Here is a 55,331-nt window from a genome sequence, read left to right as displayed (position 1 = left end):
ATGCCGAAGTGATGCGCACGGGCACCTACGACATCTACAGGGGGCTGTTATGAACATGCGCTGGCTGTTGTTCGTTATCGCCGTGCTGGCGGCCATCATCCTGCTGCTGTTGCTGCAGCGCTTCACCACGCTGGAGTTTGTTAAACACGCGCGCCTGCTGTTTAAAACCTGGTCGGTGTGGCTGGCGTCGCTGGGTTCGATGCTCAGCGCCTGGGTGCAGTCGTTTCCCTCGTCAGCGCTGGATGCATGGAACGCGCTGCCGGCGGATATCAAAGAGATCCTGCCGCACAACTATCTCGGCCTGATCGGTGCCTTCATGGTGGCGATGGGCGTACTGGCGCAGTTCGTGCGTCAGAAGAACCTGGTGGAGCAGAGAAAAACGCTGGAGGACAAACCATGAGCTTTCTTCTTTCTCAGCTTGCCGGCAGCTGGCACTGGCTGGCAGCAATTGGCGGCGTGATTGCCGCGCTGATTGCCAGCTACGCCGGCGGTAAAAAAATCGGCAAGGTGCAGCAGCAGGCGAAAGCTGATGTTGCGCAGGCCGAAAAGACCGCCGCGCAGGCGGTTGAAGTTAATCACCAGCAGCAACAGCTGCGTGAGGAGGCCAGACGTGTGGAAACCCGCAACGGTAATCTTGATGACGCTGCTGCTCGCGACAAGCTGCAGCAGTCGAAATATCACCAGCCCTGAGGCGCCCGTCGTGATCGACTCCGCCTGTTCACTCTTTTCCCCGATTTATACCCACGGCAATGACGCCGAACGCATGGACATTCGCACCGTGCGCGCCATCAACAACCACAACGATCTCTGGGATCAGCACTGCCGTCCAGCGGCGCACTGACGCTGTTCTCACGCTTTGTATTGCAAACCTGAAATGCCGAGGAGGCTAAGATGATCGAAGTTAACTCTTTTGCTGAACTGCGTACCACTGTGCCGGCCAAAAATGGCGATCTGGCGTTCCTGCGCCGCTACAACCCGGACTCTACCTTCCGTGGCGGCGGTGATTTCACCGGCTTTATCGGCACCACCACGGCCGCCGATGACGGCGGTACGCTGGCGGTCGGCAATGGCTTTTACTGGAAACGCGTGATCAACGATCCGGCTGACGTCAACGTCTACCACTTTGGCGCGAAAGGGGACGGTTACGCCAACGACACCGATGCCTTTAACCGCATGCTGGCGTGGACGCAGGGCTACAGCGGGAATATCCGTGACCTGCCGGTGCGTTTTCCGGGCGGTAAATTCCTGATTAACCCGATCGACATCAGCGCTACCGAGATCGCCTTTTTTGGTCTGCAGGGGGATGACGTGGAGCTGGGTTCGCTGCCGCGCACCACCATCATCTCCGACAAAAGTGCCAACACGGTGTTCAAAGTGAAGGCACGGCGGACCGCGATCAAAGGCATCACCTGGCACGGTCAGGCATCGGCCGACGTCACCACCAACAAAGGTACCATTACCGCCGAGATGTGTACCAACGTGCAGCCGTTCTTCGAAAACACCTGCATCGAAGGCACCACGTTAAATATTTACTGTTTCCGCGCGCAAAACAGCGGCGGCACGGTGATTAAAGCGCTGGATACGCTCGACAGTAAATTTGACCAGATCTACACGCTGTGGACCTATGGCCGGGTGTTTGACATTGGCTGGTCGAACTCGCCAAACGGCAAGTGGGACCACTCAACGGCTATCGAGATCTGCAACTGTAACTTCCAGACCGGCTATGGCGACGCCACGCTGTACATGCCGCGCGTGACGCAGGGCATCATGCGTAACGTGTGGATTGAGCACACGCGTAATCCGGGCGATCTGTCGGACGGTGCCTGGAGCATTGATACGCTGAACATTGAGGATTGCGGCACGCCGTTCAATCTCAATAATGCGCGCGTCATCATGCGCCAGATTGGCCTGCAGTCCGGAGCGAAGATCTCGAACGATATGGCCGGCACGCGCTGGCTGTCGACCTTTGACTACGGCTATCGCCGCGAAGAGCATCACGGCACGCTGATCACCGGCTCATTCCGCGCGGGCTACTACAGCGGCCACAAAGTCACCAACAATACCGACACCGATAACTGGTATCGCCTCGGCCAGCTGTTCTTCCCGACGGCGAATCAGCAGTGGGTGATGGAGCTGATTGGTAAAGCCGACGCCACCCAGCCAACCGGAACGGCCGCTTCGCCGGTCAATCTGGCGGGCACCGGGAAAACGTGGATTAACCTGCAGCGGCTGGAAACGGTATGGGCTGACGCCTGCCATATGGGGCAGCCGGCGGTGCTGGATATTCGCTACAGCCGCGTCGGCACCACCTATGCCGTGGTATGGGTGAAGCTGCGCGCCAACAGCGGCGACACGCTGATTAACCTGAAGACCACCGGTCCGACGCGTTTTGAAGCTGGCTCCTGCTCGCTGTTCCAGCCTGATTTCTCGGTGGTGACGGATACCACCAAAATGGGCACCCTCAAACCGGCGGCGCGCTTTGGCCTGCACAATGGCGTCGCGGGTATTGGGGCTAACGAGAAAGGCGTGCTTACCGTCGCGACGGCAGCAGGTACGCCGACCAATAAAACCACGCCGACGGGCTTTGTGCTGGTCAATATCAACGGTGTCGATCGTAAGCTTCCTTATTACGATTGAGGCCAGCACCTTTTGGCGAGGCTGCGGCCTCGCCTTTTTTTGTGCCTGGCGCGAGAGGGCAGTGTTCGCGGCGGTTTTTCCGCGTCAAAATCGTAAGGCCAGCGCGGGTGATGCTGAAAAACGCAGCACTTAACCGGCACCATCTTGACTCATCCCCCCGATTTTTCTATGTTTACTCCCCGTAGTTCCCGCCTCAATGCCGGTATAGCTCAGTTGGTAGAGCAGCGCATTCGTAATGCGAAGGTCGCAGGTTCGACTCCTGTTTCCGGCACCAGTTAAATCAATCCCTTATCTAATATTGTTACCGTCCCGATTCAGCCTGTGTGACAGATTTGAGACCGAAGCATCCATAAGCTTGTCGATTTTTTGCGTGAGCAGAGAGGTGATGGGCGTCAGGATAATCACAATCTAAAAGAGGCGCATTGCTCGGGCGCGGCACCCTGCGCCGCAGTGCTATTCACTGCAGCGCTCACCTCATCCTTACCCAGCAATCAGCGCCCTTGGTTCCAGAAACGCGCTGATACCCGCCTGACCCATCTCCCGGCCGATGCCGGAGTGGCGGAAACCGCCGAACGGCGCGCGTGGTTCGTGTGCCAGCGTGTTGATCATCACGCGGCCGGCGATCAGCTGTTCTCCCACGATGCGTGCATGCTGTTCATCCGCCCCGATCACCAGTGCCGACAGGCCGTAATCGCTGTCGTTGGCTATGGCGATGGCTTCGGCTTCATCGCGGTAGGTCAGGATGCTCAGCACCGGGCCAAAAATCTCTTCGCGCGCCAGCGGCATTTCATTGGTGACATCGCTGAACAGCGTCGGGCGGATATACCAGCCGTGGTGCAGCCCGTGCGGGCGGCCGCTGCCGCCGGTCAGCAGGCGCGCGCCCTGTTGTTCGCCAAGCGCAATATAGTGCTGCACGCGCTGCCACTGTTTCTCGTTGACCATCGGCCCGATGGTGGTGCGCGCGTCAGCCGGATCGCCGGAGACCTCCGCAGCGACTGCCGCCGTCAGCGCCTGTTCGAACTCGGCCTTGCGCTGCTCCGGCACCAGAATACGCGTGCCGGCAATACAGGCCTGGCCGCTGTTGATAAAGCCAGCCTGAACCGCCAGCTGGGCTGCCTGGGCGGCATCGGCATCCGGCAAAATCAGCGTCGGTGATTTACCGCCCAGCTCCAGCGTGACGCGTTTAAAGGTGTCGGCGGCGCTTCGCAAAATCGCTTTGCCGGTGGCGGTCGAGCCGGTGAAGGAGATTTTCGCCACCTGCGGACTGCGGCTCAGGGCTTCACCGACGCTGGCACCGCGTCCGGTGACGATATTAAACACCCCCGCAGGCAAACCGGCGGTGTGCAGCGCCCTGGTGATCACCTGGGTCTGCAACAGGCTGAACTCGCTGGGTTTGATCACGGCGGTACAGCCTGCGGCAATTGCGGTCGCCAGTTTGTGGCAGATAAAGCCCGCGTTGCTGTTCCATGGCGTGATCAGGCCGGCAACGCCGAGCGGCAGCATCTGCACCTGCGCGCGGCCTGCCTGTTGTACAAACGGGTAGCGTTTCAGATCTTCTATTACCTGCAGAATCACGTCAGCCGGATAGCGGCTCATCCACTCGGACCGTGCGGTGGGCGCGCCGTACTCCTCAAGGATCGCCGCGCGCAGCTCGCTTTCGGCGCGGTTAACCGCATGGTACATCTGTTCCAGTAGGGTGATGCGCTGCGCCACCGTGGTCGCGGCGAAGGCGGGAAACGCCGCCGCGGCTGCCGCAATTGCGCGTTCAGCATCCTGCGCATTGGCCAGACGCGCTTTACCGATTACGCTGCCATCGGCAGGTTTGATAATATCCAGCCATTCATCGCCGTCAGGAGTGACAAACTGGCCGTTGATATAGATGTGTTCAATCATGTGCATGGCTATGCTCCTTTGCATGTTGCGTGGCGGCAAAGTAGCACGCACCACCGGCGGCGATAATCCGCCTCCGCCTGCAAAGGGTATTGCGCAAAACGGAATAATTGATGAACCGGACAGGTCTGACTGAACTGGAAATTGTGCTGGCGGTCGCGCGGCGCGGCACCTTTAAAGCGGCGGCCAGCGAGCTGGAGATGTCGCCTTCGGCGGTGACCAATGCGGTTGCCGCGCTGGAGAAACGGCTGGGCGTGCGGCTCTTCAACCGCACCACGCGCAGCGTCGCGCTGACCGATGCCGGACGGCGTTTCAGCGAGAAAATTGTGCCAGCGCTGGCGATGATCCGCAGCGCGGCTGAGGAAGCCGGCAGCGATCCGGGCGATCCGGCCGGCATGCTGCGTCTCAACGTGCCGCCCGAGAGCAGCGCGCTATGGTACGCATCGATATTGCTGCCGTTCCTGCAGCGCTATCCGCGCATTCGCGTCGATATTTACAGCCAGAAAGAGCGGGTGGATATCGTGGCCGACGGCTTCGATGCCGGCATTCGGCTGGCAGAGGACGTGCCGGGCGATATGATTGCCGTCAGGCTGACGCCGGAAATGCGCATGATTGTGGTGGCCGCGCCAGCCTACCTCGCACACGCGGGCACACCGCAGACGCCAGAGGCGCTCGATCAGCATCAAACCCTGTGTATGCGCATGGCGGACGGCAGCGTTTACCGCTGGGAGCTGAGCCAGCAGCAGCAGCGTTATCGGCTGCAGGGCGAGCCGCGTATGGCGGCCAGCGACATGAGCGCCATCCACCAGGCGGCGCTGGCGGGTCTGGGCATTGCCTGCATGACGGAACAACAGGTTGCGGCGGATGTGCAGGCGGGCCGACTGGTGCACCTGCTGCCCGGCTGGCAGGTGCCTCTCGGTGCGCTGTGCCTCTACTATCCGGGTCACCGGCTGGTGCCGCCGGCGCTGCGGGCGCTCAGCGAATTTGTGCGTGCGCAGCGTGATGCTTCTGCCTCATCTGAAGCCGGATGACGTCCTTTATCAGGCGTTCAGTAACTTCAGCACCTGCTGCGGCAGCTGATTAGCCTGCGCCAGCAGGGCGCTGCTGGCCTGCTGCAGAATTTGCTGACGCGACAGGCTGGAGACTTCCGTAGCGTAATCCGCATCCTCAATACGGGAGCGCGATGCCGCAATGGCGGCGGTCGCGTTACCCTGCAGCGTTTGCGCCGAGAGCAGCCGGTTAGCAACGGCGCCCAGACGGGTGCGCTGACTGTCGATTTGCCCGATGGCGCGATCCAGCGTGGCAAGCGGATCGTCCGGATGTTTCAGGCGGATCTCTGAACCGGTCTCGGCCACGCGCAGCGTCGTAAAGTTGGTGGAGGCATCGGTCACTGACGACAACGCCGCCTGGAAGTAAATCTGCACGTCACCCACGCCCTGCAGGGTTTTCAGCATCAGGTTGCCGCTGCTGTCACTGCGGACGAAAGTGGCGGTTTTATCCAGATTGCCGTTCGGCACATCCATGTAGTAATTGCCTTCGGCGTCGAGTTTCAGCACATCATTACTGCTGTTGCCATCGACATCGGTATAGCGCACATCCACATTGGCCGGATCGAGGGTGATGTAAGAGGTGCCGGTCACGCTGTTTACCGCACTGAAGCTGTTAATGCTGCTGGCGCTGGTCGCGACGATGCTCAGGGCGTTACTGGTGCCATCCGAGGTCGCGCTGACGGCGGCGTTGTAATACTGGTAGCTACCGCCGCCGTTATCCACTTCCATTACATACAGCCCGCCGCTGGTGCGCAGCAGACGGCCATTGCTCACCGCGTTGCCGCTGGCATCGCTGAAGCTAAGGCTGGCGGTGCTGGTGTCGATCGCCGGCGTGTCGGTCACCGTGGTCGGCAGGGTCGCGAAATCGCTGTCGGTTTTGGCGGCACCGCCGGTCATGCGTGCCGTTACTGCGCCGCTGCTGCCAAAGCTTAGCGTGGCCGGATACCAGCTGTTGTTCTGCTCAATATAATACTGGCCATTATCCTGCGTTAACGTGGCTGCTGGCGTGATGCTCAGCGCGCTGCCACTGCTGTCCTGATAATTAACCGCCGGGATGGTGCGCGACGCAATGCTGCTGACGTTGCTGTACAGCGGCGCCGGATTGCTGCGGCTAATCGAGACGTTACCGGCAGCCGTGGCGGTGTCCCAGCGCGCACTGACGGCGGCCAGATAATAGACCGGCTTGCCGTCGGCGTCGCTGCTCTGCACGTACTGGCGGTTATCACCACTGCTGCGCACCAGCTGCGGTGAGCCGCTGGCGGGCAGATAGTTCACGGTAATTGCCGGGTTGCTGAACGCCATATTGGTGGCGATGCCGGTAAGGGTGGTGACATTGGTCACTTTGCCGCTGATGCCGCTGATCACCAAATCCTTAAGTCCCAGTGCCTCCACGCTGAAGCCGGGCGCCGACAGGTCGAGACTGATTTTCTCGTTGTCATTAGCGCCAACCTGGAATCCCAGCTTACCGGCGCTGCCATCCAGCAGCCTGATGCCGTTAAAGCTGCTGGTGGTGTTGAGCCGGTCAATCTCTTTCAGATTGAGATTAATCTCTGCCTGGATGGCGTCCGAGTCGCTCTGCGAATTGGTGCTATTTAATCCCTGAACCGCCAGCTGGCGAATCCGCTGCAGGCGGTTATTGATCTCATCCAGCGCGCTTTCCGCGGTTTCGACCAGTGACAGGCCGTCACCGGTATTACGCTGCGCCACCGCCAGGCCGTTCTGCTGGCTGCTAAAACGGTTACCAATCGCCTGACCTGCCGCATCGTCACGCGCGCTGGTGATGCGCATACCCGACGACAAATGGCGGATCGCATCGCCCAGCGCCGCGCCACTTCTGGCAGATTGCTTGCTGGCGTTGAGGGCAGACAGATTGGTTTGCAGGCTGATCATTTCCGGGCTCACTGATAAATACACTGATAGCGTTATCGGCATTTACCGGCTTTCTTTAAAAAAATATTTGGCCTAAGTCACGTCAGCGAAGCGCTGATTGTTAAAATAAGCAGCATGAAATCGCGCTAAGTTGAGTTTGTGATGCGGTAAGGATCTGTATTTTTTCGCACGGCGCTAATTTATAGAGGCAGGGCTTGACGACTACTAAAAATAGCAGGTCAGCAGAATGAATAAAGATTATTACTGCTTAAGCGGGACGGCGAGGGCGTAACCCATTGCGATAACAACCGCTTAGGATGCTACTGGACTTATCCGCCGGTTTCCCTGCTCTTATTCCTGGTCAGCAGCGCGCGCCGCCCTTATCAATCGCCGCGTTTGCGCTTTATCCATGCTAATCAGTCAGCGCGAAATAAGGCGGCGGGGCGAGTGAGTAAATTCCGTTTTGGTCTGGAAGGCATTGACCTTATAACTGCGCCTGGTAAGAATGCGGTAAAAGTTTTGAATCAGATCGCAATTTTTGGCCTTGTACCATTTGCAGTCCGGCTGCGATAGCCGGACTGAATTAACGCCACTTGCACCTCGCGCCGCGCAACACACATCGCGGCGTAATAAAAGTGCAGGGCATACAGCAAATATCGTTAATGTCGTGACGCTCGTTGCGAAGGCCCGTCGAAAGATGCACCTTTTCAACCGCGGTCGGCAGTTCCCGTTCTCCTGATGCGGCAAAAAATAGCTGGAGAGGTAGCGCCGAACAGGATAACGAATAAACCTTTATCTGATAAATGTTTTACCCGGCAGCAACGCAATAAATACGTTGCTGTGCAGGAAGCGTTGGGGCTAACTGGCTGATAAATCACTGAACTCTGCGGAGTGCAGCGCCCCTTCTTTACGCCTGAAAATGCACCAAAGAGAATTTCAGCACGCTGGTCGCTGTAAGCCAGGGGCGGTAGCCTGCGGTTTTTACCCTTTAAATCGCCAGATAAACCTGACCTGAATATATAGCGAAATTCTTATCTGGCGCCAGCAAAAAAAAGACGTATTCCGGCGGTCATATTTTGCTGAGGAAACTCTGAAAACAGCGGCGTATTAATGTTAAGCCGCATGAAAGCATGGGCCGTTAAACGTTAAGTATTAACGGTTCAGTATCGATTTTTATTTTGTCACGGCGGGTTCAACCCCCAATAAATTATGTTTTGAGGTCATATGCAAACTCCCGTTAACGACGTGCTGATTAGCGTCATTGTGCCGGTGTATAACGCCGCAGCTTATCTGGAAAGATGCATCGACAGCCTGTTGCAACAGGATGAGGTTCGCTTTGAGGCCATTTTTATTAATGACGGCTCCAGCGATGACTCGCTGGCGATCCTGCAGCGTTACGCCGGTTATCCGCAGTTTCACCTTATCAGCCAGGCCAACGCGGGCGTCTCGGCGGCGCGCAACCGGGGCATTCGCGCCTCGCGCGGCCGGCTGCTGTGTTTTTTAGACGCCGATGACTTTCTGCCGCCCCAGGCCTTCTCGACGTATGTGCGGCTGATGAGTGATGAAACGGCGATGGTGGTGGGCGAGTCACAACACTTCAACCCGGACGGCGCACCGCTGGATTTTCCCGCCAACCGTGAACAGGCGCACGCGCTGCCGGTGTCGGCGGCGATTAACGATCTGCTCTATTACCATCCGCGCCACGGTATCTGCGACAAGGTGTTTCGCGGTGATGTCATTCGTCAGCACCGGCTGCGGTTCAACGAAGAGATTGCCAATTTCGAAGACCTGCTGTTTGTCATGAATTACCTGCATCTGCAGCAGGATCGCCAGGTAGTGATGACGCAGCGGGTGGTTTATCACTATGTCAAATCCACGCACTCCGCCACGCGTTCGGCGCTGCGGGAAAAACATTTCTCTTTTGCCCGCTCGTTCAGCGGCATGAAAGCATTTTTATCGAGCCAGCATTATCGCTGTTATTACCACCTTTATTTAAAAGTCACGGCGTCTTACATCCACAAAGGGCTGCACAGCGACAGCCTGAGCCGTGCCTTTATTGATGAATACATCACGCTCTATCGCCGCAGTTTCCGCAGCTGGTGCTCTGCCGGACCGCTACTTAATCCGTGGAGCCTGTATTTTGCGCTGTTTTTCATTAGCCCGCGCCTGGTTTCACGGCTGCGCCGGCTGGCAGAGAAATAATCGCACCGGAGGCGTTGTGAAAGACAAATTAAAAAACTCCATGTGGATGATTGCCGAAAAGCTGATTGCGGTATTCGGCCTGATCTTTGTCACCTCCTACGTGGCGAAATACGTCGGGCCCACCACCTTCGGCATTATCTCCATCGCCATGCTGGTATTTCAGTTTATTCAGACCATCGCACTGATGGGCAGCGATGTGATTTTGCTAAAACGCATCGCGCAGAATCATCACTCCGGCCTGCGCCTGATGATGGCGACCTTCCTGCTGGTGCTGGTGCTGTATTGCGTGCTGTCGATTGTCGGCATGGCGATTATGGAAGAGGAGTGGAGCGCCGACGCGCTGGTCTTTATCTGCGCGGCAGCCATTGCCTGCCTGTTCTCATCCATTGACCTGGTCAATATTTACAACGAAGCGAGGCTCAACGCGCGTCTCAATGTAATTGCCAACGTCATTGGCCTGACGATCAGCCTGACGGTGCGCTTTCTGATCTCCTATTACCAGCTGGAACCGGCCTGGCTGGCGATTCCGATTGTGCTCGCCACCTTTATTCCTTTCACCATCAAGTTAACGCTGTTTCTGCTGTATGAGCGGCGTGCACCGCTTCCGGCGCTGCGCCACGTGAAAAAGTATTCGCGCTACATGCTGGTGTCCGGCATGTCGCTGATCTTCTCTGCGATTGCCGTTGCGCTCTATACCCGCGTGAATCAAATCAGCGTCTCTTATTTTCTCGGCGTGAAAGAGGCGGGCATTTTTTCCGTGGCGCTGACGTTGTCGACCGCCTGGGTATTTTTACCCAGCGCGCTGCTGGCGTCGTTTTATCCGGCATTTTTTGCCGAGCGGAATGACCAGCAGGCGATCGTCAAAGCGCAGAAACTGCATCTGCTGGTGATTGGCGTTTCCGCTGCGGTAATTGTGGCGATCTGGCTGCTGTCGGGCTGGTTTATTCGTGACTTCTACGGTGAGCAATATCTTGATGCGGTCGCGCCGACGTTATTACTCAGCCTCGGTGCGATGTGCGCGGTGCTGAGCAGCGTCATGGATCGTTTCATCATTAAATATAACGGCTATCGCTATCTGGTGAAAAAAACCTTCGCGGTATTAGTGATTTGCGTGCTGTCGTCGCTGCTGCTGGTGCCACATTTCGGTTTAACCGGTGCCGCCATGAGCGTGGTATTAACCGAGTTTTTATCCTTCTCCCTGCTGAATTACTTTTTCCCGGCACAGCCGGTCATGCGTATTCATCTGATCTTTTTCAACCCCAGGAAACTATGGCAGCTCTTTAGCACTATCAAAACCTCAGACAGTAAAGAGAGTTTATCATGAATGAAAAAACGCTATTTAGTATTATCATTCCCGTTTATAACGCGCAAAACACTATCCGGCGTACGCTGCAAAGCGTATTAAATCAAACCTTCAGTAGCTATGAAATAATTGTTGTCAACGATGGCAGTCGCGATAACAGTGCCCGGATTTTGCAGGAGTTTGCTCACTATCCGCAGGTTACGGTGCTTAATCAAATTAACGCAGGCGTCAGTGCGGCACGCAATAGCGGGCTGCAGCAGGCCAGCGGGGAATATGTCCTGTTTCTCGATGCGGATGACTGGGTTGACGATAACTTCCTGATGAGTTTCAAACTCAATCTCAATGCCTGGCCGGCCGAATCGGTGGACTTAATGGTTGGCAATCTCAACGACAACCGTATCGGCAAAGTCTCGCAGGCGGGATTCTTCAGCCAGCAGGATATTCCTTACGTGCTGGGCGAGCTGGAGATGAGTGACAACATTGGCTATCTGCATAATAAATGTTATCGCCGCCAGATTATTGACGATCTTCATCTGCGCTTCATGGAAGGCGTCTCGATGAGTGAGGACCTGCTGTTTAACCTGAAGTTTTTCAGCTGCGTCAGTAATTTTCTCATTACCCCAGGCGCGGCTTATCATTATGAGGATGTGGCGGGATCGCTGTCGAAACGTAAAGTGCAGTACAGCGAACTGAAAGTGCGTAAACAGTCGCTTACCGATTTGTACGATTCGATTGTGGAAAAGTACGCGTCGGGTAATCTCGACCATTTTTTAAAAGCAATCTCGAAACGCGTGCTGGCACTGGATATGCAGATTGTCACCGCTATGTATCACGCCTCGTTTTCACCTGCCGATATTGCGCAGGAAATTAATCAAATCAAGCGCGGAAAATATTCTAAAGGTATTTTTACGCTGCTGAATAAAAATGAAAAACTGAAGTACATGATTATGAATTTGAATACTATCACAGCGTACTATTTCCTTTATGCCCTCTACAGAATGCGGGCATTCTGATTTTCAATTCTCCCGGCGTTATCCTCTGGCGAAGTACAGCATTGCCCGAGGCTAGCTGCCGGGGGAGTTTCCTCCTGAGCGCTCTGCTGCTGGCAACATCCCCGCACTTCATTCTCCCGCTCACGTCCACTTCGCGCTGTGTCTTGCACTCCTGACGCTTCTCAGGTCAAATAGCGCCCCAGGCAATCGATTGCGTGCGTGTTTCGTGCGTTATTGTTGCTTTTATCGCCATTTCGCGCATTTTTACCGCCTTTGTGATGCATGTCTTGCGTTGCTGCAATCCACGCCGGGCAAAAACGGGTAGCATAGGCGCGTTTTGTGAAGCGACCGCACGCTGCAGGCCGCCGCGAATTTTTAGCCGTCGTTCCGGCTGCATTTGAGACAATTTTGGAGAGACAGATGGATAACTCACAAACCGGTACCCTCGGTACGGTGGAGGCGGCAGCAACCGGCTGGCGCAAGAGTGATACGGTGTGGATGCTGGGCCTGTACGGCACCGCGATTGGCGCAGGGGTGCTGTTTCTGCCGATTAACGCCGGCGCGGGTGGGCTGATTCCGTTACTCATCATGGCGATTCTCGCCTTCCCGATGACCTTCTTTGCGCACCGTGCGCTGACGCGCTTTGTGCTCTCCGGCAAAAATCCCGGTGCGGATATCACGGACGTAGTGGAAGAGCATTTCGGTGTCGGCGCCGGTAAGATCATCACGCTGCTCTACTTCTTTGCCATCTACCCGATCCTGCTGATGTATAGCGTGGCAATCACCAATACCGTGGACAGCTTTATTGTGCACCAGCTCGGGCTGGTATCGCCGCCGCGTGCGCTGCTGTCGCTGATTTTGATTGCTGGCATGATGACGGTGGTGCGCTTCGGCGAGCAGATGATTGTCAAAGCGATGAGCGTGCTGGTGTTTCCGTTTGTGGCGGTGCTGATGCTGCTGGCTGCGTATCTGGTGCCGCACTGGCACGGCGCGGCGCTGGAGACCTTATCGTTTGCGCAAAGCGGCAGCGACAGCAGTATCTGGATGACGCTGTGGCTGGCGATTCCGGTGATGGTGTTCTCCTTCAACCATTCGCCGATTATCTCGTCTTTTGCCGTGGCGAAACGCGCCGAGTACGGCGCCGGCGCGGAGAAAAAGTGTTCACGCATTCTGGCCAGCGCCCATCTGATGATGGTGGTGACCGTGATGTTCTTTGTGTTCAGCTGCGTGCTGAGCCTGTCGCCCGCCGATTTACAGGCAGCAAAGGCGCAGAACATCACCATTCTGTCCTATCTGGCGAACCACTTTAACGTGCCGATGATTGCCTGGATGGGGCCGATTGTCGCCATCGTGGCGATCACCAAATCGTTCCTCGGCCACTATCTGGGCGCGCGTGAAGGCTTTAACGGCATGGTAGCGAAGTCGCTGCGCAGCCGCGGTAAAACCATCACGCCGCAGAAAATGAATCGCCTGACCACGCTGTTTATGCTGCTGACCACCTGGCTGGTTGCCACTCTGAACCCGAGCATTCTCGGCATGATTGAGACGCTGGGCGGGCCGGTGATTGCGATGATTCTGTTCCTGATGCCGATGTACGCTATTCATAAAGTCCCGGCGATGCGCCAGTACAGCGGCAAAATCAGTAACCTGTTTGTGGTGCTGGTGGGGATTCTGGCGATTTCATCCATCGCTTATTCGCTGATGAATTAACAGCAGGACGCGGTGCGCCGGACCCGATGCGCACCGCCAAGACAACGCCTGCGACACTGAACGGCCCCGTCTGACGCATGCAGATCGGGGCTGTTTGTTTTAAACCGCAGCGGTTTTAAACACGCTCATCGACTGCGCCAGACGATCGGCCTGCTCCTGCAGCGCCTGAGACGCAGCGGACGCTTCCTGCACCAGCGCGGCGTTCTGCTGCGTCACCGCTTCCATCTGCGTAATGGCCTGATTGATTTCACTGATGCCGCTGCTCTGTTCGCTGCTGGCGATGGTGATTTCGCTCATGATCTCCGCCACGCTGCTTACGCTATTGACGACCTCACCAATGGTCGAACCGGCGTGCGTCACCAGACGGCTGCCTTCATCCACCTTCGCCACTGAGTCTTCAATCAGCACTTTGATCTCTTTCGCCGCGGAGGCAGAACGCTGCGCCAGGTTACGCACTTCGGTGGCGACGACGGCAAATCCGCGACCCTGTTCACCGGCGCGCGCCGCTTCGACCGCCGCGTTGAGCGACAGGATGTTGGTCTGGAAGGCGATAGAGTCGATCACGCTGATGATGTCGACAATCTTCTTCGAGGAGAGGGCAATCGCCTCCATCTTCACAATCACCTGCTCCATCACTTCACCGCCTTCTTTGGCGACGCCGGAGGTTTTCGCCACCAGCGAGTTGGCTTCGCGCGCATTGTCGGCGTTGTGCTTCACGGTAGCGGTCATCTGCTCCATCGCGGAGGCCGTCTCTTCCAGCGAGCTGGCCTGCTGTTCAGTGCGTGAAGAGAGATCGATGTTGCCGCTGGAGATCTGGTTGGACGCCACGGCGATGGTGTCGGATCCGGCGCGTACGTCGGAAACAATGGTCAGCAGGTTATCGTTCATCGCCTGCAGAGCCTGCATCAGCGCGCCCGTTTCATCTTTGCTGCGTATTTCAATGCGCGAGCTGAGATCGCCGGCAGCCACTTTGCTGGCGATGGTCACCGCTTCATTCAGTGGATGCACAATCGAACGGGTCAGCAGCCAGCCCATCACCACGGCAGCGAGAATGGCGAGCGCGGAGAACACCAGCGTGACTTCAATCGCCGTGGTGCCATCGTCGATAATGCCGGCACCTTCCTGCTGGAGCTGCGAGGACTGGGAATCAGCAAACGCCACCGCCAGGTCGAGGTAGGCATTCTGCACGGCGGTAATTTTTTTCAGCACGTAGTAGCTGGCGTCATCGGCTTTACCGGCCCGCACCAGATCCAGCACCTCATTTTTCTGCTGTTCAAACTGCTGACTGGCAGCCTGCAGGCTGGCAATTTTCTTCTTGCCCACGGCGGTAATCTGAATCGCTTCGATCTTCTTCATCGCCGCGTTGGTGCGGGCGGTGGCGTCTGCCAGTTGCTGAAAGCGCTGCACGTTGAACTGTGGTCGGGTGGTATCGATGACGATGCCGCGCAGGTATTTGATCTGATCGTTGACGCCATCGCGCACGTCAAAGCCGAGGCGCACTTTTACATAGCGATCTTCCACAATCGAGGTAATGCCGCTCTTGATGTTGTTAATCTTCATGATTGAGGTAATACCAATCACCACCAGTAGTGCCACCACTAAACCAAAGGCGATGCCCAGGCGGACGCCGACCTTCATATTCTTTAAGCTCAACATTGGATCTCCCCGCAATGCCAGAATGCTGTTGTATTAAAACGGAAACGCAGACGACGGGTCTGCAATATGTCGATGATGTATAAAGGAAAGATTTTTTGCCATTGCGACGAGACGGGTCTGGCGCCACCAGCGCAGGCGCTAAAGTTATCGGTTGCTAATGTTTTAACTTTAATTTTTTAGGGATTCGTCACAAAACGGTTAAGAGGGCTTAAGGTTGATTAATCACTGGTCGTAATTAGCTGGCGTCACGGCCTATGCCGGTGCGCAAAATTGCGCACCCGACAAAAACGCGCAGAGGCGGATGCGATATCTGCATTATCCCGTCGCACAAACCGTAGCGGCGCGATTCATCGCGCATGTCATTTCCCGCACCGCGGCGGAATGCGCAATAAATTGCGCCGCTACCACCCGTGCGGTTATCAGCGGCATCACATGGCAGGAATATCAGTTACCCGTGCGGTTATCAGCGGCATCCTTTGAAAGGGATATCTGCGTGACACGTCGCGCCATCATGATTCATTGCGGATGCGATATCTGCATTACCCCGTCGCACAAACCGTAGCGGCGCGATTCATCGCGCATTTTATTTCCCGCACCGTGGCGGAATGCGCAATAAATTGCGCCGCTACCACCCGTGCGGTTATCAGCGGCATCACATGAAAGGAATATCAGTTACCCGTGCGGGTATCAGCGGCGTCCTATAAGAAGAATATCTGCGCGACAAGTCGCGCCATCATGATTCATTGCGGATGGGATATCTGCATTATCCCGTCGCACAAACCGTAGCGGCGCGATTCATCGCGCATTTCATTTAACGCACCGTGGCGGAATGCGCAATAAACTGCCCTCTGCAAAAAAACACGCAGAGACCCTGTAGGGTCACCATTCATGGTGACCTCAGACGATTAATAGATCAGTAAGACAGGATAAATACGCCGTTACGGTAATGCTGCTGAAGGCAGGCGAGCGGGCACAAAAAAGGCGCGAACATCGCGCCTGAGGGGATAATCGGGGCAAGCGCTTAGCGCTTCTTCTCCAGCACGCGATAAATCACGCTGGAAAGCTCGTTGATTTCAAACTTAGCGACGTAACCGTCAGCGCCCACTTTGCGCACGTGATCTTCGTTGGCGCTGCCGGACAGCGAGGAGTGAATCACCACCGGAATCTGCCGCAGCGCGTCGTCGCGCTTGATGTTGCGCGTCAGGGTAAAGCCGTCCATCTCCGGCATTTCGAGGTCGGTCAGCACCAGCGCGATTTTGTCGTGAATCGACTCGCCGTTAGCCTGCGCTTCTTTCTGCATCTCGCTGATTTTAATCCACGCTTCAAGCCCGGTATTGTGCATGATGGCCGGAATGCCCATGCTTTTCAGCCCCTGTTCCAGCAGCTGACGCGCCACTTTGGAGTCTTCAGCAACAATTGCTACCTGGCCGGGTTTAAGGTTGAAATTCTTCGCCGTCTCTTCGCTCGGCTCAACACCACGCACCGACGGAATGATGTCATACAGAATCTGCTCGACGTCGAGCACCAGTGCCAGATTGTTGCTCTGACCGTCGGTGTCCAGACAGGCGATGCTGGTGATGTTACGGCTGCCGATGCCCGCTTCCGCCGTGTGCACCTGATTCCAGTCGAGACGCACAATGTTCTCCACCGATTCCACGGCAAATGCCTGGGTGCTGCGCGCGTATTCGGTCACCAGCAGCAGGTTGAGGCCGGTTTCCGGTTTGCAGCCGGTTACGGCCGGCAGGTCGATCACCGGAATAAACTGGCCGCGAATGCTGGCCATGCCGAGCAGCGGTGAATTCATGCCGGCGGCGCGGGTAATCGTCGGCATCGGCACAATTTCACGCAGTTTAAATACGTTGATGCCGTACAGCTCAGACTTGCCTTTCAGCCGATCGGAACCCAGCCGGAACAGCAGCAGTTCGAATTTGTTAGAAAGCGCAAGGTTAGCGCGTTCATCGATCTCTTTCTGAAAATTATCCATTGTGGCCTCGGGGCAGAATCTGGGCGGAGTAAAGGGCAGGGCAATAGCGCCATGATTAACTTATCGGCAGCGGAGGAAAAAAATGAAGGGAAGGGCGATGAAAATTTAGCGTAAGGGCGATCGCCCTCACGCTCACAACAGTTACTTCAGCAGAATCGCGCGTACACTTTTGCCTTTGATCTTGCCCTCTTTCAGCTTGATCAGCGCTTTCTTCGCCTGCGCGGCGTCGATGGCGACATACGCATGGGTCGGGGTGAGATCGATTTTACCGATCTGATCGCCGCTGAAACCGGCTTCACCGGTCAGGGCACCCAGAATATCGCCGGGACGCATCTTGGCTTTACGCCCACCGTCAATGCACAGCGTCATCATCGCCGCCGGCAGCGGCTGTGCGCCTTTGCCTTTCAGCGTGCTGGCCGGCTGCCAATTGAGCTTCTGCTGCAGGTAATCTTCCAGCGCATGGGCGCGCACCATTTCGTCGGCCGCCACAAAGCTGACTGCCAGCCCCTGTTCGCCGGCGCGGCCGGTACGGCCAATGCGGTGAATGTGTACTTCCGGATCCCAAGCCAGCTGGAAGTTAACCACCAGCGCCAGCGATTTAATGTCGAGGCCGCGCGCGGCGACGTCGGTGGCGATCAGCACGCGGATGCTGCCGTTGGCAAAGCGAATCAGCACGCGTTCGCGATCGCGCTGTTCCAGATCGCCGTGCAGCGCCAGCGCGCTGATCTGGCGATCGTTGAGCGCGGCTGCAATTTCATCGCATTCCCGTTTGGTGTTACAGAACACCACGCAGGAAGCCGGTTGCTGCTGGCTGAGCAGGGCGCTGAGCAGGTTGATACGCTCGCTGGCGCTGGCTTCAATAAACTGCTGCTCAATTGCCGGCAGTTCCGACTGCGCTTCGGTCGCTACTGCCAGCGCATCGCGCTGAAAGCGCTGACTCAGGCTGGCAATGGTATCGGGCCAGGTGGCGGAGAACAGCAGCGTCTGACGCGAATCCGGCGTAAAGCCAATGATGGCTTCCATATCGTCGCGGAAACCCATCTCCAGCATGCGATCGGCTTCGTCCAGCACCAGGCTCTGCAACTGACTTAAATCGAGATTGTCACGCTTGAGATGATCGAGGATGCGCCCCGGCGTGCCGACCACAATATGCGGCGCATGCACCAGCGAGTCGCGCTGCGCACTCATTGGCTGGCCGCCGCACAGCGTCAGGATCTTGATATTGCGGGTAAAGCGCGCCAGCTGACGCAGCACGTTGCTGACCTGGTCGGCCAGTTCACGCGTCGGGCACAGCACCAGCGCCTGGGTATGAAAACGCCCGCTGTCGATGCGGTTCAGCACGCCAATACCGAAGGCGGCGGTTTTGCCGCTGCCGGTTTGCGCCTGCGCCCGCACATCGCGTCCGCTAAGGATGGCCGGCAGGGAAGCGGCCTGAATCGGCGTCATGGCGTCGAAGCCCATCTCGCGCAGGTTGTCGAGCTGGCTGGCAGGCAGTTGCGTCAGGGTAGAAAAAGCAGTCACAGGAGCATCTCAGGTAGTAGCAGGAATAGCGGCGGCCAGTCTGGCAGAAAGGCGGGCTATCGGCAACGGCAATTGCGGTAATAATCACGCAGAGAAATTAGTCAGCCGTTGCGCTTTGTCAGGTCAATGATGAGGTGCAACTATCGCAAAGTTTTAATGAATGTTCCGAATTTCACACGAGGCAGCACGAACGGTAAAAACGCTTTTTCGAGGGAAAAAATGATATTAGCGGCAGGTAAGCGGCAATATCGCGGCATGTTACGGCTATTTTCAGTAAGATTTCGCTTATATGTTACCTATTATGCGGAAAATCTGAGTAAAAATCCTAACCGCTTTGCTTTATATTTAGCGCGCCATTTGGCAATTAATAATTACTTCAGAGGTCACCTCATTGAGTCACTATGTCCAGGGACAAAACGAAGACGTTCTGAAAATCGTCGGCCGCGCCGTGCTAACGCTGCATCTGCATGGAGAGACGTTATCCTCCGATAAAGTCAGCTCCATGATTGCCTGTTATGCGGAAGAAGAGCCTGTTAATGACGATGAGCACCAGCGCCTGTATGCGCTGGCGATTCAGATGTTGTCTTAAATCCAGCATTATCATCGGGCTTGCCGCGCCGGTGTCACCTTCCAAAGCCTCCTGCGGGAGGCTTTTTTCTGGCCGGGTCTGGCGTGCTGGTGCTGGCTGCGATGCGCCTTCAGGCGCTGAATACCGGCGTGCCGCGCTGGAACGTAGCGCGCACCGGCGCAATGCGCGCCACGGCTTCCGCCGAGCAGCTGGCGTCGACCAGCATCATACTGGCTTCATCCTGCAGCTGCGGCCACTGGCGCTCACCGCTATTGGCGAGCGGCAGAATGCCGCCGGTGGCGATATGCAGCGCGCGACTCAGGCCAAACTCATCCGATCCGCGATACAGCTGGGCATACAGATTGGCTTTCTCCAGCATGCTGCCGGTACCGAACGGCGACCAGTGATCGATCACGCTGTCGGTGCCGGTCATCACCGTCACGCCCGCTGCCTGCAGCTGCGGCAATGGCATCGTCAGCTTGCCAATCGGAATCGTTGACGCCACGCTCATCTGCTGTTCGGCCATGCCGGCGATAATCTCATCCAGCGCCTTACCTTCCAGCGTGGCGAGCGCGAAACCGTGGCTCAGCGTCACTTTGCCTTTCAGCTGCGGGTTACGGGCGATAGTGGCGATCATGTACTGAATGGCTGCCACGCCGGCGGCGCTGGTCTCATGCAGATGAATGTCCACGCCGCGATCGTAATCGAGCGCGATGCGGAACATCGCATCAAGTGAAGCCTGCATGGCGCCGTCCACGTTAGTGGGATCCAGCCCACCGACATACTGCACGCCGAGCTGCATCGCCTCGCGCATCAGACCATCGACCTGCGAATGCAGCAAACCATGCTGCGGAAAGGCGACGATCTCACAGCGAAACGCCGGATGGTTGGCCAGCGCCAGCTGCAGATGTTCGAGACTTTTCAGGCCACTGACTGGATCGATGTTGCAGTGGCTGCGCGCTTCGGTGCTGCCTTTGCTTTGCAGCAGGCCAATCAGCGCTTCGGCGCGCGCCTGCGAGGTTGGCAGCAGCTGGGGAATCAGCACCTGCTCGCGCGCAATCATATCCATGATGGTCTTGCCCTGCCGCGGGCGCGGTGCCTGCCACGGTCCGCCGTAAAAGGTTTTATCCAGATGGATGTGCATGTCCCGCGTGCGCGGTAACAGCAGCGCACCGCCGGCATCCCACTGCGGCAGGCCAGGCTGGCGCGCCTGGCCGGCGGCGCTAATGGCGCTGAACTTGCCTTCTTTAATGGTGATGTCGTACAGCGCAGTGCGGGTGGCGACTATCTCCGCGCCGTCGCGCTCAAATCCCTCTTCGAGGCGCACATTCAGCAGCTGATAGTGCGCCACGGCAGGCGGCGGGGTGGACGAGACCGGTGGTGTGTCGGGACGGGCGGCGCTGCTCATGCCAGCCATCATCAGGCTGCCTGCGGCAGTAAGGCGCACGCCGTGGCTGAGGAAATCACGGCGGCTGGAAGCGGTCAGAGGCATCGGAAACTCCAGGCAAAAGGAAAAAACCTAATCTGGCAAAACCGACGCCGCCGCGCTGCGATATTTCCCACTGCCTGGCAGTGGAAAAATCACTGCCACTGTAGCTGGCAGAATTGCACCAGCGCAGCGGCCAGTGCCTGCTGCAGCGCATCCTGCGGCTTACGGCAGAACAGCGCCAGCTCGAAATGGCTGATTACTGGTAAACCCTCAGCGCTGCCCAGCACGCGGTGACCGGGCAGGCGGCAGCTGGCGGGCAGCAGCGTCAGGCCGAGACCGGCGGCGCTGGCGCTGGCGAGGGCCACCAGGCTGGCGCTGCTGTAGCTGATGCGCCAGCTACGGCCGAGCGCATCCAGCGTCTGACACATCTCTTCGCGATACAGCCCCTGCTGCGGAAATACCACCAGCGGCAGCGGCGTCTGGTCAAAGCAGGGATGTTCGGCACTGTCCAGCCACAGCAGCGGCTCGGGCCGGGCGGCCAGCGGGCGATCGCCGCCCGGCTGCTTGATCAGCATCAGATCCAGCTCTTCACGCTGCCATGCGCGATGCAAATCGACGTACATGCCGCTCATCACGTCAAGACGCAGCTGCGGATGCTGTCGGCTGAATCCGGCCAGCAGGCTGGCGGTCGGGGCGGCAAAATCCTCCGGCACACCAATGCGCACAATGCCGTCGCGCCACTTATCGCTCAGCACATCGTGCGCTTCGCCGTTAAGGGCGATGATGCGCCGCGCGTAGCCGAGCAATTTTTCTCCCTCTTCGGTCAGCGCCACCTGATGTGAGGTGCGCTGTAACAGCGCTTTACCCACCATCTCTTCCAGTCGCCGTACCTGCTGACTGACCGTCGACTGCGACAGGTGCACACGCTCGGCGGCGCGGGTAAAGCTGGCGGTCTCGCACACCGCCACAAAGCTCAATAGCTGCTGCGGCGTAAACATTGGCTGACGATTCATTTATCCACTGCCCATCATGGTGTTATTTCATTTCCAAATAGTACTGTCTGCTGCGATGCTGACAACCTTTTCACTGCAGGATGGGTTATGAACCGACATGCCAATACGTTAACGCTGGCTGCGCTGGTGCTGGCCGGGCTGAACATGCGCCCGCTGCTGACCTCGGTCAGTCCACTGCTGGGCCAGCTGCGCCACAGCCTGCATTTGTCAGGGCTGGCCGCCTCGCTGCTGCCGGCGGTGCCGATGGTGATGATGGGCGCGGTAGCGCTGTTCAGCGCCAGGCTGATGCAGCGCGTGGCCTTAAAGCCCTTGCTGCTGGCCGGGCTGACGCTATTGCTGCTGGCGCTGGCAGCGCGCGGCGTGATCGACAGTGGCAGCGGGCTGGTGCTCAGCGCGCTGTTCGCCGGCATCGGCGTCGGCGTGGTGCAGATGGCGATGCCGGGACTGATTCGACAGCGTTTTAGCCGGCGCAGCGCGGCGGTCACCGGGCTGTGGGCGGGCGCGCTGATGGGCGGCGGCGGACTGGGCGCGGCGCTGTCGCCGTGGCTCAGCGCGCAGCTTGGCGTACCGCTGGCGCTCAGCGGCTGGGCGCTGCCGGTGCTGCTGGCTATCCTGCTGTGGCTACTGGTGCGCGTGCCTGCCGCGCCGGATGCCGCACAGGTAACGCTGCCGCCGCTGTGGCGTAAGCCGCGCGCCTGGTCGCTGGCGCTGAGCTTTGGCCTGGTCAACGGCGGCTATGCCACCTGCGTTGCCTGGCTGCCGGATGCGTATCACCGGCTGGGCTGGTCGGCGCAGGCCGGCGGCTCGCTGCTGGGCGTGATGATTCTGAGCCAGGTTGCCGGCGCGCTGCTGATGCCGCTGCTGGCGCGCGGTGCCGATCGCCGTCCGCAGCTGATTGTCAGTCTGCTGTGTCAGCTGGCCGGGATGAGCGGGTTTCTTTTTGCGCCACTGCTGGCGCCGTGGCTGTGGGCCGCTATCGCCGGCTTCGGTCTCGGTGCCGCGTTCCCGCTGGCGATGGTGCTGGCGCTCGATCATCTGCCGCAGCCGCAGGCAGGCGCGCGGCTGGTGGCCTTCATGCAGGGCGCAGGATTCATCATCGCCGGCTGCATGCCGTTTATTGCTGGTCAGTTGCAGGTGCTCACCCACAGCTTTGCCAGCGTCTGGCTGATGCAGGGCATCGTGACGCTGGGGTTGATCGGACTCAATCTGCGTTTTCATCCGCGCAGCTATGCGCGCGCCTTTGGTGCGGCAGCGCGCTGATTGGTCCTACCAATGTTATATAAATGTAGCCACATGGTCACATAACACGAAAAATCACGCCTGCCGCGTTGCTTTGGGTTAACAATGCATTAACTATCTGGAGCCAGAAAGCCCGTCAGCCGCAATGTGGTCCTACCAATTGTGGTGCGGAACCGGGCAACAATCTGCGGCGCACGCCTGCTTTTGCCGATGCGCCGCATCCCTCTGGTGACCTCTGGAGAAACGGCATGCAGGTGTGGCAACAAAACTACGATCCGCTCAACAATTTGTGGCTATCCAGCCTGGTGGCGGTGATCCCGATTGTTTTTTTCTTCTTCGCGCTGATTAAGCTCAAGCTGAAGGGCTATCAGGCCGGTACGATCACCGTGGTGCTGGCGCTGCTGGTGGCGCTGCTGCTGTACGGCATGCCGGTGCCCCAGGCGCTGGCGTCGGTGGCGTATGGTTTTTTATACGGCCTGTGGCCGATTGCCTGGATCATCGTGGCGGCGGTGTTTGTCTACAAGATCTCGGTGAAAACCGGCCAGTTCGATATCATTCGCGCCTCGATTCTCTCCATCACGCCAGACCAGCGTTTGCAGATGCTGATCGTCGGCTTCTCGTTTGGCGCGTTTTTAGAGGGCGCGGCAGGCTTTGGGGCACCGGTGGCGATCACCGCCGCACTGCTGGTCGGGCTGGGCTTTAATCCGCTCTATGCCGCCGGCCTGTGCCTGATCGTCAATACCGCGCCGGTGGCATTCGGCGCGATGGGGATTCCGATCATCGTCGCCGGTCAGGTCACCGGGCTGGACAGCTTCCAGATTGGCCAGATGGCGGGACGCCAGCTGCCGTTTCTCACCCTCATCGTGCTGTTCTGGATCATGGCGATCATGGATGGCTGGCGCGGCATCAAAGAGACCTGGCCGGCGGTGATGGTGGCCGGCGGCTCGTTTGCCATCGCCCAGTACCTCAGCTCTAACTTCCTTGGCCCGGAGCTGCCGGACATCATTTCGTCGCTGGCTTCGCTGATCTGCCTGACGCTGTTTCTGCGCCGCTGGCAGCCGGTGCGCATCTTCCGCTTTAAAGAGCCCGCGCCAGAGGCTGCGCCCTCAGGGACGCAACGCTACACGCTGGGGCAGATTGTGCGTGCCTGGATGCCGTTCCTGTTCCTTACCGCGACCGTAACGCTGTGGAGTATTCCGCCGTTTAAAGCGCTGTTCGCTAAAGGCGGCGCGCTGTATGACTGGGTGTTTAGCGTGCCAGTGCCGCTGCTGCACGAGCTGGTGGCACGCATGCCGCCGGTAGTGAGCGCAGCAACGCCGTATGCGGCGCTGTTCAAATTTGACGTGGTCTCCGCCACCGGCACTGCGATTCTGCTGGCGGCGGTGATTTCGGTGATTTTCCTGCGTATGAAGCCGGCGGCGGCGCTGCGCACCTTTGGCGAAACCCTGAAGGAACTGGCGCTGCCGATCTATTCCATCGGCATGGTGCTGGCCTTTGCGTTCATCTCAAACTACTCCGGGCTGTCGGCCACGCTGGCCCTGGCGCTGGCGCACACCGGCCAGGCCTTCACCTTCTTCTCGCCGTTCCTCGGCTGGCTGGGCGTCTTTCTGACCGGCTCCGATACCTCTTCCAACGCGCTGTTCGCCGCGCTGCAGGCGACCACCGCACAGCAGATTGGAGTGTCGGATGTGCTGCTGGTGGCCGCCAATACCACCGGTGGCGTCACCGGTAAAATGATTTCGCCGCAGTCGATCGCCATCGCCTGCGCCGCCGTGGGGCTGGTGGGGCGCGAGTCCGATCTGTTCCGGTTTACCGTTAAACACAGCCTGATTTTTACCTGTATGGTCGGCGTGATCACCACGCTGCAGGCGTATGTCTTTACCTGGATGATTCCATGACTGAACCCACACCGCGGCTGGCGGATACGCTGCGCGCGCGTCTTGGCGCCTGGATTGAAGAGCATCAGCTGAAACCCGGCATGCGTTTACCTTCGGAGCGTGCGCTGGCCGCCCGCTTCGGCGTGTCGCGCTCGTCGGTGCGTGAGGCCATCCAGCAGCTGATCAGCAGTGGCGTGCTGATCAGTAAACGCGGCGGCGGTACCTGGCTGTGCGAGCCGCAGGAGCCGTGGTCAGAACAGCGCATCGTCGAGCCGATTCGTCAGTTGCTGGCCGCCGATCCTGACTACCGCTGGGATATTCTTGAGGCGCGCCACGCGATTGAGGCCAGCACCGCCTGGCACGCCGCGCAGCGCGCCACCGAGGCGGATAAAGAGCGGCTGCGCTATGCCTTTGACGCGCTGATACAAATGAACGACTGCGACGATCCCGAACTGGCCGCGCAGGCGGATCTGCGCTTCCACCTCGCCATTGCCGAAGCCTCGCATAATCTGGTGCTGCTGCAGACCATGCGCGGATTTTTCGATCTGTTGCAATCCTCCGTGCTGCACAGCCGCCAGCGTATGTACACCCAGCCGGTGATTTTCAACCAGCTCAACGCCCAGCATCAGGCGATGTTCGATGCGGTGATGGCGGGCGACGCCGACGCGGCGCGCCAGGCGGCGATGGATCACCTCGGCTTTGTTCACACCACCATGAAAACGCTGCATGAAGACGAAGCGCGCCAGGCCCGCATCACGCGGCTACCGGGCGCCACGCAGGTTACCCGTAAGGAAGACAACTGATGATTATTTCTGCTGCCAGTGACTATCGCGCCGCGGCGCAACGTATCCTGCCGCCATTCCTGTTTCACTATCTGGACGGCGGGGCCTACGCAGAACATACCCTGAAGCGCAACGTGGCCGATCTCTCTGACGTGGCGCTGCGTCAGCGCGTGCTGAAAAACATGGCTGAGCTGAGCCTGGAAACGCGGCTGTTCAATGAAACGCTGTCGATGCCGGTGGCGCTGGCGCCGGTCGGCCTGTGCGGCATGTACGCGCGACGCGGTGAAGTGCAGGCGGCGCGCGCAGCAGCGAATCGCGGTATTCCATTTACCCTGTCGACGGTGTCGCTGTGCCCGATAGAAGAGGTGGCACCGGCGATTAACCGTCCGATGTGGTTTCAGCTGTATGTGCTGCGCGATCGCGGCTTTATGCGCAACGCGCTGGAGCGGGCCAAAGCGGCAGGCTGCTCGACGCTGGTGTTCACCGTCGATATGCCGACGCCGGGCGCGCGCTACCGCGATGCGCACTCCGGCATGAGCGGCCCGCATGCCTCGCTGCGCCGTTACTGGCAGGCGGTCACCCATCCGCAGTGGGCATGGGACGTCGGGCTGCACGGGCGTCCGCACGATCTCGGCAATATCTCAACGTACCTCGGTAATCCTACCGGACTGGAAGATTATATCGGCTGGCTGGCCAACAATTTCGACCCGTCGATCTCGTGGCAGGATCTGGAGTGGATTCGCGAATTCTGGGAAGGGCCGATGGTGATCAAAGGCATTCTCGACCCGGAAGATGCGCGCGATGCGGTGCGATTTGGCGCCGATGGCATCGTAGTCTCCAACCACGGCGGACGTCAGCTGGATGGCGTGCTGTCGTCGGCGCGCGCGCTGCCGGCCATCGCCGACGCGGTAAAGGGCGACATCACCATTCTGGCCGACAGCGGTATTCGTAACGGGCTGGATGTGGTGCGCATGATCGCGCTGGGGGCTGACAGCGTGCTGCTGGGACGCGCGTTCATCTATGCGCTGGCGACGCACGGCCAGCGCGGCGTGGAGAATCTGCTGAGTCTGGTTGAGAAAGAGATGAGGGTGGCGATGACGCTGACCGGCGCGAAAACCATTGCGGACATCACCCAGGATTCGCTGGTGCAGGCGAATGCGCTGCTGAGCGAAGCCGGACTCAGCCCGGCGCGCCCGCACGCGGTGCGCTAAGCCAGGCAAAGCGCCGGCTCTTGTCTATACTGAATAGCTGTCTGACTAACAGGAGGAATGACATGACCATTCATAAGAAAGGATCGGCCCATTGGGAAGGCGACATCAAAGGCAAAGGTACGGTTAGCACTGAAAGCGGCGTGCTCAGCAACCAGCCATACGGTTTTAATACCCGTTTTGAAGGCGAGAAGGGCACCAATCCGGAAGAGCTGATTGGCGCGGCACACGCCGCCTGCTTCTCCATGGCGCTGTCGCTGATGCTGGGCCAGGCCGGTCATCCACCGAAAAGCATCGACACCACCGCCGATGTTTCACTGGACAAAAAGGGCGACGGCTTCGCCATCACCAAAATTGCCCTCAACAGCACCATTGCGCTGCCGGGCATCGATGATGCCAAATTTGATGAAATCATTCAGAAAGCCAAAGCCGGCTGCCCGGTGTCTCAGGTGCTGAATGCCGAAATCACCCTCGACTATACGCTGAATAATTAATCGCCCTCACGGGTGACCAGCGGTAGACTATGCGATGCGCCTGCGGGCGCATCGTTGCTTTCTGCTGTCTGGAGGAAACGTGGCAAAAAAACTGGCTGCGACAAAACACTGGAAGATGATTGTGGTGTTGCTGTGCATCTGCGGCGCGCTGATGCTGATTCGCTGGGCGGCGATGATATGGGGCTAAAGGATTGGGTATGCCGCCACAAGCTCGGGGTGCTGGTGATGATTATTCTGGTGCTGGAACTGGTGCACTACCTGCTGACAGCCTCGTGGCTGCCGTGGCAGTTCTGACGCCTCAGGCATATTCGCCGTCATGCTCATGCTGGCGCAGATTGCGCACGCTGCTGCGCGCAATGCGGTAGGCCTTGCGCGGATCGCCCGCGACAAATTCAAAGGTGGGCGAATAGTAAAACGGCAGCCAGCCGCCGAAGCCGCTCTCCCACTCCCAGCGCACCGGACAGGGCCAGAGAATGCCGTCATACAAAATGTAATAAACCCAGCGTCCGTTGGGACGACGGGGGCGAGTTTTTTTCATGGGATTCACAACTGTAATAGTGTAAAGCAGCTTATATTTTGAACGCTGCGGGCCCAGGTTGCAATGCCGTCTGGCTGTTTTTTATGCAATTGATGGCGCACTGGCACCGAATTAACGGTGCACTTCCCCACAAAGCAGCACCACGTTCGGCCGGACTTTATGGATGCGATCGGCCATCTGTTCGCAGGCCACTTTTGTGGGATAAATCCGCTCCGACACCGGCAGGGCATCACAGGCATCGTGGCCGCAGGCGCTCACTAACAAGACAAAACCAATCAACATAACCGACTCCTTCTGCACCATTCCCGTGGTACGGAATGCGTGGCTGTGTGTTCCTTTTTTTGATCCAGTATAGCTAAACGCCTCAGGCGTCAATGAACAGCCTGAGCGGCTTTTTTGTCCGAACAGAGTGATGATAACCAGCGCCGCGCCCATTAGCAGCACAATCTGGGCTAAACTGTGCGGCACTGACAACAATAAGGAGTGATATCTGATGTCTCATGAAATTGCCCATCCGGCCAGCAGCCCAAAACAGGCCGCCCTGCAACTGGTCATCGAACTGGTGCGCGCCGGTAAACTGAGCCCGCTGCACGGCGATGCCTCCAATATGATCTCCATCTACGAACAGTTCAAGGCACACTTCGAAGCCGACAAGCAAAAAGATTCCGCCATCTCCTGACGTTCTGCCCCGGTGGCGCGCTGTGTCTGGCCGCGCCACCGTTCCCCGACTTTCACATAATCTCTTCCGTTTATTATTGCATCCCGATTAAATTTGCAGCGCGCTTTTTGATATTTCTCACAGATCCGTAACGCAAATCTGAAACCGGTTGCAGAAAATCTTTAGCGCGGGTATTCGTTAATTAAACCCCACACTGAGGATTGAATGATGCCAAAGATTCTACTCTGCTGCGCCGCCGGGATGTCCACCAGCATGGTGGTGCAGAAAATGGAGAAGGCCGCCAAAGAGAAGGGCGTCGAGGTTGAGATAAAAGCCGTTGGCATTGAAGAGTTTAACGATCAGATCGCGAACTTTGACTGTTGCCTGCTCGGGCCGCAGATTAAATACAAACTGGCGGACTTCCAGCCGCTGGCGCAGCAGCTAAATAAGCCTATCACTGTGATTAATAGCATGGATTACGGCATGATGAATGGCGCGAAAATATTAGATGATTCGCTAAAGCTGATTCACGCCTGACGATTGTTCCGAAAATAAAATAATTGTTTACGCCTGTGCGCCAATGCACAGGCTTATTCTGTTGTTGCCTGATGCAAGGAGCTCGCCGATGAGCAGCATAAGCGAATCGTTATTTGGTGTGATTGAAAACCGCATCAGCCCGCTGGCCGGACGCCTCTCCAGCCAGCGCCATGTGATCGCCATCCGCGATGGATTTATCGCCTCGATGCCGTTTCTGATTGTGGGCTCATTTATGCTGCTGTTTGCCCATCCGCCGTTCTCAGCTGACAGCTCATGGGCGTTTGCCCAGTGGTGGCTCGGTATGGTGCGCGCGCATGAAGCGCAAATCATGATGCCGTATAACATGACCATGGGCATCATGGCGCTGTATATCGCCAGCGCCATCGCCTATAACCTGGCGAACAGCTACAAAATGAACGGCTTTATGGCGGCCAGCCTGGCGCTGATGGCGTTTCTGGTGGTGGCCGCCCCCCAGAGCAACGGCACGCTGCCGGTTGGCTCACTCGGCGGCGAGGGCATTTTCACCGCGATTCTGGTGGCGCTGTTCGCCACTGAGCTGATGCACTTCCTGCAAAAGCACAACATCGGCTTTAAGCTGCCGGAGCAGGTGCCGCCCAAAATTCGTCAGTCGTTCGATCTGCTGATCCCGATCATCGCCATCTTCATCACGCTGTTTCCGCTCAGCCTGTGGGTGCAGGCGCAGTTTGGCCTGCTGCTGCCGCAGGCGATCATGGCGCTGTTCGCACCGATTATCTCCGCCTCGGATTCGTTACCGGCGGTGCTGGTGGCGGTGCTGCTGTGCCACATGCTGTGGTTCGCTGGCATTCACGGTGCGGTGATTGTCGGCGGCATTCTGCAGGCGTTCTGGCTGACTAACCTTGGCCTCAACCAGCAGGCGCTCAACGCCGGTGAGCCGATCACGCACGTGTTTATCGAGCCGTTCTGGCAGTTTTTCATCGTTATTGGCGGCTCCGGTTCCACCATGGGACTGGTGCTGCTCTACCTGCGCAGCCGCTCGGCGCATCTGCGCTCGATTGGCAAGCTGAGCATTGTGCCCAGCATGTTCAACATCAACGAGCCGGTCATCTTCGGTTCGCCGGTGGTGATGAATCCGATTCTGTTCATTCCGTTTATCTGCGCGCCGTTAGTCAACGCCACGCTCGCCTGGACAGCCACCAAAACCCACCTGATTAACCACGTGGTGTCGCTGGCCCCCTGGACCACGCCGGCACCGATCGGGGCGGCCTGGTCGACCGGCTGGGACTGGCGCGTCATCGTGCTGATTGCCGTGCTGGTAACCATCGCCACGCTGATTTACTACCCGTTTTTCAAAATTTATGAGCGGCAATTGCTGCAGCAGGAGCTTGAGCAGGCCGCCGCAGCGCAACCGGTTAAGGAGGCATGATGGAAATTGATGAGAGCACGGTCATGGAACTGATTATTCAGGCGGGAGAAGCGCGCTCCTGCTCGATGGAGGCGCTGCGCGCTGCGCGGCGCAAAGAGTGGCCACGCGCCGATGCGTTGCTGAGCGAAGCCAGCGAGGCGGCCAGAGCCGCGCACCGTATCCAGACCGAATTGATCGGTGCCGACGAAGGCTGCGGCAAAATTCCGGTCAATCTGATCATGGTGCATGCGCAGGATCATCTGATGAACGCCATGCTGTGCCGTGAACTGGCGGAAGAGATCATCCAGCTGCGGCGCGAGCTGGCTGCGGACTAACAAGGAGGCAGTATGCAACATCCTAACCCCGGTGCGTTTCCGCACGGCTTTCTGTGGGGCGCTTCAACCTCGGCGTATCAGGTTGAGGGCGCCTGGAACGAAGACGGCAAAGGGCCGTCGGTGATCGATAAAGGCCATTTTCCTGAGGGGATGACGGATTTCACCGTCACCAGCGATCACTATCATCGCTTCCGGGAAGATATCGCGCTGCTGGCGGAGCTTGGCCTGAAAACCTATCGCTTCTCCATCGCCTGGAGCCGCATCTATCCGCAGGGTGACGGCGAGCTGAATCCGGCGGGCGTTGCGTTTTATCAGCAGCTGATTGATGAAATTTGCCGCCACGGCATTGAGCCGCTGGTCACGCTCTATCACTTTGACCTGCCATGGGCGCTGCAGCAGGATGGCGGCTGGTCAAACCGGCGCACCGTGGCCGCTTTTGAGCGCTTCGCCATCACCTGTTTCGAGCACTATGGCGACCGGGTGAAATACTGGCTGACCATCAATGAACAGAACATGATGATCCTCAAAGGTGAGGTGATTGGCACGCTGCCGGCCGGCACGGTGGATGCGCAGAAGACGCTGTATCAGCAGAACCACCATATGATGCTGGCGCAGGCCAAAGCGATGATTGCCTGTCACCAGCGCTTGCCGCAGGCCAAAATTGGCCCGGCACCGAACATCTCCTGTATCTATGCCGCCAGCGCCAGACCGGAAGATGTGCTGGCCGCCGATAACTTTTCAGCGATCCGCAACTGGCTCTACCTCGACCTGGCGGTGCACGGCCATTACAACAACGTGGTGTGGGCGTTTCTGCAGCAGCGCGGCTGGCTGCCGCACATTGAGGCGGAGGATATGGCGACCATCGCCGCCGGCCAGCCGGACTTTATCGCCTTCAACTATTATGCATCGGCCACCGTCAGTGCTGACATACCTGAGGTCGCGCGCGGTGAGCTGAACAGCAAGCAGCAGGCCGACCAGCAGATGGCCGGCATCGACAAATCGGTGTACGTCGGCTGCAACAATCCGCATCTGCAGCAGAATCAGTTTGGCTGGTATATCGATCCGGTCGGTTTCCGCATTACCGCGCGCGAGATCTACGCACGCTATCGCCTGCCGCTGATTGTGACAGAAAACGGTCTCGGTGCGTTCGACACGCTGGAGGCGGGCAACAAAGTGTATGACGACTATCGCATCGCCTATCTGCGTGAGCATATCGCCCAGCTGCGGCTGGCAATTGCCGATGGCGTCGAGCTGTTTGGCTACTGTCCGTGGTCGGCCATCGATCTGGTCAGCACCCATCAGGGCATCAGCAAACGTTACGGCTTTATCTACGTTAACCGCGATGAACACGATCTGCGCGATCTGGCGCGCTATCGCAAGAAGAGCTTTTTCTGGTATCAGCAGTTGATCCGCAATAACGGCGCACAGCCTGATGCGGAGGTGGAATACTAACGCGCGGTGCGGCGGCATCCCGGCTGGGTCGCCGCCGCTCCAGCCGCGTGATTAGCGGTGTTGTCCCGCCATCAGCACATATTTTACCTGCACATACTCTTCAATACCGTAATGGCCGCCCTCGCGGCCGTAGCCGGAGTGCTTGATACCGCCAAACGGCACTGACGCCGTACCGACCGAGCCGGAATTGAGGATCACCATGCCGGCTTCCAGTTTTTTCGACAGGCGAAAAGCGCGGCCAACGTCACGCGTCCACGCATAGGCCACCAGACCATATTCGGTGTCGTTAGCGCAGCGAATCACCTGCTCTTCATCACTGAAACGGTACAGGGCAAATACCGGTCCGAAAATCTCGGTGTTGTGCACGGCAAACGAGGCGTCCAGATCGCACAGGATGGTGGGCTCATAGAACAGCCCGCCTTTCGCGTGTGGCTTACCGCCGAGGCGCAGCGTCGCCCCCTGTGCTACCGCATCATCCACCAGCGCGGTGACTTTATCGAGCGCCATGCGGTTAATCAGCGGACCAACCACAAATTCCTGCTGCATACCCTGATCGACGCGGATCTCACTGACTGTTTTCACCAGTTGCTGCACAAAGGCATCGTAAATCGCGTCATGCACAAAGATGCGGTTAGGCGAAATACACACCTGGCCGGAGTTGCGCAGTTTGGCGCTGACCAGCCCGGCCACGCTCTCTTCCAGCGGGCTGTCGGCGAACACGATAAACGGCGCGTTGCCGCCCAGCTCCATGGTCATCTTTTTCAGCGTGGCCCCGCACTGCTGCGCCAGCAGTTTGCCGACGCGGGTTGATCCGGTGAAGGAGATTTTGTGGATGCGCGTATCGCTGGTAAAAGCTTCACCGATGGCTTGCGGATCGCCGGTCACCATCTCAAACACGCCAGCGGGAATACCGGCCTGACGTGCATACTCCAGCAGTTTATACGCAGTAAGCGGCGTTTCTTCTGCCGGTTTGATGATCATGGTGCAGCCCGCGGCCAGCGCGGTAGCAATTTTGCGGGTGATCATCATAAACGGGAAGTTCCACGGCGTGATGGCCGCGGTCGGGCCGACCGGCTCTTTTACCACCAGCACGGAGGCGTTAGCATCGTGCGACGGCAGGGTATCACCGTTGACGCGTTTGGCCTCTTCCGCATACCACTCAATGAAGCCGAGACCGTACTCGATTTCGCCCAGCGCTTCGCTCAGGCATTTGCCGTTCTCCCTGACCATCAGTTCAGCAAACAGGTGCTTATCGGCGCGTACCAGATCGTACCAGCCACGCAGCAGGTCGCTGCGCTGTTTCGCGCTTTTTGCCGCCCATGCCGGAAACGCGGCACAGGTGCGATCGATAGCGGCCGCGACCTCGTCGTGGCGCATGAACGGTGCTTCGCCGACGAGGCTGCCGTCGGCAGGATTGGTGACTTTAATCATTCCAGTGTGCTCCAGTGTCAGAATCAATGTGACAACCTGGCAGTCAGCATTATCGGGCTGGCTGCCGCTGTGCAGAAATGATGCGCGTCTGGCCTTTTCGCCACAATCGATTAAAATTGCTCCATCATTGAGAAAAACTGAACGGTTAACTGATGCGTGATTTGCCACCCCTGAATGCCTTGCTGGCGTTTGAATATGTCGCCCGTAGCGGCAGTGTGCGGGCAGCGGCTGATGGCCTGTCGGTGACGCCAGGCGCGGTGAGTCGTCAGATTCGTCTGCTGGAAGAGTACTTTGGCACGGCGCTGTTTCAGCGTCAGGGGCGCGGGCTGGTACTGACGCTGCCCGGCAATGCCTATTTTCTGCAAATCAGCCAGCACCTCGACGGTATTCGCCAGGCGAGCGCCACGCTGCAGCGCAATGCCGGCCGCACGGTCATCCGGCTGCACTCCTTCACCACGTTCGCCACCCGCTGGCTGATTCCGCGGCTGGCACAGTTTCAGCTGGCGCATCCGGCGATTGACGTGCGCCTGACGACCGCGTCGGAATGGGACGATACGGTGGATTGCGACGCGGCGATTCGGCTTGGTGACGGTACATGGCTGCAGCAGCACGCCACGCCGCTGGTGAAAAACGTGCTGGTGCCGGTGTGCCGTCCGACGGCTGACCGGCGCGCCAGCATGCATCTGGCCGGGCTGGCGCAGCATACCCTGCTGCTGGTGCGCGGACGTCCTGATGACTGGCAGCGCTGGTGCGAAGCATTTGGCGTGGAAATGGACGCGCTGCCGCACCGGCGGCAGATGGAAAGTTCGGCGCTGGCCTATCAGGCCGCCATTGAAGGGCAGGGGATTGCGCTGGCGCAGCGCGTGCTGGTGGAAGCGGAGCTGAAGGCGGGCACGCTGATCGCCATGGAGGATTACCAGCTGGACTGTGGCCGGCACACCTATTACCTGGTGCGCCCGCAGGAGAGTGTTAAGGCTGCTACGCTACAGCAGCTGGAGCAGTGGCTGGTCACGCAGGATGACGGCGATCAGGCGTTATGAGCGGCGAAATGGTCCATCTGCCACGGAGGCGCGCTCAATCAGCCGTCCGCTGAACGGCGGCAGGGGCGCAATCGCTTCGCCCTCGAGCATCGCCACCAGCTGTGCCAGCGTGTGCTGAATCATCTCCGCCACCGGCACGTGAACCGTCGTGAGAGGCGGCAGGAAAAATTCGGCCATGCGAATATCATCAAAGCCCATCAGCGATACATCCTGCGGCAGCCGTTTGCCCGCCGCATTCAGCGCCAGCGCGGCACCAATCGCCATATCGTCATTGCTGGCCATCAGCGCACTGAAGGGTACGCCGGCACTCAGTAGCTGGCGTGCCGCCGCCTGACCACTCTCCGGTGTCCACGCGCCCGGCAGTACGCGCGCCGCTTCATACGGCAACTGATGATCGGCCAGCGCCTGCTGATAGCCAGCCAGACGCGCGTCGGCGGTGGGCGATCCCGCCAGTCCGGTGATAAACGCGATGTCATGGTGACCGCGCGTAATCAGGTAGTTCACCGCATCACGGGTATTTTGCTGGTGCGAAGCCCAGACGCAGTTCGCCGCGTGCTGCGTCAGACGGCGATTAACCACCATGATCGGGATATCGTGCTGGTCGATGATCGCTTCCAGCGCGGCGGTGTCGAGAAAACGCGGGTAGATAATGATGGCGTCGCAGCGCAGATCGAGCAGAAACTCGATTGCCGCGCGCTCATCGTCAGCGCTGGTTTTGCCATCGGCGAGGATCAGCTGGCGGCCATAGTTATTGGTCAGCGTGGCCGTCTGGTACAGCAGCTCGCTGAAATAGGGGCCGTTAAACAGCGAATGGGTGACGATCAGGCCGATATTCTGCGATTTTTGCGTCGCCAGACTGCGCGCCAGCAGATTCGGGCGGTAGCCGGTTTCCTCTATCGCCTGAAACACTTTTTGCTGCGTGGATTTGCTGACATAGCGGTTGCCCGCCAGCACGCGCGACACGGTGGCTTTAGAAACGCCCGCTTTGCGGGCCACATCCAGCATAGTAATCATCAGCGCTTCGACCATCATTCCTGCAGGCTAAAAAGCGATAGTACCTGAAAATGCAGGGAAATTAATGGCATCGTTAGCAAACAGTGAGGGGGATCAGGCGTAGAACCAGGCGGGCAGGATGGCGATCAGGTTATTCAGCGTATGCAGAAAAATCGGCAGCGCCAGGCTGTTGCTGCGCAGACGCGCGTAGCACAGCAGAAGCGAGAACAGCGTCAGCGCAACGATGGTTTCCCAGTGCACGTACTGCGTGTGTAACGCGGCGAACAGCAGCGAAGTGAGCAACATGCAGGCAAAACGGCTTTTGGGCGCCCACAGCAAAAACGCCTGCAGCAGAAAGCCGCGGAACAGCACCTCTTCAAACACCGGCGCCAGCAGCACGGCGGTGAGCAGCAGAATCAGCATTGAGCTGCGTCCCTGCTGGCTCTGTTCAATCAGCCAGCCTTCCGGCTGCAGGAACTGCGTCTGCGCCACCATCAGTACAAACAGCGCGCCGATAAACAGCAGTGCCTGGCCGGGACGCAGAAAGCCCAGGGGAATGTCGCTGCGGCGCTGGCAGTAGAAACGGTACAGGGGATAGATCACGGCAAATTCAAACAGGCACAGCACTGGCACCAGCAAGCCGTTATTGCGCAGCGTCCCGTAATTGGGAAACAGCGTAATCAGCATGGTCACGAGGTAATAAACCACAAAGCTACCCACGTAAAACAGGGTCAACGTAACTTTGTCGGATTGGGTGTCCATAGGCGACTCAGCGGGCAGAGGAAGACGCATAGTAGCAACGGCGATCGGTGCTGTCGAGGTGCGTTTGCGGAGATTTTCGCCGGTTCAGATACGCCACAATCGCGGCGCTGACCGACCGCCTCATCGCAGGCGATGCGCGGCATGATGGCTTGCGCTTTCATCGCTGAGCAGCAGGCGGAGAGGGAAGCGAATCACTTATCTGGCGCGGAGAATGCCGCTGGCACCGTTTGGTGCACAACGGCAGAGAGAAAATTAACGAGGCTTAACGCACCCGGACGGCCACGAAGGTCATCACGATGGCGAAGCCGATAAAAATAGCCAGTTCCATCATTATCTCCTCAGAAAAGTCTTAGATAATTGTAGCGTCTGCCCGGGTGATTTTTAGACACAGCGTGCGATTAATCCGAAAATGTGAGCAGAAAATCGCGCCTTTTGTCACGCAATGCGACCAGTCTGCTGGAAAAATTTTCGCATCGGCGGCACGCTTTGTTACTCTCAGGAACCCGCTTATTCATTATCCAGGAGGAGAAATTGTGAACCATTATGGAAAAGCGCTGCTGCTGACGGCGATGCTCGCCTTAACGGCCTGTCAGTCAGCCAGTAAAACTGACAGCAGTCAGGCCGTCAGCCACGATCCGGAAACCGACCAGTGCGGTGCCTCGCAGTATCAGAACTACCTCGGTCAGCCGCTGAGCGCGCTTGATACCCAGCGCTTTGCCGTACCGGTGCGCGCGATTCCGTGGAACGGTGCCGCCACCATGGACTTCAATCTGCGCCGCCTGAATTTCCTCGGCGATCAGAACGGGAAAATTTCCCGGGTTTACTGCGGGTAACACCAAACGGACACGGCATTGTCATCGGGCTGTCACGGCGGCGGGCGAGGATAGCTGCGCATTACGGAGATTTCCTCGTCACTCTCGAATATGCAATGCTCGTCTTGTTTCTTCCCGCTACGGCGGGAATTTTTTTCGCTATAACCTGCCTGCTGCGCCATATTGTCCCCGCCATAGCGCGCGATGAATCGCGGTTCTGCGGCGTCAGGCGTACAGGCAGCAATAACAGACTGACCTTACAGGAGTGACGATGAAATACCTGACCCGAACGCTGTGTTTGACGCTGCTGCTCAGCCCGCTGGCGCAGGCCTCAAGCGAGGCGGCATGGCAGCAGCACGATAAAAACCTGCAGCAGGCGTGTGTGCAGGCCAGCGGTCTGAAAGCGGTGAAAGTGGTGGGCAAGCCGATCATGTACGACGACAGCGTTGGCTACGATGCGCTGTTGCTCGAAGGCCGCTATCCGCAAAAGCACATGAAAAATCAGCTGGGGCGGGAACTGTGCCTGTATCAGCGTCAGAGCGGTAAAGCAGTGGTCAGCGAAGCCGACCAGCTGCGGGTGGTGAAATAATCTCCGGGGCCGCTATTTTTGCGGCCCTGCTTCTAACAGCTGCGCCAGCAGGTTGCGGTAACTCTGCAGGCGCTGTTCATCGCCTTCCACTTCCAGCCGGGTAATCACGCGGGCAATTACCGCTTTATTGGTGGCGGGCTGGCCATCATCCATCAGCTCGCGCATGATGGCGGCCAGCAAATCGCTCTCGTGCGGCGCGTGCCAGGCGGGGCTGTTGAAATAGTCGGTAATCGCCCGACTGGCGCTGTCATGGTGCGTTCTCATAGCCGACCTCCGCAGAGACAACGAAGCCTGCCACCCACGACGGGCAGCATCTGAAAACCTGAATTAAGCATGCGGACTGTCCAGGACGGGCAGCGCCTCGCCAGTGATGACTGGTGATTTTTTAAACATAGATGCGGTGTGGAATATTGTCAGTAACGAATCGTCATATTTTTTCACGTTTGCCGTCTCTCGCGATGCGCTTATCGGGCCTTATGCCAGGTAACCGCACATAAAGACACTACAAAAGTGAGGCATTGCCCTATTTGCTGTGAGCAGAATCACGCCCGGCAGCGAAAAACTGCGTTTTCATCCTCATGCCATGTTTTGCCGTCCGGCAATGTTACGAGGTTGTTAGACTGAACCCTCGTTTCATTTTTTCTGACATCTGCGCTCATGCTACGCTCCATCGAATCCTGGAAGATCAATCTGATATCCGTCTGGTTTGGCTGCTTTTTTACCGGCCTGGCCATTAGTCAGATCATTCCTTTCCTGCCGCTTTACGTGGAAGAGCTGGGTATCCGTGGCGGCAACGCGCTCAGTATCTGGTCAGGCCTGACCTTCAGTGTCACCTTTATTGTTTCTGCCGCCGTGGCGCCGCTATGGGGCAGCCTTGCCGATCGCAAAGGGCGCAAACTGATGCTGCTGCGCGCTTCGTTTGGCATGGGCGCGGTGATTCTGCTGCAGGCGTTTGTCACTCAGGCGTGGCAGCTGTTGCTGCTGCGCGCGCTGATGGGACTGACGTCCGGTTATATTCCCAACGCCATGGCGCTGGTGGCCGCGCAGGTGCCGCGTGAGCGCAGCGGCTGGGCGCTGAGCTGCGTGTCGACCGGACAAATTGGCGGCGTGATCCTCGGGCCGATGATTGGCGGTCTGCTGGCCGACTGGCTGGGCCTGCGCATGGTGTTTATCGTTACCGCGGTACTGCTGATGGTCAGCTTTCTGGTGACGCTGTTTCTGATTAAGGAGACCGGCTACACGCCGGTGAGCAAGCAGGACAAACTGAGCGGACGCGAAGTAATGCGCAGCCTCGATAATCCACGTCTGATGTTCTGCCTGTTCGTCACCACCATGGTGATTCAGATGTGTAACGGTTCGGTGAATCCTATCCTGACGCTGTTCGTGCGTGAGCTGGCGCCGGATGCGCAGAATATCGCGTTTCTCAGTGGTGTGATTGCCGCGCTGCCCGGCGTGTCGGCACTCATCGCCGCACCGCGTCTCGGCAAACTCGGCGATCGCATCGGTACCCAGCGTATTTTGCTGGCGACCATGATCGCCTCGCTGCTGCTGCTGATTGCCATGTCGTTTGTCACCAGCGCCACGCAGCTGGGCGTCCTGCGCTTTCTGCTCGGCTTTGCCGATGGCGCGATGATGCCGGCGGTGCAAACCCTGCTGGTGCGTCATTCACGCGATAACGTCACCGGCCGTATTTTTGGTTATAACCAGTCTTTCATGTACCTCGGTAACGTCGCCGGACCGCTGCTGGGCGCAGCGGTCTCTGCCGCCACCGGTTACCGCTGGGTATTCTTCGCTACCGCAGTCGTCGTCCTGCTCAACGTGCTGTTGCTGCAGCGCTTCTATCGCCGGCCAAAAACCGAGCTGAAACCCCTTAGCCCGGCGACCGCCACTAAGCCGGCTGACGCAGCGTCAGCGCATAGTGCCAGCGCTGCTGAGAAAGCAAAAACTCCGGGCTGACGCTCGGGCTCCACGAATCGTCGCCGCCAACGCCCATATGGAAGCCGTCGAGATGCAGCCAGCAGCCGGGTTCGTCCTGCAGCAAATGGCGGTGCGAGGTGGCGCGCAGCTGCTCAAGGCTGTGGCGGCTAAGCGAGAAGGCAAAGTCGCCGCTGATCTGCCAGCTGCCGCTATCCAGCTGGCGCGTGCCGCAGCGCAAGCCATTCTCACCCGGAAAGACGTAGCCGGTGCTGAGCGCCGCCAGCGGCAGCTGCCAGCGTGAAAACTGCGCCGCCAGCTGGCGATCCGGATAGTTTTCATGAGGCCCCAGTCCCAGCCAGCTCACCTGGTGCGGGACCTGAGCCAGCTGGCAGCGCAGGCCGATGCGCGCGGGCGGCGGCAGACCAGCGGCCTGTTGTACATCGACGCTGATAGTCAGTTCGCCATCGCCGCTAATGCCATAACGCTTATGGCTGGTAAACAGATGCTGACCCTCACCCAGTACGCGATGCCAGGTTTCAATCTGCACGCCGTGCTGCAGGCTGTCGACCTGCATCGCCAGCAACTCTGTTTGCAGCCGATCATAGCCCGCGCGTTTCCAGCGCTCGACCCAGGCGTTAGGGTCGATATTGGCAGCTTCGCTGGTGCCGATATCATTATCGATCGGTGCGCGAATAAAGCACTCCTCCAGCGGTGTCAGCATGGTTTCACGATCGTTCACCCACCACTGCAGCAGCGCGCCGCTGCGGCGACAGAAGTGCCAGCGTTGCGTGGGCAGCACCACCGCCACCAGATTGTGATTGGTTTCCAGCTGGGGCGTGCAGGCGCTGAGCGGCGGCAACGTAACCGGCAGTGCGGCCGGCAGCGCCCACTGATCCCAGGCCACGCGATGATCCGCCTCAGACCAGGGCGTGGCGGCGATCTGATGCACCGCGAGGTTGAGCCACGCTTCACCCTGCAGCGCTTCAGGCGCGGGCACGGTAAAGGTGTGGCTGCCTTCGGCATCGAGATCCAGCACCCATTCACCGCGCGCGAGGGTTACACCGTCCTGCTCAATCCACCAGCGCAGCCGTTCGTTGTCGCTGCGGCGGAATAAATATTCGCTGGTGACGGTCACGCGATACGCATCGCCGGGATCGCGCGTAAACCGGAAAAACTGCTGGGCGCGCTGTGCTTCAAACAGCGCCGGATGCGGCGTGCGATCGGCAAACACCAGCCCGTTCATGCAGAACTGGCGATCGTTGGGCGTGTCACCGAAATCGCCGCCGTACGCCTGCCACGGCTGGCCGTGTTCGTCATAGCGCGTCAGGCTTTGATCGACCCAGTCCCAGACGAAGCCACCCTGCAGCCGCGGAAACTGGCGAAATGCCTGCCAGTATTTGGCAAAGCCACCAAAGCTGTTTCCCATCGCATGGGCGTATTCACACAGGATCAGCGGACGCGCTTCATCCGGCAGGCTGATCCATTTTTTCAGTGACCACTTCGGCACCGCCGGGAAGGGCTGGTCCTGATCGACGCGCGCATACATCGGGCACAGAATATCGGTGGCCGCCGTGTTGGCACCGCCGCCCTCATACTGTACCGGGCGCGTGCTATCGCTGCTTTTCACCCAGCGGTACAGCGCATCGTGCGTGCTGCCGTGGCCGGACTCATTGCCCAGCGACCAGATGATGATGCAGGCATGATTACGATCGCGCTGCACCATGCGCGTTACGCGTTCGCTATAGGCGGCAAACCAGCGCGGGTCGTCGGAGAGGCGGTTCATCGGCTGCATGCCGTGCGTTTCGATATTGGCTTCGTCAACCACGTACAGGCCGTACTCATCGCACAGCCGATACCACAGCGGATGATTAGGATAGTGAGCGCAGCGCACCGCGTTAAAGTTGTGGCGCTTCATCAGTTCAATGTCCTGACGCATGCTGGCTTCATCCACCACCTGACCGCGCTCGGGATGGTGCTCATGACGATTAACGCCGCGTATCAGCAGCGGCTTGCCGTTGAGGCACAGCTGGCCGTGCTCAATGCTAACGCGACGAAAACCCACATCATAAGCTTCGGCTTCGATCACCTCGCCGGCATCATCAAGCAGCGTGACTACCGCGCGGTAGAGATGAGGCATTTCGGCGCTCCACAACAGCGGTTGTAGCACCGGCAACACCAGCAGGGTGCGTTCCGGATAGTGGCCACGTTCATCAATGATGGCGCTGCCCGGCGGCTGTTCGTGCTGCGCAATACAGTCGCCGTTGCGCCATAGCGTGACGCGCACCCGACACTGACTGAGCGGGCGCGCGCCGGCATGGATTTTGACACTCACCCGTAAATCGCCGCGCAGATATTCCGGGCTGAGCGCGGTTTCGATCTGCACATCGCTCAGGCGGGTGTCCGGTTTGTGCAGCAGCGTCACGTCGCGGAAAATGCCGCTCATGCGCCACATGTCCTGATCTTCCAGATAGCTGCCGTCGCTCCAGCGCAGCACCATGACCGCCAGACGGTTGTTTCCCGGCTGCAGCGCGTGACTGAGATCAAACTCGGCGGGTAAGCGGCTATCCTGTGAATAGCCCATCCACTGTCCGTTGCACCACAAATAAAAGGCCGAGCTGACACCATCAAAGATGATGCGCGTCTGTCCCTGGCTTAACCAGCCGTCATCAACTTTAAATGTGAGCGAGTAACATCCGGTGGGGTTCTCGCGTGGCACTAAAGGGGGATTGACCGGAATGGGATACTGCACGTTGGTATAAATGGGCGCGTCGTAGCCGTGCAACTGCCAGTTGGCAGGCACCGGCAGTGTTGCGGCGTCCGGTAAGTCCTGTAGCAGCCAGCTGTGCGGCACTGCTTCCGGCGCGATAAAATAGCTGAAGGCCCACTGGCCATTCAGCCGCTGCTGCGCAGGTGAGGGATGGTCATCGCGCGCGCTGACTTCATCGCGCCAGCTGGCAAACGGTGGATGCGCGTCCAGGCGATGCAGGCTGGTGATAACCGGGTTTTCCCAGTCACGGCGCGCCAGCACTTCACTCAGAGAAACAGCCGCTAAGGTCATAGTGAGATCTCATTAATTGTATTGCGCTCACATTGCGTGAAATAGCGTTAGCTGTAAAGACGCAGCGCGCAATTTTGTTACTGCGCGCACAACGAGCAGTATTGACGTTTGCGGCACAGCGTTCGCTGTAACTTAAGCTGGTGTATTGAGCGGTCTGTGAGGCTTTTTTAGCGGTTTCTTGCCACTAAAACGTTAAGCGTGGTGAGCAGGCATGAATAGCGCCGGGTTGCGGAGCATTCTGTATTGTCGTGTTAACCGCCGCTTCATACACTCAGCGCAATTTCAGCAACCTGAGGTCAATATGATCCGTATCGTTAAGCTCGCTGCCGTTGTGGCGCTGGTGTCCGCGTTAAGCGGTTGTCTTTTTCCGCCGCCGGGCGGCGGAGGAGGAGGAGGTTGGGGTGGTCCTGGCGGTGGCGGTCCCGGCCATGGGTATCAGGGACCGCGTTAATTTAGCACCAGTGCATAATTAATGCAGCGATGCGAAACGTTTTATCTGCGGCGTATTTTGTCAGTGAAACGTTTCGCCGTTATATATTGAATTTCAGCCACTTTTTTTACGCTTCGGCTAACCATTATTTTTCCTCTGGCCGGCAAAAATTCTTGTTGTTTTAATCCTGCCAATGCTAATTTTTGTTTTCCCATTCTGACTGAGTCCATCGCATGAAAAACCTGATTGCGGAACTCCTGCTCAAGCTGGCAGAAAAAGAAGAAGAGTCTAAAGAATTAGTGGTCCAGGTTGAGGCGCTGGAAATCGTGCTCACCGCCATGCTGCGCAGACTGGATGCCGCCCAGGTTAGCGACATCGCGGCGGGTATTGATCGCGCGATGCCGCCCGCCGCTTCCGTGCAGGAAAATCCGGACGCGCTGATGCTGCGCAATTACGTCGAAAAGTTACTCAACCACCCGCGCGAATAATCCCGCCGTACGCGCATAGATTTTTTTCCGCTTTGCTTATTCCGTGCCATGCTTAACAGGCAATAATCACACGGAGAAACCGGCAATGAAATCGTGTCTTGTGGCAATAATGGCAGCAGGCCTGCTGCTGGCTGGCGGTGCGGGCGCGGCGGAGAAAACCGCGCAGCAGGAAAAAATGACGCTGTGTAATCAGCATGCAGGCGCGCAAAATCTGAAAGGCGATGCGCGTAAAAGCTTTATGAGCGAATGCCTGAAGAAAGACAGCAAAATGGGCAATATGACGCCGCAGCAGATGAAAATGAAAAGCTGTAATAGCGAAGCAGGAGAGAAAAAACTCAGCGGCGATGCGCGTAAAACCTTTATGAGCAACTGTCTGAAGAAGAGTGCTTAAACCTCTGGCGGCCTGCGGGCCGCTTTTTTGTGTCCGCACTCGCAGGGTTAACGCGCGAGGTATTTTTTCTGTCATAAACGGCACGCGTTGCCAAAACTTTACAAAATCCTTACATAAAATTCCATTTCTCCCCATCCAGTCTCTCTGACGCTTAACCGTGGCCAGAGCGGCTTTACGTGCAACATAAGGAACCTGTTGTATGGTCGCTGCGATCATTATTGGTGTATTTATTATTAGTGTGCTTTACGCTCACTCACGCGGCGTGGAAAAGCAAAAGTTTTCCCGTCAGTTATTTGATCACTCCACTTTTATGGCGCCGATCAATATGTTTATGACCGGGCTGTCGCGACTGCCGGCTAAACAGCCCTATTTTCCGGTTGAGGATTTTCCTGAGCTGCGTCAGCTGACCGATAACTGGCAGGTGATTCGCGATGAAGCCATTCGCCTGCAGGATCACATTAAAGCGGCGCAGACGCATAACGATGCCGGATTTAATACCTTCTTCAAGCGTGGCTGGAAGCGTTTCTATTTAAAATGGTATAGCGATGCACATCCGTCAGCGCGCGAACTCTGTCCGGTAACCACCGAACTGGTGAGCAACATTCCCGGCGTTAAAGCGGCCATGTTTGCTGAACTGCCGCCGGGCAGCCATCTGGGCAAACACCGCGATCCTTATGCCGGTTCGGTGCGCTATCACCTCGGGCTGCAAACGCCGAACGACGATCGCTGCTTTATTGAAGTGGATCGTCAGCGCCACAGCTGGCGCGACGGTCAGGCGGTGATCTTCGACGAAACTTACGTGCACTGGGCGCAGAATGAAAGCGAGCAGACGCGTATCATCCTGTTTTGCGATATCGAGCGGCCAATGAAATGGCGCTGGGCGCAGGCGGTCAATCACTGGGTGGGCTCGACGTTAATGTCAGCAGCGGCATCGCCCAACGACGAAAACGATCGTACCGGCTTCCTCAACCGCATCTTCAAATACGTTTATGCGCTGCGCGATGCCGGTCAGAACCTGAAGAAACGCAATCGCCGGTTGTATTACTGGGTCAAACATGGACTGATTGTGGCGATTTTCGCGCTGATCATCGTGCCCAGCGTCTTCTTCTGATCCTTTCGTGCCGCTTAAAACGGCGGTTTAACAGTCAGTTAACCGCCGTTTCGCTTTGTTTCTCCTGCTAAATCCTCACGCTTTGCCACACTTACTCTTTGTAAGGAATTGTCGTATCAGACGAATAACCCCGAAGGAGGCGAACCGTGAGCTATCAATCTGTCGTGGAACTCAAGGCGCTGGCGCAGCGTAAACCCACTAAAGTGACCGTCGGCGAAACGGATATGGTGCTGATTCGCGACGGCGACCGCGTGCAGGCGCTGCAGGCAAAATGTCCGCACGCGGGCGCGCCGCTGGAGCAGGGCGCAGTGTGCGGCGACAAACTGGTGTGTCCGTGGCATAAGGCGGTATTTGAGCTGCGCGATGGCAAAATGTGCGAGCCGCTGGCGCTGGCCAATCTCAAACGCTATCCGGTGCGCATTGAACAGGGGCAGGTGCTGATCAATCCGCAGGCGATGTCGCCGGCCAGTGCGCCGGTAGCTCAGGGTGAAGCGCCGGTGTGCGTGATTCTCGGCTCTGGCGCGGCGGGCAGTGCTGCGATCTGGACGCTGCGCGATGAAGGCTTTAGCGGCCGTATTGTGCGTATCGAGCGTGAAAGCGACGCACCTTACGATCGCACCACGCTGAGTAAATTTGTCCCTTCCGGCAAGATGGCCATCGATGAGGTACCAAAGCTGCTGAAACAGGATGTGCTGGGCCCGGTGGTGTGGCTGCAGGGGGAGGTGGTGCAGCTGAAGGCGCAGGAGCAGACGCTGGTGCTGAAAGACGGGCAGCAGGTGAAGTTTGACCAGTTGCTGATCGCGACCGGCGGCGTGCCGCAGCCGCTTGATATCCCGGGCAAGGATCTGGATGGCGTGCACCTGCTGCGTTCACTGCGCCAGGCCGACACGCTGATTTCGCAGGTGGATGAGGCGCAGCAGCTGGTGATTATCGGCAACAGTTTCATCGGTATGGAAGTGGCCGGTGCGCTGCGTAACCGCGACATAGATGTCACGGTGGTGGCGCGTCATCCGCTGCCGTTTGCCAGCCAGTTCGGCGAAGAGATTGGCCGTCATTTTTATGAGCTGCACCGCAGCAACGGCGTGAAATTTGTCGAGGGTGAACCGGAAGCGCTGACCGGCGAAGGCGCAGTGAGTGGCGTGCGGCTCAAAGATGGCAAAACCGTGCCAGCCAGCCAGGTGCTGTTTGCCACCGGCATTGTGCCAGCCACCCATTTTATTCACGACCTGCCCTTACAGAAGGATGGCAGCCTGCTGGCCGACAGTCAGTTGCGGGTCAGTGAAAACATCTGGGTCGCGGGGGATATTGCCAGCTATCTCACGCCGCGTGGCGTGCAGCGCATTGAGCACTATCGCGTGGCGCATCAGCAGGGGCGCATTGCCGCGCTGAATATGCTGGGCAAACGCATCATGTACGATCGCGTGCCGTTCTTCTGGACTGCGCATTACGGCACCCGCTATGAGTATCTGGGGCATGCAGAGGAGTGGGACGATTATCGCCTGCTGGGATCGCTGCAGGACAAACGCTTTATCGCTTTTTACTGCCAGCAGGGCATGATTGCGGCAGTGTGTTCAGCCGGCATGTACACGCTCACCGCCGCGCTGGTGCATGAGATGCAGCAGCCAATGACGCTGGAACAAGGCCTGGCGCTGTTTGAAGCGTATCAGGGTTAAGGTTCAAGTCCGCACCCAACAGTTCCCTCTCCCGCTGCGGAAGAGACAAACGAGCACCTAACCGTTCCTTCTCCCGCCTGCGGGAGAGGCAAACGAGCACCCAACAGTTCCCTCTCCCGCCTGCGGGAGAGGGTTAGGGTGAGGGGAAACCCGCACCATCACTGCTTACTCAGCGCCTCGGACTTCGCCATGCACTGCTGCATCGCACCCATCACCGCAGCGCGGAAGCCTTTCTCTTCCAGCACCTTCACCGCTTCAATGGTGGTGCCGCCCGGTGAGCACACCATATCTTTCAGTTCGCCAGGGTGTTTGCCGGTCTCCAGCACCATCTGGGCGGAACCTTTTACCGCCTGCGCCGCAAACTGATAAGCCTGCGCCCGCGGCATGCCGCCCAGCACGGCGGCATCAGCCATCGCTTCGATAAACATAAACACGTAAGCCGGTGCCGAGCCGCTGACACCCACCACGGCATGAATCAGATACTCGTTCACCACCGCCGCTTTGCCGAAGCTCTCAAAAATGGTCACCACCTCGTCCACTTCCTGCGGTTCTACCAGCACGTTCGGCGTAATAGAGGTCATGCCTTCGTTGACCAGCGACGGCGTATTCGGCATTACGCGGATGATTTTACGATCGTGACCGAGTACCGCCGCCAGCGAATCCAGCGTCACACCTGCGGCAATCGACACCACCAGCGCATCTTTCTTCAGCTGGCCGGCCAGATCCTTGAGCACTTTGAGAATCACGTTGGGTTTCACCGCGCCAAACAGAATGTCCACTTCACGTGCCAGACTCTCGACGCTTTCTGCCGCCGTCACGCCATACTGCTGCGCCATCGCCTGGTTGGTGTCGGGTTTTCGATCGTGCACCCAGATATTGGCCGGGGCGATCTGCCCGCTGTTCACCAGGCCGCTGATGATGGCTTTCGCCATATTGCCGCAGCCGACAAACCCGATTTTCTTCTCCAGCATCGCTTTATCCTTTACGTGGTTCGGTTTTCTCAGTGGGTTAGCTTACGTCAGCGGCAGTGAATAACAAGTCGCGCACAAATAACATTTGCCATTCGCGGTCAGCGCGGCAAGATCGCAGGCATTGCCCGTTTAATAAGGATTAAACATGTCGATTTGGGTGGATGCCGATGCGTGTCCCAATGTCATTAAAGAGGTGCTGTATCGCGCCGCTGAGCGCACCAAAGTCACCGTGACCTTCGTTGCTAACCAGCCGCTGCGCGTACCGCCGTCGCCGTTTCTGAAAACGCTGCAGGTAGCTGCCGGCTTTGATGTGGCCGATAACGAGATTGTGAAACGCGTGCAGCCGGGCGAGCTGGTAATTACCGGCGATATTCCGCTGGCAGCAGAAGTACTGGAGAAAGGGGCGGCAGCGCTAAATCCGCGCGGGGAGCGTTACAGCAGCGATACCATTCGCCAGCGTCTGACCATGCGCGATTTTATGGAAACGATGCGCGCCAGCGGCATTCAGAGCGGCGGCCCGTCGGCATTAAGCCCACGTGACCGCCAGCAGTTTGCCAACGAACTGGATAAATGGTTACGTCAGCGTTAATCAGACGAAGCTGTCGTCATCGTCAAAATCACCGCCGCTGCCGAAATCGTTGAAATCATTGTTATCGGCAAAGCTGTTGTTGTCCCAGCCTGAATTGTCATTCAGGAAGGCATTGTTGCTGTCATTGCCGTTGAAGGTGTCCAGATTATCATCCACCTGCGGCAGCGCCGGTTCGTTGATGATATTGACGATCTCTTCCGGCTGCGAATGGTGGAACAGGCTGGTAAGCATGTCCGCCATCACCACACCGCCGGCTACGCCGACAGCCGTTTGCAGTGCGCCACCCAGGAAGCCGGTACCGCGCGCCGGTGCAGCATACGGCTGCTGAGGCGGTGCGGCATATTGTGGCTGTTGCGGTGCGCTGTTCCATGCCGGCTGTTGCGGCTGCGCCGGGCGTGAACCGCCGCCAAACAGGCTCGACAGGAAGCCGCCGCTGCTTTGCTGCGGGGCCTGCTGCTGCGCCTGCGCCAGACGGCTCTCCAGCTCCGATACCTGCGCGTTGAGCTTTTTCATCGCCGCTTCCTGAATCAGGATCGCCTGCGCCATGTAGTAGGGCGCACCGGGCTGGCTCTGTAAATGCTGATTGATTAACTGTTCGGCACCGGCATCACGCGGGCCGCTCTGGCTTTCTGCCTGTTTCAGACGGCTGAACAGGCTTTCAATAAGTTGTTGTTCCTGGCTCTGCATGGTGAACCTCCGGTTAGGCATAGCGTGTTGTTCTTCAGGCGACCAACAGGACGTCCGTTGCCTGAACTATAAAGCGTATATGCGGGCTGCGTGACAGAAAGTAAATCAGCGGCCTGGTAAGCAAATGTTGCCCCGCGCTTACAAATCGCCTGATGCACGAAATGCGCATCGTTTTCCCGTTAAAAATCAAACTAATGGCATTAGCTATCGCTGAAATACGCGTAATTCGTGCTTCGCGGCTGGCTGATAAAATAAAATCCAGGTATCATGCGACGCATTATTGACCTGATGACGTTGCCCGCGCGGCAGACTACGGCGGAGGATGAGCCCGGATGTCATTACCCATCTATCTGATCGGCGCACGCGGTTGCGGTAAAACCACCATTGGCCAGGCGCTGTCGCAAGCGCTGGGCTATGCCTTTCGTGACACCGACCACCACCTGCAGCTCACCACACAGCGCAGCGTGGCAGAGATTGTGGCGACGGAGGGCTGGGACAGCTTTCGCGCGCGTGAAAGTGAATCGCTGCGGGCGGTTACCGCGCCTGCCAGCGTAATCGCCACCGGCGGCGGCATGGTGCTGGCTGATGTCAATCGCCACTTCATGCGCGAGCATGGCCAGGTCATCTGGCTCAACGCGCCCTCTGGCGTGCTGGCCGATCGGCTGGAGCGTCAGCCAGAAGCGGCACAGCGTCCGACCCTGACCGGCCGGCCCATTGCGGAAGAGATGGAAGATATCCTGCGTGAACGCGCGCAGCTCTATCGTCAGGCCGCGCACCATGAAGTCAACGCGATGCAGGCACCGGAGCAGGTGGTGGAACATATTCTGCAATCGCTGTCTCTCGCCCGCGCCAGCTAACTGCCTAAGAATTCTCCCTCTTTTTTACAGCGATCCTCGATTGTCTATACTCAATAGCAGGCAGAGGATCACCGCTGTCTGTGTGGAAACCTGACATAAGAGGGAAAACGATGCCAACCAGACCACCCTATCCGCGAGAAGCGCGCATTGTTGCCGTTGAAAAAGGGCAGGCGGGCAATACCGTCACCTGGTATGAATTACGGGCTGACCATCCACGTCCGGATACCTTAATTAGCGAACATAAATCGGAAGCGGAAGCGCAGGATGCCAAAGACCGCTATGAAGATGTGGAAAAAGAATAATCCCGGCGGGCAGGGATGCCCGCTTTAGCGTAATTACGTCCGGTCGCTAAATAGATTTTTTATTTTCCCTGATGCGCTAATTACGGCGATAAAAGCTGCCGTCTTTTCTGTTTAATCGCTCTCCTGCCTGATAACGTCTTTTTATTTTGCCTTTAGCCCTTATTTTCTGCTGCCTTAAATAGCCTGCGTTTTGTCCGGTGCAAAATTTGCGCTTGACCGATAAACCGTCGCGTTTTACTTTCGGGTTATCGATACAGGAACTCAGTTCCATATAGTGAAACCAGCGCCATGACCACACTCGAAAATGCCGCCGCCGTGCTTAAGCTGTTTCAGCGCTTTGGCGTGGCGCAGGGCCATCCCGGCCTGACCTTTACCGAGGTGGTGGAGGCGCTGGGGCTGCCGAAAAGTACCGTGTCGCGCCTGCTGGCGACCATGGAAAGTGAAGGCTTACTGGAGCGCGATCCCGACAGCCGCTGTTTTCAGATTGGCCGCGTGCTGTTGTCCGTTGCCGGGCACTATCTTTCGACACCGCTGATTGACAGCGCATCGGCGCCGATGGCGCGCCTGGCGGCCAACAGCGGCTGCATGGGCTATATCTCGGTGCTGGACGGTGACGATGTGCTGGTGATGCGCATGTACCACGGTCGCTTCTTTACCCAGCTGGTGACGCCGCCTGGTACACGGGTGTCGGTTACCGGCACGTCGACCGGCCGCGTGCTGTTAGCGCAGCTGAGCGATGACGAGGTGCGCGCGCGCTTCAGCGATAACTGGCAAACCGCGTCGATCAATTCACCGCTGAATATCGATGCACTGTGCAAAGAGCTGGCGCTGATTCGTCAGCAGGGCTGGGCACTGGCACGCAATGAAACGCTGCCTGGCATTAGCTCGCTTGCCGTAGCGGTAACCAATAAACACCGCGGTGAAAGTGCCGCATTGTGTCTCTCATTTCTTTCGCAGGAAGCGGCCCCGGGTTATCCGGAAGCGCTGCTCAGCGAATTGCGCGCAACGGCTGCACTGATGGCCGAAAAATACGGCGCAGCGTCCTGAATAAAACAGGACAACCCTAATTTGATTTCAAGGCGTAATACTTCGCGCCACACCGGGGAAATAGCAGGTCTTCGGACCTGCTTATTTCAATAGTCAGGGAACGATGAATAAAACATTGAGGTTCCGCGTGTCGGGCACAATGTCATTGCGCGTTTTCTACAGGGTGAAAATACGGGGATAATATGCGTCTGGATAATCCAATAAAAAATATTGGCGTGGGACTGATGCTGGTTCTGCTGTCAGTTGCAGGGGCCATCATTGGGGTACAGCTGATCACAACTATTGGGGTAACGCCCAATACTTCTATTATCGGCGCGCTATTTGCCATGCTGCTGGCGCGCATTCCACTGCAGTGGTTTCGCCGCTACCGTTCGGTTGAAGTGCAAAACCTTGCACAGACCGCCATCTCTTCCGCTACCTTCGGCGCTGCCAACAGCCTGCTGATGCCGATTGCCGTGCCGTGGGCGCTGGGTGAGCCGCAGCTGGTGCTGCCGCTGTTTGTCGGCGTCAGCGCGGCCATGCTGCTGGATGCGTGGCTGCTGTATCGTCTGTTTGATACGCGCGTGTTCCCGGCCAGCAATGCATGGCCACCAGGCGTGGCAGCGGCAGAAGCGATCAAAGCCGGTGATAAGGGCGGTCGCCAGGCGTGGCTGCTGGTGGCTGGAATCGTGGGTGGCGTCGCGGGCTCGATGCTGAAAATCCCGATGTCCGCCTTTGGTACGGCATTCATTGGCAATATCTGGGCACTGACCATGCTCGGCATTGGCTTCCTGCTGCGTGCCTATGCGCAACCGGTCGCTGGTATCGATATTAACGCGCTGTACATTCCGCACGGCGTAATGGTTGGAGCCGGTCTGGTGGCGCTGATTCAGGTGGTGCAGGTGATTCGCAGTCGCCGTCACGACAACCTCAACGTCAGCCGCAGTGACAACGAAGTCAAACGCGCGCTCGGCCTGGGGACTGTCGGCTATATCGTGATCTCGGCACTGCTGGCGCTGGGCGGCGGGCTGTGGAGCGAAATGGGCCTGCCGATGCTGCTGCTGTTTATTATCTATGCGGCCTTTGCCGCCTTCGTGCATGAGCTGATTGTCGGCATCGCCGCCATGCACTCGGGCTGGTTCCCGGCCTTCGCGGTGGCGTTGATCACCCTGATCCTCGGCATCCTGCTCGGCTTCCCGCCGCTGGCGCTGTGCCTGCTGTGCGGCTTTACCGCGGCCACCGGTCCGGCCTTCGCCGATATGGGCTATGACCTGAAGGCCGGCTTTATTCTGCGCGGTAACGGGGACGATGTGCAGCAGGAGCTGTGGGGCCGCCGCATCCAGCTGATCGCCGCGATGATCGCTTTCGTCATCGCAATTCCGGTGGTGTGGTATGCGCATAACCTGTTCTTTGTCGACAACCTGCTGCCGCCGGTGGCGCGCGTTTACGCCAAAACTATTCAGGCCGGCGCGGAGCCGGGCATTGCCGGTAGCCTGCTGATGTGGGCGATTCCGGGGGCGATTATTCAGCTGATCGGCGGGCCTAAGCGCCAGCTCGGCGTGCTGTTAGCCACCGGTCTGTTAATCAACAACGCCGCCGCAGGCTGGGCGGTGCTGGTCGGGATTGCGTTACGTGTCCTGATCCTGCGCGTGTGGGGCGAGCGTGGACGTTCACCGATGGAGGTGATGGCCGCTGGATTCATTGCGGGCGACGCGCTGTACAGCTTCTTCCACTCACTTTTTGCCAGTAGCAGTAAGAAATAATCCAGGGATTTAGCGATGAGTTTACAGCAGACACTACAGGTTTTTGAGTTACTCGACAGCGCCTACGTGGATGGCCAGCAGGTGGTCGATCTGTTCGCCGCCTATCCTGGCGTGCAAGCCAGCTTTAAGCGCGTCAGCGGGCCAAAAGGGCGCACCGATTTTGTGCGCATCGACATTCCGGGCGCCCAGGGCAAAAGCCGGGGCGGCAGCGCGCCGACGCTGGGGATCATTGGCCGTCTCGGCGGCATCGGTGCGCGCCCGACGCGCATCGGCATGGTGTCCGACGCCGACGGTGCGGTTGCTGCGGTGAGCAGCGCGCTGAAGCTGGCACAGATGCAGACCAAAGGCGACGTGCTGGCCGGCGATGTGATCGTAACCACGCATATTTGTCCGGATGCGCCGACCCGGCCGCACGAGCCGGTGGACTTCATGGATTCGCCGTGCGACGACATCACCATGAATGACAACGAAGTGGTTGCGGGCGTCGACGCGATTCTCTCTATCGATACCACTAAAGGAAACCGCATCCTCAACCATAAGGGCTATGCGCTGTCACCCACGGTGAAAGAGGGCTACATCCTGCGCGTGTCGGAAGATCTGCTGCGCATCATGGAGATGACCAGCGGTCAGCCTGCGGTGACGTTCCCGATCACCACGCAGGACATCACCCCTTACGGCAACGGCGTGTATCACCTCAACAGCATCCTGCAACCGTCCACCGCCACTGATGTGCCAGTGGTGGGCGTCGCGATTTGTGCGCAATCCGTGGTGCCTGGCTGCGGCACCGGCGCCAGCCATGAAGTGGACATCGCGGCGACCGTGCGCTTTGCGGTGGAAGTGGCCAAAGAGTTTGGCCGTGAGACCTGCCAGTTTTATGACCCGCAGGAGTACGCGCTGCTGCTATCTTTGTATGGTAGCCTCAGCCACCTGCGCAGCCGGAAAGCCTGATGATGAAACCGTCGCTTGTAACCTTAACCATTGGCCAGTCACCGCGTAGCGATATTTTGCCGCTGCTGCAGGAGCATTTGCCCGCCGACGCCGTCGCGCATGCCGGTCTGCTGGATGGCCTGACGCTGGCTGAAGTGGAGCAGTTATACGCTCCCGCGCCGGGCGATAAAGTGCTGGTTTCGCGCATGAGCAGCGGCGAACAGGTACGGCTGGCGGCGGCCACCGTCGAACAGGGACTGCAGCGTAAAATTACCGCGCTGGAGCAGCAGGGTTACGACACCATTCTGCTGCTGTGTACCGGTGAGTTCGGCACGCTAAAAACCACGTCGGCGCTGCTGCTGGAGCCGGATCGCATCATTCCGCCGCTGGTCAGCGCCATCGTACAGGCGCACAAAATCGGCATCGTGGTGCCGGTTGAGGAGCAGATCGCTGAGCAGGCCAGCAAATGGCGTAACCTGCAAAGCACGCCCTGTTTTGCCGTCGCCAGTCCATACCTGGCGCAGCAGAGCGAACTGATGGAAGCCGGATTGACCCTGCAGGAGCAGGGCGCTGATGTGGTGGTGCTCGACTGTATCGGTTATCACCAGAAACACCGCGATTTCCTGCAGAACATGCTGGGCATTCCGGTGCTGCTGTCGAATGTGCTGGTGGCGAAACTGGCGGCTGAACTGATCGTCTGATCGAGGCCGATCACAACTTGCGACGGGCGGCACTAATTCGCGTGACAGATCAGCGAGTTCCCTTGTAATCTGCCGGTAACCCTAATGTGCTGTGAGGAAGTAACATGCTCAACGTAAGTGAGTATTTCGACGGAAAAGTGAAATCCATTGGTTTCGACAGCGTGACCATTGGCCGGGCCAGCGTTGGCGTGATGGCGGAAGGCGAATACACCTTTGGTACCGGCCAGCCGGAAGAGATGACGGTAGTGAGCGGCGCGCTGAAAGTGCTGCTGCCGGGCGAAGCCGAGTGGAAATGGTACGAAGCCGGATCGGTATTTAACGTGCCGGGCCACAGCGAATTCCACCTGCAGGTGGCAGAGCCAACGTCTTACCTGTGCCGCTATCTTTAAGCGTTAAAGCAGCATCCATTATCAACCGGTAAAGCCTGTGCGGCGTTACCGGTTTTTTTATGCGCCAGCATGGGGTGTGGCCTGAGGTCAGCATAAA

57 protein-coding genes and 1 tRNA gene (1 of these 58 running past the window's edge) are annotated in these 55,331 nt (G+C 58.2%); 39 read left to right on the top strand and 19 right to left on the bottom strand.

Going from position 1 to position 55,331, the window contains the following annotated elements; all coding sequences use genetic code 11:
- From OXR61_RS22095 to OXR61_RS22070, 6 genes are all read left to right on the top strand, one after another.
- Nucleotides 1–53, top strand: partial view of a glycoside hydrolase family protein gene (locus tag OXR61_RS22095; protein ID WP_021507272.1) — the 3' portion only. It extends 415 nt beyond the left edge of the window; the window shows 53 of its 468 coding nt (coding positions 416–468); its start codon lies off the left edge, out of view; the stop codon is at nt 51–53.
- Between the two features lie 2 nt (nt 54–55).
- Nucleotides 56–400, top strand: a complete 345-nt coding sequence (locus OXR61_RS22090; protein ID WP_031279668.1) for a hypothetical protein — start codon at nt 56–58, stop codon at nt 398–400.
- Entirely contained in the window at nt 397–690 is a 294-nt protein-coding gene (locus OXR61_RS22085; RefSeq protein WP_021507270.1) for a hypothetical protein, read from the top strand. The genes OXR61_RS22090 and OXR61_RS22085 overlap by 4 nt, the downstream gene beginning before the upstream one ends.
- 10 nt (nt 691–700) lie before the next feature.
- On the top strand, nt 701–841 hold the full coding sequence (locus OXR61_RS22080; protein WP_021507269.1) for a hypothetical protein: 141 nt from the start codon (nt 701–703) through the stop codon (nt 839–841).
- 50 nt (nt 842–891) lie between these two features.
- The gene (locus tag OXR61_RS22075) at nt 892–2,637 is read left to right on the top strand and encodes an amylovoran biosynthesis protein AsmF (RefSeq protein WP_021507268.1); all 1,746 of its coding nucleotides are present in this window, start codon (nt 892–894) and stop codon (nt 2,635–2,637) included.
- A 198-nt stretch (nt 2,638–2,835) separates the two neighbouring features.
- Nucleotides 2,836–2,911 (top strand) — tRNA-Thr (locus OXR61_RS22070).
- 206 nt (nt 2,912–3,117) lie between these two features.
- On the opposite strand, the gene OXR61_RS22065 is transcribed toward OXR61_RS22070, so the two are convergent.
- Entirely contained in the window at nt 3,118–4,536 is a 1,419-nt protein-coding gene (locus OXR61_RS22065; protein ID WP_021507267.1) for an aldehyde dehydrogenase family protein, read from the bottom strand.
- Between the two features lie 104 nt (nt 4,537–4,640).
- On the opposite strand from OXR61_RS22065, the gene OXR61_RS22060 reads away from it, so the two are divergent.
- The gene (locus OXR61_RS22060) at nt 4,641–5,558 is read left to right on the top strand and encodes a LysR family transcriptional regulator (protein WP_021507266.1); all 918 of its coding nucleotides are present in this window, start codon (nt 4,641–4,643) and stop codon (nt 5,556–5,558) included.
- A 9-nt stretch (nt 5,559–5,567) separates the two neighbouring features.
- Here the strand turns inward: OXR61_RS22060 and OXR61_RS22055 are convergent, their stop codons facing one another.
- The gene (locus OXR61_RS22055) at nt 5,568–7,466 is read right to left on the bottom strand and encodes a flagellin (RefSeq protein WP_021507265.1); all 1,899 of its coding nucleotides are present in this window, start codon (nt 7,464–7,466) and stop codon (nt 5,568–5,570) included.
- Between the two features lie 1,203 nt (nt 7,467–8,669).
- Here OXR61_RS22055 and OXR61_RS22050 point away from each other — a divergent pair.
- From OXR61_RS22050 to OXR61_RS22040, 3 genes are read left to right on the top strand one after another with little or no spacing between them, the layout of a single operon-like run.
- Nucleotides 8,670–9,647 carry a glycosyltransferase family 2 protein gene (locus OXR61_RS22050; protein ID WP_021507264.1) on the top strand — a complete coding sequence of 326 codons (978 nt, stop codon included), beginning with the start codon at nt 8,670–8,672 and terminating at the stop codon, nt 9,645–9,647.
- A 16-nt stretch (nt 9,648–9,663) separates the two neighbouring features.
- Nucleotides 9,664–10,971, top strand: coding sequence for an oligosaccharide flippase family protein (locus tag OXR61_RS22045; protein ID WP_021507263.1), 1,308 nt, complete (start codon nt 9,664–9,666; stop codon nt 10,969–10,971).
- The gene (locus OXR61_RS22040; protein ID WP_021507262.1) at nt 10,968–11,963 is read left to right on the top strand and encodes a glycosyltransferase family A protein; all 996 of its coding nucleotides are present in this window, start codon (nt 10,968–10,970) and stop codon (nt 11,961–11,963) included. The genes OXR61_RS22045 and OXR61_RS22040 overlap by 4 nt, the downstream gene beginning before the upstream one ends.
- A gap of 166 nt (nt 11,964–12,129) precedes the next feature.
- Here the strand turns inward: OXR61_RS22040 and OXR61_RS22035 are convergent, their stop codons facing one another.
- Nucleotides 12,130–12,375, bottom strand: a complete 246-nt coding sequence (locus tag OXR61_RS22035; protein ID WP_146068670.1) for a hypothetical protein — start codon at nt 12,373–12,375, stop codon at nt 12,130–12,132.
- Between OXR61_RS22035 and OXR61_RS22030 the strand changes: the two genes are divergently transcribed.
- Nucleotides 12,363–13,652, top strand: a complete 1,290-nt coding sequence (locus OXR61_RS22030; protein WP_021507261.1) for an HAAAP family serine/threonine permease — start codon at nt 12,363–12,365, stop codon at nt 13,650–13,652. The two genes, OXR61_RS22035 and OXR61_RS22030, sit on opposite strands and share 13 nt — an antisense overlap.
- Before the next feature lie 99 nt (nt 13,653–13,751).
- Here OXR61_RS22030 and OXR61_RS22025 read toward each other — a convergent pair whose 3' ends face one another.
- The 3 genes from OXR61_RS22025 to dbpA form a co-directional block, all read right to left on the bottom strand.
- Nucleotides 13,752–15,308, bottom strand: a complete 1,557-nt coding sequence (locus tag OXR61_RS22025) for a methyl-accepting chemotaxis protein (protein WP_031279667.1) — start codon at nt 15,306–15,308, stop codon at nt 13,752–13,754.
- 1,021 nt (nt 15,309–16,329) lie between these two features.
- Complete coding sequence (locus tag OXR61_RS22020) at nt 16,330–17,292, bottom strand: chemotaxis protein (RefSeq protein WP_021507259.1); 963 nt, start codon at nt 17,290–17,292, stop codon at nt 16,330–16,332.
- Nucleotides 17,293–17,433: 141 nt separating this feature from the next.
- Nucleotides 17,434–18,813, bottom strand: coding sequence for an ATP-dependent RNA helicase DbpA (dbpA, locus tag OXR61_RS22015; RefSeq protein ID WP_058758000.1), 1,380 nt, complete (start codon nt 18,811–18,813; stop codon nt 17,434–17,436).
- Between the two features lie 391 nt (nt 18,814–19,204).
- On the opposite strand from dbpA, the gene OXR61_RS22010 reads away from it, so the two are divergent.
- Nucleotides 19,205–19,402 carry a hypothetical protein gene (locus tag OXR61_RS22010; protein WP_010618157.1) on the top strand — a complete coding sequence of 66 codons (198 nt, stop codon included), beginning with the start codon at nt 19,205–19,207 and terminating at the stop codon, nt 19,400–19,402.
- Nucleotides 19,403–19,511: 109 nt separating this feature from the next.
- Here the strand turns inward: OXR61_RS22010 and OXR61_RS22005 are convergent, their stop codons facing one another.
- Both OXR61_RS22005 and OXR61_RS22000 read right to left on the bottom strand, forming a co-directional pair.
- The gene (locus tag OXR61_RS22005; RefSeq protein ID WP_021507257.1) at nt 19,512–20,873 is read right to left on the bottom strand and encodes an amidohydrolase family protein; all 1,362 of its coding nucleotides are present in this window, start codon (nt 20,871–20,873) and stop codon (nt 19,512–19,514) included.
- A gap of 89 nt (nt 20,874–20,962) precedes the next feature.
- Nucleotides 20,963–21,823, bottom strand: coding sequence for a LysR substrate-binding domain-containing protein (locus OXR61_RS22000; protein ID WP_031279666.1), 861 nt, complete (start codon nt 21,821–21,823; stop codon nt 20,963–20,965).
- An 87-nt stretch (nt 21,824–21,910) separates the two neighbouring features.
- Here OXR61_RS22000 and OXR61_RS21995 point away from each other — a divergent pair, with 87 nt between their 5' ends.
- From OXR61_RS21995 to yniD, 6 genes are all read left to right on the top strand, one after another.
- Entirely contained in the window at nt 21,911–23,083 is a 1,173-nt protein-coding gene (locus OXR61_RS21995) for a cyanate transporter (RefSeq protein WP_021507255.1), read from the top strand.
- A gap of 227 nt (nt 23,084–23,310) precedes the next feature.
- Nucleotides 23,311–24,960, top strand: coding sequence for an L-lactate permease (gene lldP / locus OXR61_RS21990; RefSeq protein WP_021507254.1), 1,650 nt, complete (start codon nt 23,311–23,313; stop codon nt 24,958–24,960).
- Nucleotides 24,957–25,742, top strand: a complete 786-nt coding sequence (gene lldR / locus OXR61_RS21985) for a transcriptional regulator LldR (protein WP_021507253.1) — start codon at nt 24,957–24,959, stop codon at nt 25,740–25,742. The genes lldP and lldR overlap by 4 nt, the downstream gene beginning before the upstream one ends.
- Nucleotides 25,742–26,932, top strand: coding sequence for an FMN-dependent L-lactate dehydrogenase LldD (gene lldD, locus OXR61_RS21980; RefSeq protein ID WP_021507252.1), 1,191 nt, complete (start codon nt 25,742–25,744; stop codon nt 26,930–26,932). The genes lldR and lldD overlap by 1 nt, the downstream gene beginning before the upstream one ends.
- A 62-nt stretch (nt 26,933–26,994) precedes the next feature.
- Entirely contained in the window at nt 26,995–27,423 is a 429-nt protein-coding gene (locus OXR61_RS21975; RefSeq protein ID WP_021313986.1) for an OsmC family protein, read from the top strand.
- 79 nt (nt 27,424–27,502) lie between these two features.
- Nucleotides 27,503–27,610: a small membrane protein YniD gene (gene yniD, locus OXR61_RS21970; RefSeq protein ID WP_021507251.1), complete on the top strand. Its 108-nt coding sequence runs from the start codon at nt 27,503–27,505 to the stop codon at nt 27,608–27,610.
- Nucleotides 27,611–27,721: 111 nt separating this feature from the next.
- On the opposite strand, the gene OXR61_RS21965 is transcribed toward yniD, so the two are convergent.
- Both OXR61_RS21965 and OXR61_RS21960 read right to left on the bottom strand, forming a co-directional pair.
- Nucleotides 27,722–27,961 (bottom strand): hypothetical protein, encoded by a 240-nt coding sequence (locus OXR61_RS21965; RefSeq protein WP_021507249.1) that lies wholly within the window; start codon nt 27,959–27,961, stop codon nt 27,722–27,724.
- 111 nt (nt 27,962–28,072) lie between these two features.
- Entirely contained in the window at nt 28,073–28,396 is a 324-nt protein-coding gene (locus OXR61_RS21960) for a hypothetical protein (protein ID WP_152391318.1), read from the bottom strand.
- A gap of 58 nt (nt 28,397–28,454) precedes the next feature.
- Between OXR61_RS21960 and OXR61_RS21955 the strand changes: the two genes are divergently transcribed.
- The 5 genes from OXR61_RS21955 (at nt 28,455) to OXR61_RS21935 (ending at nt 32,327) form a co-directional block, all read left to right on the top strand.
- Nucleotides 28,455–28,640, top strand: coding sequence for a hypothetical protein (locus tag OXR61_RS21955; RefSeq protein ID WP_021507248.1), 186 nt, complete (start codon nt 28,455–28,457; stop codon nt 28,638–28,640).
- Between the two features lie 207 nt (nt 28,641–28,847).
- Entirely contained in the window at nt 28,848–29,156 is a 309-nt protein-coding gene (locus OXR61_RS21950; RefSeq protein ID WP_031279665.1) for a PTS sugar transporter subunit IIB, read from the top strand.
- Between the two features lie 88 nt (nt 29,157–29,244).
- Nucleotides 29,245–30,561 carry a PTS sugar transporter subunit IIC gene (locus OXR61_RS21945; protein ID WP_021507246.1) on the top strand — a complete coding sequence of 439 codons (1,317 nt, stop codon included), beginning with the start codon at nt 29,245–29,247 and terminating at the stop codon, nt 30,559–30,561.
- Entirely contained in the window at nt 30,561–30,875 is a 315-nt protein-coding gene (locus OXR61_RS21940; RefSeq protein WP_010618140.1) for a PTS lactose/cellobiose transporter subunit IIA, read from the top strand. The genes OXR61_RS21945 and OXR61_RS21940 overlap by 1 nt, the downstream gene beginning before the upstream one ends.
- 12 nt (nt 30,876–30,887) lie before the next feature.
- Entirely contained in the window at nt 30,888–32,327 is a 1,440-nt protein-coding gene (locus OXR61_RS21935) for a glycoside hydrolase family 1 protein (RefSeq protein ID WP_021507245.1), read from the top strand.
- 51 nt (nt 32,328–32,378) lie between these two features.
- Here the strand turns inward: OXR61_RS21935 and OXR61_RS21930 are convergent, their stop codons facing one another.
- Nucleotides 32,379–33,758, bottom strand: a complete 1,380-nt coding sequence (locus OXR61_RS21930; protein ID WP_021507244.1) for an NAD-dependent succinate-semialdehyde dehydrogenase — start codon at nt 33,756–33,758, stop codon at nt 32,379–32,381.
- Nucleotides 33,759–33,910: 152 nt separating this feature from the next.
- Here OXR61_RS21930 and OXR61_RS21925 point away from each other — a divergent pair, with 152 nt between their 5' ends.
- Nucleotides 33,911–34,798 (top strand): LysR substrate-binding domain-containing protein, encoded by an 888-nt coding sequence (locus tag OXR61_RS21925; protein WP_021507243.1) that lies wholly within the window; start codon nt 33,911–33,913, stop codon nt 34,796–34,798.
- Here the strand turns inward: OXR61_RS21925 and OXR61_RS21920 are convergent.
- Nucleotides 34,793–35,812, bottom strand: a complete 1,020-nt coding sequence (locus tag OXR61_RS21920; RefSeq protein WP_031279664.1) for a LacI family DNA-binding transcriptional regulator — start codon at nt 35,810–35,812, stop codon at nt 34,793–34,795. The genes OXR61_RS21925 and OXR61_RS21920 overlap by 6 nt on opposite strands.
- Before the next feature lie 93 nt (nt 35,813–35,905).
- A complete protein-coding gene (locus OXR61_RS21915; RefSeq protein ID WP_021507241.1) occupies nt 35,906–36,553 on the bottom strand; it encodes a type II CAAX endopeptidase family protein in 648 nt (215 codons plus the stop codon).
- A 533-nt stretch (nt 36,554–37,086) separates the two neighbouring features.
- Here OXR61_RS21915 and OXR61_RS21910 point away from each other — a divergent pair.
- Both OXR61_RS21910 and OXR61_RS21905 read left to right on the top strand, forming a co-directional pair.
- On the top strand, nt 37,087–37,386 hold the full coding sequence (locus OXR61_RS21910; protein ID WP_021507240.1) for an I78 family peptidase inhibitor: 300 nt from the start codon (nt 37,087–37,089) through the stop codon (nt 37,384–37,386).
- Between the two features lie 250 nt (nt 37,387–37,636).
- Entirely contained in the window at nt 37,637–37,954 is a 318-nt protein-coding gene (locus OXR61_RS21905; protein WP_021507239.1) for a hypothetical protein, read from the top strand.
- Nucleotides 37,955–37,966: 12 nt separating this feature from the next.
- Here OXR61_RS21905 and OXR61_RS21900 read toward each other — a convergent pair whose 3' ends face one another.
- Nucleotides 37,967–38,218: a biofilm development regulator YmgB/AriR family protein gene (locus tag OXR61_RS21900; RefSeq protein WP_021313231.1), complete on the bottom strand. Its 252-nt coding sequence runs from the start codon at nt 38,216–38,218 to the stop codon at nt 37,967–37,969.
- A gap of 393 nt (nt 38,219–38,611) precedes the next feature.
- On the opposite strand from OXR61_RS21900, the gene OXR61_RS21895 reads away from it, so the two are divergent.
- The gene (locus tag OXR61_RS21895) at nt 38,612–39,910 is read left to right on the top strand and encodes a multidrug efflux MFS transporter (RefSeq protein WP_152391315.1); all 1,299 of its coding nucleotides are present in this window, start codon (nt 38,612–38,614) and stop codon (nt 39,908–39,910) included.
- Here the strand turns inward: OXR61_RS21895 and OXR61_RS21890 are convergent.
- Together OXR61_RS21890 and OXR61_RS21885 are read right to left on the bottom strand one after the other, a co-directional pair.
- Nucleotides 39,843–42,929: a beta-galactosidase gene (locus tag OXR61_RS21890; protein WP_021507237.1), complete on the bottom strand. Its 3,087-nt coding sequence runs from the start codon at nt 42,927–42,929 to the stop codon at nt 39,843–39,845. The genes OXR61_RS21895 and OXR61_RS21890 overlap by 68 nt on opposite strands.
- A gap of 492 nt (nt 42,930–43,421) precedes the next feature.
- Entirely contained in the window at nt 43,422–43,574 is a 153-nt protein-coding gene (locus tag OXR61_RS21885; protein ID WP_155519908.1) for a hypothetical protein, read from the bottom strand.
- An 18-nt stretch (nt 43,575–43,592) separates the two neighbouring features.
- On the opposite strand from OXR61_RS21885, the gene iraP reads away from it, so the two are divergent.
- The 4 genes from iraP to OXR61_RS21865 all read left to right on the top strand — a co-directional run bounded on the left by iraP (nt 43,593) and on the right by OXR61_RS21865 (nt 47,022).
- A complete protein-coding gene (gene iraP, locus OXR61_RS21880) occupies nt 43,593–43,847 on the top strand; it encodes an anti-adapter protein IraP (protein ID WP_021507236.1) in 255 nt (84 codons plus the stop codon).
- A gap of 85 nt (nt 43,848–43,932) precedes the next feature.
- Entirely contained in the window at nt 43,933–44,238 is a 306-nt protein-coding gene (locus tag OXR61_RS21875) for a PsiF family protein (protein ID WP_031279663.1), read from the top strand.
- A 199-nt stretch (nt 44,239–44,437) separates the two neighbouring features.
- Nucleotides 44,438–45,349: a lipid A hydroxylase LpxO gene (lpxO, locus tag OXR61_RS21870; RefSeq protein ID WP_021507234.1), complete on the top strand. Its 912-nt coding sequence runs from the start codon at nt 44,438–44,440 to the stop codon at nt 45,347–45,349.
- Between the two features lie 146 nt (nt 45,350–45,495).
- The gene (locus OXR61_RS21865; protein WP_021507233.1) at nt 45,496–47,022 is read left to right on the top strand and encodes an FAD-dependent oxidoreductase; all 1,527 of its coding nucleotides are present in this window, start codon (nt 45,496–45,498) and stop codon (nt 47,020–47,022) included.
- Nucleotides 47,023–47,180: 158 nt separating this feature from the next.
- On the opposite strand, the gene proC is transcribed toward OXR61_RS21865, so the two are convergent.
- Nucleotides 47,181–47,993, bottom strand: coding sequence for a pyrroline-5-carboxylate reductase (proC, locus tag OXR61_RS21860; RefSeq protein ID WP_021507232.1), 813 nt, complete (start codon nt 47,991–47,993; stop codon nt 47,181–47,183).
- A gap of 145 nt (nt 47,994–48,138) precedes the next feature.
- Here proC and OXR61_RS21855 point away from each other — a divergent pair, with 145 nt between their 5' ends.
- Nucleotides 48,139–48,582: a YaiI/YqxD family protein gene (locus OXR61_RS21855; RefSeq protein WP_010616571.1), complete on the top strand. Its 444-nt coding sequence runs from the start codon at nt 48,139–48,141 to the stop codon at nt 48,580–48,582.
- Here the strand turns inward: OXR61_RS21855 and OXR61_RS21850 are convergent, their stop codons facing one another.
- Nucleotides 48,583–49,269, bottom strand: coding sequence for a DUF2076 domain-containing protein (locus tag OXR61_RS21850; protein ID WP_021507231.1), 687 nt, complete (start codon nt 49,267–49,269; stop codon nt 48,583–48,585).
- 332 nt (nt 49,270–49,601) lie between these two features.
- On the opposite strand from OXR61_RS21850, the gene aroL reads away from it, so the two are divergent.
- Both aroL and OXR61_RS21840 read left to right on the top strand, forming a co-directional pair.
- The gene (gene aroL, locus OXR61_RS21845; RefSeq protein ID WP_021507230.1) at nt 49,602–50,126 is read left to right on the top strand and encodes a shikimate kinase AroL; all 525 of its coding nucleotides are present in this window, start codon (nt 49,602–49,604) and stop codon (nt 50,124–50,126) included.
- Nucleotides 50,127–50,236: 110 nt separating this feature from the next.
- Nucleotides 50,237–50,428, top strand: a complete 192-nt coding sequence (locus OXR61_RS21840) for a YaiA family protein (RefSeq protein ID WP_021507229.1) — start codon at nt 50,237–50,239, stop codon at nt 50,426–50,428.
- A 76-nt stretch (nt 50,429–50,504) separates the two neighbouring features.
- Here the strand turns inward: OXR61_RS21840 and OXR61_RS21835 are convergent, their stop codons facing one another.
- The gene (locus OXR61_RS21835; protein ID WP_132466392.1) at nt 50,505–50,699 is read right to left on the bottom strand and encodes a hypothetical protein; all 195 of its coding nucleotides are present in this window, start codon (nt 50,697–50,699) and stop codon (nt 50,505–50,507) included.
- 17 nt (nt 50,700–50,716) lie between these two features.
- On the opposite strand from OXR61_RS21835, the gene OXR61_RS21830 reads away from it, so the two are divergent.
- The 5 genes from OXR61_RS21830 to ppnP all read left to right on the top strand — a co-directional run bounded on the left by OXR61_RS21830 (nt 50,717) and on the right by ppnP (nt 55,234).
- Nucleotides 50,717–51,475, top strand: a complete 759-nt coding sequence (locus tag OXR61_RS21830) for an IclR family transcriptional regulator (RefSeq protein ID WP_021507228.1) — start codon at nt 50,717–50,719, stop codon at nt 51,473–51,475.
- Nucleotides 51,476–51,657: 182 nt separating this feature from the next.
- Nucleotides 51,658–53,217: an OPT/YSL family transporter gene (locus OXR61_RS21825; protein WP_021507227.1), complete on the top strand. Its 1,560-nt coding sequence runs from the start codon at nt 51,658–51,660 to the stop codon at nt 53,215–53,217.
- 15 nt (nt 53,218–53,232) lie between these two features.
- Nucleotides 53,233–54,165, top strand: coding sequence for a DUF1177 domain-containing protein (locus OXR61_RS21820; RefSeq protein ID WP_021507226.1), 933 nt, complete (start codon nt 53,233–53,235; stop codon nt 54,163–54,165).
- Between the two features lie 2 nt (nt 54,166–54,167).
- Complete coding sequence (locus OXR61_RS21815) at nt 54,168–54,845, top strand: AroM family protein (RefSeq protein WP_031279662.1); 678 nt, start codon at nt 54,168–54,170, stop codon at nt 54,843–54,845.
- Between the two features lie 104 nt (nt 54,846–54,949).
- Nucleotides 54,950–55,234 carry a pyrimidine/purine nucleoside phosphorylase gene (gene ppnP, locus OXR61_RS21810; RefSeq protein WP_010616577.1) on the top strand — a complete coding sequence of 95 codons (285 nt, stop codon included), beginning with the start codon at nt 54,950–54,952 and terminating at the stop codon, nt 55,232–55,234.
- Nucleotides 55,235–55,331: the final 97 nt, after the last annotated feature.

The organism is Pantoea sp. GM_Pan_4 (assembly GCF_026541005.1).
Classification (GTDB): Bacteria; Pseudomonadota; Gammaproteobacteria; order Enterobacterales; family Enterobacteriaceae; genus Pantoea; species Pantoea dispersa.
This window is presented reverse-complemented; position numbering and strand designations above follow the sequence as displayed.

Excerpts from the sequence above, each read along its gene's own strand:
- OXR61_RS22090 (WP_031279668.1), top strand. The coding sequence starts at position 56 with ATGCGCTGGCTGTTGTTCGTTATCGCCGTGCTGGCGGCCATCATCCTG.
- OXR61_RS22085 (WP_021507270.1), top strand. The coding sequence starts at position 397 with ATGAGCTTTCTTCTTTCTCAGCTTGCCGGCAGCTGGCACTGGCTGGCA.
- OXR61_RS22075 (WP_021507268.1), top strand. The coding sequence starts at position 892 with ATGATCGAAGTTAACTCTTTTGCTGAACTGCGTACCACTGTGCCGGCC.
- OXR61_RS22065 (WP_021507267.1), bottom strand. The coding sequence starts at position 4,536 with ATGCACATGATTGAACACATCTATATCAACGGCCAGTTTGTCACTCCT.
- OXR61_RS22060 (WP_021507266.1), top strand. The coding sequence starts at position 4,641 with ATGAACCGGACAGGTCTGACTGAACTGGAAATTGTGCTGGCGGTCGCG.
- OXR61_RS22055 (WP_021507265.1), bottom strand. The coding sequence starts at position 7,466 with ATGATCAGCCTGCAAACCAATCTGTCTGCCCTCAACGCCAGCAAGCAA.
- OXR61_RS22050 (WP_021507264.1), top strand. The coding sequence starts at position 8,670 with ATGCAAACTCCCGTTAACGACGTGCTGATTAGCGTCATTGTGCCGGTG.
- OXR61_RS22040 (WP_021507262.1), top strand. The coding sequence starts at position 10,968 with ATGAATGAAAAAACGCTATTTAGTATTATCATTCCCGTTTATAACGCG.
- OXR61_RS22030 (WP_021507261.1), top strand. The coding sequence starts at position 12,363 with ATGGATAACTCACAAACCGGTACCCTCGGTACGGTGGAGGCGGCAGCA.
- OXR61_RS22025 (WP_031279667.1), bottom strand. The coding sequence starts at position 15,308 with ATGTTGAGCTTAAAGAATATGAAGGTCGGCGTCCGCCTGGGCATCGCC.
- OXR61_RS22020 (WP_021507259.1), bottom strand. The coding sequence starts at position 17,292 with ATGGATAATTTTCAGAAAGAGATCGATGAACGCGCTAACCTTGCGCTT.
- OXR61_RS22005 (WP_021507257.1), bottom strand. The coding sequence starts at position 20,873 with ATGCCTCTGACCGCTTCCAGCCGCCGTGATTTCCTCAGCCACGGCGTG.
- OXR61_RS22000 (WP_031279666.1), bottom strand. The coding sequence starts at position 21,823 with ATGAATCGTCAGCCAATGTTTACGCCGCAGCAGCTATTGAGCTTTGTG.
- OXR61_RS21995 (WP_021507255.1), top strand. The coding sequence starts at position 21,911 with ATGAACCGACATGCCAATACGTTAACGCTGGCTGCGCTGGTGCTGGCC.
- lldP (WP_021507254.1), top strand. The coding sequence starts at position 23,311 with ATGCAGGTGTGGCAACAAAACTACGATCCGCTCAACAATTTGTGGCTA.
- lldR (WP_021507253.1), top strand. The coding sequence starts at position 24,957 with ATGACTGAACCCACACCGCGGCTGGCGGATACGCTGCGCGCGCGTCTT.
- lldD (WP_021507252.1), top strand. The coding sequence starts at position 25,742 with ATGATTATTTCTGCTGCCAGTGACTATCGCGCCGCGGCGCAACGTATC.
- OXR61_RS21975 (WP_021313986.1), top strand. The coding sequence starts at position 26,995 with ATGACCATTCATAAGAAAGGATCGGCCCATTGGGAAGGCGACATCAAA.
- OXR61_RS21965 (WP_021507249.1), bottom strand. The coding sequence starts at position 27,961 with ATGAAAAAAACTCGCCCCCGTCGTCCCAACGGACGCTGGGTTTATTAC.
- OXR61_RS21960 (WP_152391318.1), bottom strand. The coding sequence starts at position 28,396 with ATGGGCGCGGCGCTGGTTATCATCACTCTGTTCGGACAAAAAAGCCGC.
- OXR61_RS21955 (WP_021507248.1), top strand. The coding sequence starts at position 28,455 with ATGTCTCATGAAATTGCCCATCCGGCCAGCAGCCCAAAACAGGCCGCC.
- OXR61_RS21950 (WP_031279665.1), top strand. The coding sequence starts at position 28,848 with ATGCCAAAGATTCTACTCTGCTGCGCCGCCGGGATGTCCACCAGCATG.
- OXR61_RS21945 (WP_021507246.1), top strand. The coding sequence starts at position 29,245 with ATGAGCAGCATAAGCGAATCGTTATTTGGTGTGATTGAAAACCGCATC.
- OXR61_RS21940 (WP_010618140.1), top strand. The coding sequence starts at position 30,561 with ATGGAAATTGATGAGAGCACGGTCATGGAACTGATTATTCAGGCGGGA.
- OXR61_RS21935 (WP_021507245.1), top strand. The coding sequence starts at position 30,888 with ATGCAACATCCTAACCCCGGTGCGTTTCCGCACGGCTTTCTGTGGGGC.
- OXR61_RS21930 (WP_021507244.1), bottom strand. The coding sequence starts at position 33,758 with ATGATTAAAGTCACCAATCCTGCCGACGGCAGCCTCGTCGGCGAAGCA.
- OXR61_RS21925 (WP_021507243.1), top strand. The coding sequence starts at position 33,911 with ATGCGTGATTTGCCACCCCTGAATGCCTTGCTGGCGTTTGAATATGTC.
- OXR61_RS21920 (WP_031279664.1), bottom strand. The coding sequence starts at position 35,812 with ATGATTACTATGCTGGATGTGGCCCGCAAAGCGGGCGTTTCTAAAGCC.
- OXR61_RS21915 (WP_021507241.1), bottom strand. The coding sequence starts at position 36,553 with ATGGACACCCAATCCGACAAAGTTACGTTGACCCTGTTTTACGTGGGT.
- OXR61_RS21905 (WP_021507239.1), top strand. The coding sequence starts at position 37,637 with ATGAAATACCTGACCCGAACGCTGTGTTTGACGCTGCTGCTCAGCCCG.
- OXR61_RS21900 (WP_021313231.1), bottom strand. The coding sequence starts at position 38,218 with ATGAGAACGCACCATGACAGCGCCAGTCGGGCGATTACCGACTATTTC.
- OXR61_RS21895 (WP_152391315.1), top strand. The coding sequence starts at position 38,612 with ATGCTACGCTCCATCGAATCCTGGAAGATCAATCTGATATCCGTCTGG.
- OXR61_RS21890 (WP_021507237.1), bottom strand. The coding sequence starts at position 42,929 with ATGACCTTAGCGGCTGTTTCTCTGAGTGAAGTGCTGGCGCGCCGTGAC.
- OXR61_RS21885 (WP_155519908.1), bottom strand. The coding sequence starts at position 43,574 with ATGGGAAAACAAAAATTAGCATTGGCAGGATTAAAACAACAAGAATTT.
- iraP (WP_021507236.1), top strand. The coding sequence starts at position 43,593 with ATGAAAAACCTGATTGCGGAACTCCTGCTCAAGCTGGCAGAAAAAGAA.
- OXR61_RS21875 (WP_031279663.1), top strand. The coding sequence starts at position 43,933 with ATGAAATCGTGTCTTGTGGCAATAATGGCAGCAGGCCTGCTGCTGGCT.
- lpxO (WP_021507234.1), top strand. The coding sequence starts at position 44,438 with ATGGTCGCTGCGATCATTATTGGTGTATTTATTATTAGTGTGCTTTAC.
- proC (WP_021507232.1), bottom strand. The coding sequence starts at position 47,993 with ATGCTGGAGAAGAAAATCGGGTTTGTCGGCTGCGGCAATATGGCGAAA.
- OXR61_RS21855 (WP_010616571.1), top strand. The coding sequence starts at position 48,139 with ATGTCGATTTGGGTGGATGCCGATGCGTGTCCCAATGTCATTAAAGAG.
- OXR61_RS21850 (WP_021507231.1), bottom strand. The coding sequence starts at position 49,269 with ATGCAGAGCCAGGAACAACAACTTATTGAAAGCCTGTTCAGCCGTCTG.
- aroL (WP_021507230.1), top strand. The coding sequence starts at position 49,602 with ATGTCATTACCCATCTATCTGATCGGCGCACGCGGTTGCGGTAAAACC.
- OXR61_RS21840 (WP_021507229.1), top strand. The coding sequence starts at position 50,237 with ATGCCAACCAGACCACCCTATCCGCGAGAAGCGCGCATTGTTGCCGTT.
- OXR61_RS21835 (WP_132466392.1), bottom strand. The coding sequence starts at position 50,699 with ATGGAACTGAGTTCCTGTATCGATAACCCGAAAGTAAAACGCGACGGT.
- OXR61_RS21830 (WP_021507228.1), top strand. The coding sequence starts at position 50,717 with ATGACCACACTCGAAAATGCCGCCGCCGTGCTTAAGCTGTTTCAGCGC.
- OXR61_RS21825 (WP_021507227.1), top strand. The coding sequence starts at position 51,658 with ATGCGTCTGGATAATCCAATAAAAAATATTGGCGTGGGACTGATGCTG.
- OXR61_RS21820 (WP_021507226.1), top strand. The coding sequence starts at position 53,233 with ATGAGTTTACAGCAGACACTACAGGTTTTTGAGTTACTCGACAGCGCC.
- OXR61_RS21815 (WP_031279662.1), top strand. The coding sequence starts at position 54,168 with ATGAAACCGTCGCTTGTAACCTTAACCATTGGCCAGTCACCGCGTAGC.
- ppnP (WP_010616577.1), top strand. The coding sequence starts at position 54,950 with ATGCTCAACGTAAGTGAGTATTTCGACGGAAAAGTGAAATCCATTGGT.